This is a genomic window from uncultured Winogradskyella sp. (assembly GCF_947498345.1).
GTDB lineage: Bacteria > Bacteroidota > Bacteroidia > Flavobacteriales > Flavobacteriaceae > Winogradskyella.
On sequence record NZ_CANMJY010000006.1, the window covers coordinates 230687 to 288357 of the forward strand.

Below are 57671 nucleotides of genomic sequence, written 5' to 3' on the forward strand. Positions count from 1 at the left end.
TTTAATTTTAAAAGTCCAGCTTCAAAAACAGTAAAAAGCCCTGTTGGACCAGCACCTATAATGAGTATATCTGTTGTAATCATGAATTAAGAATTGGAAACAAAATTACTAATGGATTTTTGAGTAGAGTGTGATAAAAGTCACATTAACTATTCTACATTAATAACACTTTCAATTTGTGGAGCATACTTTTTAATTGTCATCTCTACACCAGATTTTAAGGTCATCTGATTTACACTACAAGATGTACATGCACCAACGAGTTGTACTTTAACAAATTTACCATCATCAATGGATAACAGGTTAATATCTCCTCCATCACTCTGCAAAAACGGACGAATTTCGTCTAATGCTTTTTCTACTTTTGTTTTAAGTTCTTCTGAGCTCATTTACTTTTTGTTTACTGCAGAGCAACCTGCCATTGTTGTAATTTTTATTGCTTCTGTAGGCGGTAAGTTTTCATTTCTATCCACCACTTGCTGAACAACATTTCTTGTTAGTTCTTCAAAAGCATTTTCAATAGGTGTAGCCGTTTGTAAGGCTGCTGGTCGACCAATATCCCCTGCTTCCCTTATGCTTTGTACTATAGGAATTTCCCCTAAAAATGGAACTTCTAAATCTTCAGCCAAATGCTTAGCACCTTCTTTTCCAAAGATATAATATTTATTTTCTGGTAATTCTGCTGGTGTAAAATAGGCCATATTCTCAATAATCCCTAGCACTGGTACATTAATGCTATCTTGCTGAAACATCGCCACACCTTTTTTAGCATCAGCTAATGCTACATTTTGAGGTGTGCTAACCACAACAGAACCCGTTATAGGTAAAGCTTGCATAATACTTAAATGAATATCACCTGTTCCAGGAGGTAGATCAAGCAATAAAAAATCTAGTTCTCCCCATGCGGCATCGAAAATCATTTGGTTTAAAGCTTTAGACGCCATTGGCCCTCTCCAAATCACCGCTTGGTCTGATTTTGTAAAAAACCCTATGGATAAGACTTTTACCCCATAATTTTCAATAGGTTTCATTTTTGATTTGCCATCAACATTAACAGATAATGGCCTTTCATTAGCGACATCGAACATTATAGGAATTGATGGTCCATAAATATCTGCATCTAAAACACCTACTTTAAAGCCCATCTTGGCTAATGTAACCGCCATATTAGCTGTAACGGTAGATTTACCAACTCCTCCTTTACCAGAGGCAACAGCGATGATATTCTGAATACCAGGAATTGGTTTTCCTTTAATTTCATTTTTAGGTTTTGTAGCTGGTGCATCAACTTTTACATTGATTTTTATCTTAGCCTTTTCATAAACCTTTCTATGAATAGTTTGCAATATTTCTACCTCTGTTTTTTTCTTTGCCTGAAGACTTGGGTTTTTAATGGTTATATCTACGATGACTTCGTCTGCAAATGTTACAACATTAGTTACAGCACCACTATCTATCATATTCTCTCCTTCGCCAGGAGCTGTAATGGTTTTAAGGGCGTTTAATATATCTTGTTTATTGAGTTTCAATTTTTATTTGGATTTATTCTAAATGCAAAGATACTGCTAAAAGTTTAGATTTTGAAGTCTTAAAATTGAATTGAGAAATAGGTGGATTTAGTTTATATATGAAGATTCTATTTGTGGTTGTTTGCGAGTATTAAATATTAAGACGTATTATTATTTTTGAAGGCTAATTGTAAACTTGATTTTGAGATAACCCTAATCAAAAAAAGAAATTTAGAATTAAAAATTCTCTTATTCAAAGCTCCTTCGCAGGATCCCAAAATACAGATTCCAAATTCTGAATTTGATTATCGATAACTTCTATACCTTCATTTTCCAGCAGCTGTTGCATTAGGTTAGTACCTTCAAAATGATGCTTACCTGTTAATAAACCTTTTCTATTGACGACACGATGTGCAGGCACGTCTTTTCCGCCTGAGCCATTCATAGCATAACCAACAATACGTGCACTCTTTGCAGCTCCCAGATATTTTGCAATGGCTCCATAGCTTGTTACTCTACCATGAGGCACAAGTCGGGCAACTTCATATACTTTTTCAAAAAATCCTAGCGTTTCTGGTTTCATTAAAGTTCTCTAAGAATATTTATTAGTGTAATTAATGCGACTATACCTGTGATAATTCCTATACTGTAATTCATACTCTTTTGGGAAGTGAATTTTTTATCTTTTATTTTTTCGAAAAAGAAAATATAGAAATATAACATTACAAAAGTTCCCATTGCAGCACCTGTAACGTAGGTTATTATACTTGTACGCTCTAAATTCATCCATCCAAATGATGTGAGTGTGATGGTCATATAGGCTTGATAAGGAATCGGGAACACATTTAGTGATGATAAAAACATACCATGAAAAAAACGACTTTTTTTGCTCCTAACATCAGCCTCAACTTTAGTTTCTTTTTGATTTCTAGCAATAACCAAGAAGTAAATGGTGATTAAAACAAAAATGACAAAAGCCACTCGCTGAAGAATTTCAACAATATCTGGACGGTTTGATAAGTATCTTGCAAAAATTGCTGCTACATAGGTTTGAATAAAAACAACCAAACATACGCCTGATGAAAATGTGATACCCCTTCCTGGTCCTTCTTTTAAGCTTATCTTAGCAGCTGTCATATTAAGTAAGCCTGGTGGAATTACACCTATGAGTGCAACAAAAAGTCCTAGGAAGAAGACGACAGTAATGCTCAAATTTTAGTTGATTTTGAATCTAATATACGTAATTGCTTTGTCTTTCTCTAAATACTGGTTCTCATAAAAGGTTTGTATTTCTGTTACTTCTTCTGGACTACCTTCTAATTTGTATACATTATGATTGGCATATAATACCTCATAACCTAAACCATGAAGCAAGCCTAGAGTATAACCATGCATAAATTCGCTGTCCGTTTTTAAATGCATTAACCCATTGGGCTTTAGTACTTTTCTGTAACGCTCTAAAAACTGAAGATTAGTTAAACGGTGTTTAGTTCGTTTGTATTTTATTTGTGGGTCTGGAAAGGTTATCCAGATTTCGTCTACTTCATTTTCTGCAAATACACAATCTATCAGTTCAATTTGTGTTCTTATAAATGCTGCATTGGGAATATTGTTTTCTAATGCTGTTTTTGCTCCTCTCCAAAACCGTGCTCCTTTAATATCTATACCTACGAAATTTTTATTTAGATAACGTTTTGCCAAACCTACAGTATACTCACCTTTTCCACAACCTAGCTCTAAAACCAAAGGGTTATTGTTTTTAAAAAAATCTTTTCTCCAATTACCTTTAAGTGAATAGTTTTCATCAGTCAATTCTTCACGTGTAGGCTGAAATACATTAGCGAATGTCTCGTTTTCTTTAAATCGTTTGAGTTTATTTTTACTTCCCACGTTTTTGCTACTTATTAATAATTCTGTAAAATTAAGGAAACATTTTAGGTTTATCTTTGTTTAATCAATTGATATGTAAAATAAAAAGGCACTGAAGCAAATTCAACATAATAAGCAAATTTTAGTTGCTCCACTTAATTGGGGTTTAGGTCATGCCACACGATGTATTCCTATTATAAACGCTTTAAAGGAACAACATTTTAAACCTGTAATTGCAAGCGATGGTATTGCTTTAGATTTGTTAAAAAAAGAGTTTCCAGATCTAAAAGCTATAGAACTACCGTCTTATGACATTAGATATTCTAAAAAAGCGAATAGCTTTAAATTAAAACTTCTTAAAGATTCTCCTCATCTTTTAAAAACCATAAGGCGAGAGAAAAAAGTCATTGAAAGCTTAATTGATGACGAACATATATCAGGAATTATTTCTGACAACCGTTTTGGGGTGAGACACAACAGTATTCCTTCGGTTTTCATAACCCATCAATTACGCGTTTTAAGTGGTGGTACTACATGGTTGAGCAGTAAATTACACCAGAGTATTATTTCGAAATTTGAAGAATGTTGGGTTCCTGATCATAGAGATCTCAATAATTTAAGTGGAGATTTAGGGCATACAGAGAAGTACCAATCGTCAGTAAAATATATTGGTCCTTTAAGCCGATTTAAAAAACTAAACCTCCCAAAAAAATACAAGCTCCTTGTTATACTCTCTGGACCAGAACCTCAGCGCACCTATTTACAAGAAAAGTTACTCAATGAACTACAGTCTTATAAGGCAAATGTTTGCTTTGTAAAAGGAATTATTGAGGCTGAACAACTTAAGCGTGTAAAACGAAATATTACGATCTATAATTTTATGACCAGTCAAGAACTCGAAATTGCTTTAAATGAGAGTGAAGTGGTTTTAAGTAGATCTGGCTATACGTCTATTATGGATTATGCTAGGCTTGAAAAAAAAGCTTTCTTAATACCAACACCAGGACAATTTGAACAAGAGTACCTATCTAAAAAATTTAGTGTAGAAGGTGTTGCCCCAAGTTGTACACAAAAAGCTTTTGAGATTGAGATGTTAAATGACATTAAGAACTACTCAGGCTTTAAGAATGTGCAGTATAATGTTAACTATAAAAAATTATTCAGCCTTTTCTAAAGTAAAAGAAAATTCGCTTCCCACACCAAGCTCACTTTCTACATACATTTTTTCTTCATGAGCTTCTATAATGTGCTTAACAATTGACAACCCTAAACCCGAACCTCCTTCTTTTCGAGAACCACTTTTATCTACTCTATAAAAGCGCTCAAACAATCGCGGTAAGTTTGCTTTGTTTATGCCTTCACCATTATCTGTAATTCTTATAATGACTTTGCTTTTTATTAGGTTTTCTATGCTGATTTCTGTTGTTCCATTTTCTCTCCCGTATTTAATAGAATTAACAATTAAATTAGTTAATACTTGCTGTATTCGCTCTTTATCCGCATATACCATTATTGGCCTAGGGTAGTCCATATCAAAAGTTAGTGTTATTCTTTTCTTTGCTGCTTTCATTTCAAAGAGCTCAAACACATTTCTCACTAGCTCAACAATATCAAAACGTTCTTTATTTAAACTTAGATCACCTACCTCAAGCTTAGTGATCATGTCTAAATCCTTAATAATATATGTGAGACGCTCTACACCTTTACTAGCTCTGTTTAAATACTTTTTTTTAAGTTTTTCATCATCAATTCCACCATCTAATAACGTATCAATATAGCCTTGCACAGTAAACAGAGGTGTCTTTAACTCATGAGATACATTACCTATAAATTCTTTTCGGTATTCTTCTCTGACTTTTAGAGTTTCGATTTCAATCTTTTTATCTCTAGCATATTTATCAATCTCCTTGGTTAGTGTTCCCATATCTGTTGTTATAGGTTGCTGTCTCAAACTTGTGGATTCTAAAAGTGTTAAATCATCATAGATATTTTTAACACGCCTGTAAATGAAACGTTCTACTCTATATTGTACAATAGCAAAACATAACGGAAAACAAATTATAGGAAAGAAAACCACTTGCCAATTGAACGTATGGTAATAATATAAAAAAACACTCACTAAGAGTGTTACAAATAAAGTGACATACAACGAAGTTCTAATAGCAAACTTGTATGTTTTTTTAAAATTTTTTTTCTGCATTAGTCTACAAACTTGTATCCAACACCTTTAACCGTTTTAAAAGATTTGTCACCTATTTTTTCGCGAAGCTTTCTAATGTGCACATCAATGGTTCTTCCTCCTACAACCACTTCATTACCCCAAACTTTATCTAAAATCTCTTCGCGCTTAAAAACTTTACCAGGCTTGGTTGCTAACAAAGATAACAATTCAAACTCTTTTCTGGGTAATATCAATTCTTCACCTTTCTTAGTTATTTTATATTCTTCTCTGTTAATGACTAAATCACCTATTTTAATAGCTTCATTTGTGTTTTCAGTTTCTTTAAGTCTTCTCAATAACGCTTTAACCTTACTAACAAGTACTTTGGGTTTAATAGGTTTTGTAATATAATCGTCAGCGCCAGCATCAAATCCAGCCATCTGAGAGTAGTCTTCACCTCTTGCAGTTAAAAATGTAATGATAGTATTGTTGAGTTTAGAATCTTGTCGTATACGTTCACAGGCTTCAATACCGTCCATATCTGGCATCATTACATCTAATATAATTAAATGAGGTTTATGTTTTTTGGCTTTTTCAATAGCCTCAATACCATTTTCTCCAGTGATGACTTGATAGCCTTCTGATGATAAGTTATAACCAACTATCTCTAGAATATCTGGCTCATCGTCCACTAATAAAATTTTAATATCCTTTTTTTTCACAATAAAGGTAATTTTAACGTTGTGTAAAGATAAAATATATCTGTATTATGTAACTACTCTTATTTAAATGATAACAATTCTCTAACATTAAAATTCTAAACCGTTGAAAATTAAAATGCTCTAACACTTAACATGTTATCTTATTGTAAAAAAGCCAATTGTTAATAAAAACCTCAGATAAAACTCGTTAATAGTTAGTATATTTACAGACTAATTTTTTAATAATCAATTATGAAAAAACTTTACTTTTTACTTTTTAGTTTAATAGGATGTGTTGCTTTTGGGCAAGACCTCGTTATCACGGGTGCATATGATGGTCCTTTATCTGGGGGAACACCAAAAGGTGTAGAACTGTATGTAATAAATAATATAGCAGATTTAAGCACATATGGAATAGGTAGTGCAAATAATGGTGGTGGTACCGATGGCGTAGAATTTACTTTCCCAGCCGATGCTGCTACAGCTGGGTCTTTTATTTATGTAGCCACTGAAGCTGTTGAGTTTGCAAACTTTTTTGGCTTTGCACCTGACTACACTTCTGGCGCAATGGGTATAAATGGTGATGACGCTGTAGAATTATTTTCTGATGTTGACACTACACCTGTAGTAATTGACGTATTTGGAACTATAGATTGTGATCCTAATTCTGGAGGTTCACCATGTCCTGAATGGGAACATACTGATGGTTGGGCTTACAGAGTTAATGGAACAGGCCCTGAAGGTTCTACTTTTACATCTACAAACTGGACCTATAGTGGCACTAACCAATTAGAGGGAGGAGCAACAAACGCTGCTTGTACAGTACCGTTCCCTATTGGTACATATACAACAGCAGGAAGCAGTTGTGGTGTGACATTAGGAGCTGCAAGTATTGTGTGTTCTACTAATACTATTGGTGACAATAATGATGATGTAGTAATTCTTATATCTTATACAGGAGTTGATGCAGGAATCACTTCTGTTTCTACAAGTAGTACAGGTGTTATTGGTGGTGATGATCCTTCTACAACCTCTGATGGTACAATTACTATTACGGGTTTATCTGAAGGTGATGCATGGGATATTGTATTAAATGGTGGTGACTGCGACGGAAGAACAGTTTCAGGAACAGTAGGTGCTGCAGAATGTGACCCAACACCAAATACTTGTTTTGATCTTAGTGGTGGTACAGAATTATTTGAATCTGTATCTGTTACTACTAATTCTGACACAGACGAATGGACGGAGTCTTCTGGCACATACACAATGAACGGTTTCTGTGGTGGAGGTTGTATGGAAGAATCTAATACATGGTTAATCTTCGGCCCATTAAATATGGCTGGAGTAAGTGATCTATCATTAATTTTTGATGCTGCTGAAGGTTTTGATGGTTCGACTTTAGATATTCAATATACTTCAGACTATAGTAGCCTGTGTCCTGATGGAGCTACCTGGACATCTGCTCAAACAATTTCTGATGCTGGCTCTTACAGTGTTGATATTTCTGGTGCTTCCGGGACAGATGTTTTTATTGGTATACAGTATTTAGATTCTGACGGAAGTTTCTCTTCCTGGAGTTTATCTAATGTTAGTATAGGTGCCTTTGGTGTGTGCCCAACATTAGGATCTAGGCCTACTTCAGATTGTGCCACATGTGATGTTTCACTACAAACAGAAACTTACACTTGTATTACAAATACTGCTGGCGACAATAATGATGATGTAACTATTAATATTGCTTATACTGGATCTGAAAGTACAATTACATCTTTAACAACTACTTCTAGTGGCGTAATTGGTGGAGATGACCCAGCTACTGTAGCTGATGGTACAATAACAATTACAGGTTTATCTGAAGGAGATGCCTGGGACATAACCATTAATGGTGGCGATTGTGATGCAACTACAATGTCTGGCACTGTACCATCAGCAGTGTGTGATCCTGTTTTCTTAGTTATTAACGAAATAAATGCTGATCCAGATGCAACTAATGGTGATGCTAATGGAGATGGTACTGTTGATACTAGCCAAGATGAGTTTATTGAGCTATATAATACTGGTTCTACTAGTATCGATTTAACAGATTACACAATTTCTGATGGTGCATCTTTAAGACATACGTTTCCAGCCGGAAGTATTCTTCCTGCTAATTCTTTTATAACTGTTTTTGGTGGAGGTACTCCAACAGGTATTAACGGTATTGTACAAACTGCATCTACAGGAAGTGTTGGATTAAACAATGGTGGAGATACAATTACCATAACAGACAATAATGCTATAGACATAATTGTAGAAGTTTATACAAATGCAGGTAATAACCAATCTATTGGTCGTAGTCCAGATTTTACTGGAGCTTTTGTAGACCATACTTCAATAGCAGGAAATGGAGGTGCTTTATTTTCTCCTGGTTTAGAAAATGATGACGTCACACTTTCTGATAATGAATTTACAGCGACTTCTTTTTCTATTTATCCTAACCCTTCAAATGGTAGAGAAATAACTATTTCATCTCCACAAAGTGAAGCTATTTCTGTTATAGGATACGATATCTTAGGAAAACAAGTACTTAGTGCTACAATTTCTAATAATACTTTAGATGTATCTCAACTAAAATCTGGTATTTACATCTTAAAGATTACACAAAACAATGCGTCTACAACTAAGAAGTTAGTCATTAGATAATATTTGTTTTACCATATCATAAAAGCGCAGTTATTAAATAACTGCGCTTTTTTATTTTATATCCTTTTGTCGAATTTATTTGAATTTATCCGAATATATTCTACGTAAGAAAAATTACATATTATTTTCGTTAAAAATTCAACCCAAATCTTTTATGAAAAAACTTTACCTATTATTTATAGTATCTTCACTTATTGGTTTTTCTCAAAATCCAGGTGATATAGTTATTACAGAAATTATGAAGGATCCTTCAGTAGCAGTTGATACGGCTGGCGAATGGTTCGAGGTTTACAACACAACCAGTGCTGATATAGATATCAACGGATGGACACTGAAGGACGATGGCAATAACAATTATATCATTGATTCCACATTTAACCCGACTACAGGGACTGGAGGCGTAACTATAGTACCAGCTGGTGGTTATTTAGTTCTTGGAAAAACACTTGACATGACAATCAATGGTGGAACACCCATCGATTTTGCTTACCAAACCAACTTCAATATGGGTAATGGTTCTGATGAAATAGTACTCCTTGCTCCAGGAAATATTGAAATATCTCGGGTTAACTACGACGGTGGTCCAGATTTCCCAGATCTAAATGGTATAAGTATGCAATTAAATACAGCCTTTTTAAATGAAACTGATAATGATGATGGTGATAATTGGTGCGCATCTATTTCATCATATGGAGATGGAGATATCGGTACACCAGGAATTACTAATGAAGCATGTGCGCCTGAATGCACTATTGTTTTTGGGACATTTGATGCCACTTGTAATTCTATAAACTCAGGATCAACTGATGATACATATACCATCAGCCTACCATACTCTGGCGGCAATGTAGGAACAACATTTATAGTATCTTCTACCGCTGGGATGGTTACTGGCGATAACCCTTCTACTGCTGAATCTGGCACTATTACTGTCACTAATATTCCTGAGAATACAGATATTACAATAACTCTAGATGATACTGCAGATGGAGGTCTTTGCTCAACTACTTTTAATATTACAAGTCCTATTTGTATTCCAGTGGGTAGTATTGATCTAGAACTTATAGGTGTCTTAGATCTTACTGTTCCATCTGGAGGTAATGATGGAAAAGCAATACATTTAGTTGCAACCGCTGATATTGCAGATTTAAGTGTGTATGGTATAGGTGTAGCAGCTAATGGTGATGGTACAGATGGACAAGAATATACTTTTGATGCGATTAGCGTAAGTAATGGTAGTCATATTTTATTGGCAAGAACACCAAGTTCTATGGAACAATATTTAACTACTGATGGCTATAATCTATTCGATGTTGTTCTTACAGCCACTCAGAGTATCAATATGAATGGTGACGATGCTGTAGAGTTATTTAAAAACGGAACTCTTATAGAAACCTTTGGCGATGCTGATGTTGATGGTACTGGTGAAAATTGGGAATACGAAGATTCTTGGGCGTATAAAAATTCTATAGGCTCGTCTTGGCCTTCTGGCTGGTCATACGGAACAGTCAACTGTACCAATGGTAGCCAAACAACATATAGTAGCACCTGTGTTTATCCATTTGTAGAATCATTGTCTACTATTCTGTTTACTGAAAGGGAACTTTCTATATACCCTAATCCAACTAACGCAGATTTTGTTACCATAATCTCGCCGAGCAGTGATGTTATAAATGTAAATATCTTTGATATTCTAGGTAAACAAATAAAGAGCGAAATCATAACTGATTCCACGCTAAATGTTTCTCATTTAAATACTGGTGTATACATATTAAAGATTACACAAAATAATACTTATACCACTAAGAGATTAGTTATTAAATAATTCTTTTTATGCATAATCAAAGCGCAACCTATTTGGTTGCGCTTTTTTATTTTCCATACTTTTACAACATGATTTCTAAGGATGCCATTTTTAATATAAAATCTGAAGCTGAATTTACAGCTATGGCATTAGATATTTTTAGATTTCAGTTTAAAAATAATATCATATATCGCTCCTTTTGCGATTTGCTTTATAAACATCCCTCAGAAGTAAAACAGATTAAGGACATTCCCTTTTTACCCATTCAGTTTTTTAAAACGCATCATGTATTAAGTACTTCCAAAACTATTGAAAAAACCTTTACAAGTTCTGGTACAATAGGAAGTAAAATCAGTAAACATCTTATAACCGATCTTAAGCTTTATGAAAGTAGTTACTTGCAAGGTTTTGAATATTTTTATGGCAATATTGAAGACTATGTGGTTTTAGCCTTATTACCTTCTTACTTAGAGCGTGATGGTTCTTCCCTAATCTATATGGTAAATGATTTAATCACTAAATCTAAGCACCCTGAAAGTGGTTTTTATTTGAATAACCTTGAAGATTTAGCGCAAACTATAAATCAACTCGAAGCTAAAGGTCAAAAAACCTTACTCATAGGTGTATCTTTTGCTTTATTAGATATGGTTGAACAATTTCAATTTAATCTTAATCATACCCTCATTATGGAAACTGGAGGTATGAAAGGTCGAAGAAAAGAAATCGTACGGCAAGAACTACACAACCTTCTTAAATCTGGTTTTGGTGTTAACAAAATTCATAGCGAATATGGTATGACAGAACTCCTAAGCCAAGCCTATTCTATAGGAAATGGTATTTTTGAATCCCCTCCCTGGATGAAAATTTTAACGCGAGATACTGAAGATGCGCTCACACTTCAACAAATTAATAAAACTGGAGGTGTTAATGTAATAGATTTAGCTAATCTCAATTCGTGTACTTTTATAGCAACGCAAGACCTGGGAAAAGTATATAATGACGGAAAATTTGAAATTATCGGTAGATTTGATAATTCAGATATTAGAGGCTGTAATTTAATGGCTTTGTAAGTTGAGTGTAGCTTTTCGACATATTTGATATAATAACTTATATATGAAATATTTTATCTTATTCTACTTTACTACATTAACAAGTGTTTTTTCTCAAGAAATAGACTACAATACCAAAAAAGGTTATATAGCCAAAGGGTATGACGTGGTTGCATATTTTAACAACAAAGCTATCGAAGGATCAAAATCTTATTCTACAACTTTGGATGGAGTGAAGTACAAATTTAGTTCACAAAAAAATTTAGACTCCTTTCTCAAGAATCCTGAAGCCTTTATTCCGCAATACGGTGGTTACTGTGCCTATGCCATTGCAACTAACTCCAAGAAGGTAGACATTGACCCTAAAACTTTTGAAATCAGAGACGGAAAACTGTATTTATTCTACAACTCATGGGGAAATAATACATTAAAAAAATGGATACAAAAAGACGTGAAAGGTTTACAAAAAAAAGCCGACTTAAACTGGGAGGCGATAAAGTTTGATTAATTCTATGAGAAAGAAGAATTAATTTTAGCCTCATGATTGATTGGTTAGATGTGCCCAGAAGAAATTTTGGGCACTTTTCTTATTAAATCACTTTAATAATATAAGTATTTCGCTTTCCTTTATTTAAAATAATATACTTATCGTTTATCAAATCCTCTGAAGACAACTTATAATCCTCTTTTACCTTTTCTTTATTTACAGAAACCGAATTTTCTTTTAAGGCTCTGCGTGCTTCACCATTAGAGTTAAGGAAATTAGTCTTTGCTGCTAAAGCACCAATCATATCTATTCCTTCATTAAATTCTGCTATAGTCATTTCAACCTGTGGCACGCCTTCAAATACATCTAAAAACGTTTCCTCATTTAAAGTCTCAATATCTTCTTTAAAGGACTTACTAAATAAGATGTTTGAGGCCTTTTCTGCATTTTCAAAATCGTCTTTGGAATGTACCATTTTAGTTATTTCTTCAGCCAATCGTTTTTGCAGCACTCTTAAATGTGGTGCTTGTTTATGCTCTTCAATAAGCGTTTCAATAGTTATTTTATCTAAAAACGTAAAAATCTTAATGTACTTCTCAGCATCTTCATCACTAGAGTTTAACCAATATTGGTAAAACTTATATGGTGATGTTCTTTTGGCATCTAACCAAATGTTTCCGCCTTCAGACTTACCAAATTTAGAACCATCGCTTTTTGTTATTAAAGGACAAGTAATAGCAAATCCTTTTCCGTTACCTATTCGTCTTATGAGTTCAGTTCCTGTAGTGATGTTTCCCCATTGGTCACTTCCACCCATTTGTATAGTACAATTATTGGTCTTATACAAATGTAAAAAATCATAACCTTGTACCAATTGGTATGTAAACTCCGTAAAACTCATGCCGTCGTTAGACGATTCGCCAGAAATTCGGTTCTTTACTGAGTCCTTGGCCATCATATAATTTACCGTAATATGCTTGCCAACATCTCTAATAAATTCTAAAAACGAGAATTCTTTCATCCAATCATAGTTATTCACTAAAACTGCAGCATTGGCTTCATCATTTTCAAAATCCAAAAAATGAGATAATTGATTTTTAATAGCTTCTTGATTATAGCGTAAGGTCTTTTCATCTAAAAGATTACGCTCACTAGACTTACCCGAAGGATCACCAATCATACCTGTAGCACCACCTACCAAAGCTACTGGCTTGTGTCCGCAACGCTGATAATGTGCCAGTAACATAATTGGTACCAAGTTACCAATATGCAAAGAATCTGCAGTTGGATCAAAACCAACGTAAGCACTTCGCATAGCTTCAGCCAAATGCTCTTCTACTCCTGGCATACTATCATGTAGCATACCTCTCCATTTTAATTCTTCAACAAAATTCTTTTCCATTTTGGTTGTCTTGTAATTAGATTTCAGCAAAGATATGTTTCCGTATTAAAAGACAAAAGACAATTTTAAAAAAGCGTAAATTTGGCTCATGGTATTAGTTACAGGCGGAACAGGTTTAGTTGGCTCCCATTTACTATATAAACTGGTAAATAATGGTGAGGCTGTCCGTGCTATATACAGAAGAGAAAAAACCTTAAAACGTGTAAAACATGTCTTTTCCTATTTTTCTGATAATGCAGAACGTCTATTTAACCGTATAGAATGGGTTGAAGGAGACATTAATAATATTCCGAAACTCGAAAAAGCGTTTATAGGTATTACTCATGTATATCACTGTGCAGCATTTGTTTCTTTTGAGCCTGATAAGTATCATCAATTACGTAAAATAAATATTGAAGGCACTTCTAATATTGTTAATCTCTGTATTAGAAATACTATTAAAAAGTTATGTTATGTAAGTTCTATTGCTGCTATTGGCCATAGTGCAAATCCTGAAAAACTAATTACTGAAACCACTGAATGGAATCCTGAAGCAGATAATAGTGTATATGCCATAACAAAATATGGTGCCGAACTCGAAGTGTGGCGAGGTACACAAGAAGGTGTAGATGCAGTAATTGTAAATCCGGGAGTTATATTAGGTGCTGGCTATTGGAAAGGAGGTAGTAGTGGCAGTCTCTTTAGACAAATATATCATGGTATGCGCTATTATGTAAATGGTGTTGTAGGTTATATTGATGTTTTTGATGTTGTCAATGCTATGACCCAATTGATGAAAAGCGATTTAAAAAGTGAAAGATTCATCTTAATATCAGAGAATTTAAGTTTCAAAGCTTTTCAATATAAAGTGTCTAACGCTTTAAATGTAAAACCACCAAAAAGAGAAGCAAAATCTTGGTTATTAGGTTTGGTATGGCGACTAGATTGGCTTAAACATAATCTTTTTGGCTCCAGACGTAGTTTTTCTAAACAAATGGCAAAATCCGCATTAAGTATTACTAAATATGATAATTCTAAGCTTAGGAATGCTCTAGGTTTTGAGTTTAAACCTATTGACGAATCTGTAAACGACGTTAGTGAATTGTATTTAAAGGATATTAGAAAGACGTCTTATCAAACATAGGACCTTTCTCCAACTTCTGATTAGTAGTATCTTTTTGCTTTAGGGTCTTTTTAATAGAGTCTTTAGCCTTTTGTTTAATTTTATTTAATGAATCTCTTTTGCGCTTGGCTGCTTTACCTTCTACTTTTTCTAACTCAGCAAGCACTTCCTTTTCTTTCTCTAGTCTGGTTTTTACATTTTCAACAATACGCCTGTAAGAATTGGTATCATAAGCATAAAAAGTATTGCTATTTGCAAATTGTAAACTGTCTATGTTATATTTTTTTAGCACGTATGACTCTGGTTCAAAACCATTAGTTTCTAATAGCCTTTTATTAACTCCTTTTGCAGCATTGATAATGTATAAATCATATAAAATCTTTTCCATTTTATCTTTAGGAATAAGATTATCTGGCTTTTTGGGTTTTTCAGTTGTATTACAAGCAATCACCAAAAGTGCTAATAAAAATATAATGCCTAGATTTCTCATCTATTGAAAGTTAATCGTTGTCCTGCTTTAACGTCTAAGACTTTAAAATTGTTATACACCAATTGTCCATTAACAAAAGTATGGGTTATTCTACTCTTAAAGGTGTTGCCTTCAAAAGGTGACCAACCACATTTATAAAGAATATTATCTTTATTTACTGTCCAAGGGCTATTTAAATCTGTAATAACCAAATCTGCATAATAACCTTCTCTAATATAACCTCGTTTTTCTATATCAAATAATATAGCGGGATTGTGGCATGCTTTTTCAACAATTTTCTCAATTGTAATTTTCCCTTGATGATACTTTTCTAATAGTGCTACCAAAGCATGTTGCACCAAAGGTCCACCAGATGGAGCGCTCGTATATGGATTACTTTTTTCCTCAAGTGTATGTGGCGCATGATCTGTAGCAATAACGTCTATTCTGTCATCTAATAAAGCGTCCCAAAGTTGATCCCTGTCTTTAGATGTTTTAACTGCAGGATTCCATTTAATATGACTTCCTTTTTGAGCATAATCTTGGTCTGAAAACCACAAATGGTGAATACAAACCTCAGCAGTGATCTTTTTATCTTTTAATGGTTTTTTGTTTGAAAATAAATTCGTTTCCTTTCCTGTAGATAAATGAAATACATGTAATCTTGCCCCAGTTTTTTTAGCAAGCTCTATAGCTTTTGATGAGGATAAGTAACAAGCCTCCTCACTTCTTATGATTGGGTGATTTTCCATAGGAATATCATCACCATATTCTGCTTTATACTTTGCTAAGTTTTCTCTAATTGTAGCTTCATCTTCGCAATGTACAGAAATTACCATATCTGTACTTGAGAATATTTTTTCTAACACATTAGGATCATCGACTAACATATTTCCTGTTGAGGATCCTAAGAACAACTTTAAACCTGCTACAGTTTTTGGATTTACTTTTAATATCTCATCTAAATTGTCATTAGTACCTCCAAACATAAAAGAATAATTGGCATGAGATGACTTTGCTGCTATGTTAAATTTATCTTCTAATTTTTCGACTGTTGTTGTTTGTGGGTTAGTATTAGGCATCTCAATAAATGATGTAATACCACCAGCTAATGCTGCTTTAGATTCAGTTTCAATATTTGCTTTGTGGGTTAAACCTGGTTCTCTAAAATGGACTTGATCATCAATCATACCAGGTAATACGTAATTACCTTCGGCATCAATAACGGTTATATCTGCAGATTTCACACTAATGGATGTATCAATCTCTTTAATAATAGCATTCTCAATAAGAATATCTCCTTCGACAATTTTGCCTTCATTGACAATCTTTGCGTTTTTAATTATAGTCTGTCCTTTCATGTTTACTATTTAGTAAATAAGCTTTTTAATTTTAAACTAATAACACCAAAAATAGCTTCAGAAATAATACTTCCACTCATTTTTGATTTTCCTCTAATTCTATCCTTAAAAATAACAGGAATTTCCACAATTTTAAATCCTTTTTTATAGGCTTTAAACTTCATTTCTATCTGAAAGGCATAACCCACAAATTTTATTTTCGACAAATTTATAGTTTCTAAGACCAATCTTTTATAACATACAAAGCCAGCTGTAGAATCCTTTACTTTCATCCGAGTTATTAATCTTACATAACGTGATGCTCCATACGATAAAATAATACGTGCCATTGGCCAGTTAACAACTGTTATACCTTTTACATACCTTGAGCCCACAGAGACATCTGCACCACCCTTAGCACAAGCATCATAAAGCTTTATAAGGTCATTTGGATTATGTGAAAAATCAGCATCCATCTCAAAAATATAGTTATAATGTTTCTCTAAGGCCCATTTAAAACCAGCTATGTAAGCCATTCCTAAACCATTTTTTTTATTGCGCTCTAACAAAAAAAGTCGATTCGAAAACTCGTGTTGTAATTCCTTAACTTTCTCTGCTGTTTGGTCTGGTGAATTGTCATCAACTACTAAAATATGGAACGTCTTCTCCTGAGAAAACACAGCTCTTATTATAAGCTCAATGTTTTCTATTTCGTTATAGGTAGGAATTATGACAAGTGCGTCAGACATTCATATACTTTTAATACACGCTATAGCGATACTTTTAGAAATTTCAACAAAAGTAAAGTTTTTAACGGATTATAGACTGTTATTTGTTTCTTAAGATTTTTATTATGTTAAGCTTACATTTCTTTATAATTTAGCAGTATGCGAAATTTCATTACAAATGAGTGGTTTACCGTTTTCACTATCTTAGCATTAATAGCTGTGGTTGGTGCAAAACATGTAAACACATTACGTTTTAATGATTTTTTGTCGGTTATAGGCAATTCTAAATACCTGAAAATCTATACAAAAGATCAAAAATTTGTTGATGTATTTGATGGGTTTCTTTTTATTAATCTAGTCATTTCTGGAAGCATATTTTTATTTCTAAGCTATTCTGTTTTAATTTCTCCTTTAGACTTTGAGTTGACACCATTCTTAAAATTGCTTCTTGCGTTTTCTACTATTATAATAATCAAAACCCTATTTGAACGTCTTATTGGTAGCCTTTTTGAAATAGATACTATTATTGATAATTATCTGTTTCAAAAAACTACTTTCAAAAATTATTCTGGTTTAGTTTTTTTAGTGGCTAACTTGTTTTTATTATATACCAAAAGCTTTGCTGAAATTATCATAATTGCAATATTTTCAGTGATTTGTTTAATTAATGGCATTGGCTTTATTACTTCATTCAAAAACCATCAAAAAACACTGAAACCCAATTTTTTTTATTTTTTATTGTATCTTTGCGCTCTCGAAATCGCACCTTATGTGCTTTTATATAAGGTCATTAGTGAGTATAACGCTTAAAACAAAGGGGTTTACATATGAAAGTGAAAACGATTTTAGTATCGCAACCAGAGCCTAAAATAGAGAACTCTCCGTATTTTGACTTGCAAGAAAAGCAAAAAGTTAAAGTTGACTTTAGACCTTTTATTCATGTAGAAGGTGTCTCTGCTAAAGATATTAGACAACAAAAAATAGATCTTAGTAAATTTACAGCTATTATATTAACCAGTAGAAACTCTGTAGATCACTTTTTTAGAGTAGCAGATGAAATGCGCTTTAAAGTACCGGATTCTATGAAATACTTCTGTCAATCTGAAGCTGTAGCTTATTACCTGCAGAAATATGTGGTTTATAGAAAGCGTAAAATCTATGTTGGTAAGCGTACTTTTGCAGATTTAATTCCTTTAATTAAAAAATATAAGGACGAAACGCTTTTATTACCAACTACAGATAAAGTGAAACCTATAATTCCAGAAACCTTAGATAATCTAAATGTTAACTGGACACAAGCTACATTTTACAAAACGGTAATTAGTGATTTATCGGATTTAGCAAATGTCTATTACGATATTTTAGTGTTCTTTAGCCCTTCTGGAATAGAATCACTTTTCCATAATTTTCCAGATTTTGAACAAAAGGATACTCGTATTGCTGTGTTTGGAAATACAACGGTTAAGGCAGTTAAAGAAAAGGGGCTACGTGTAGACATAGCAGCGCCTACACCTGAGACTCCATCCATGACAATGGCATTACAGAAGTATATTGACGCAGTTAACAAAGGTAAATAACCACACATAAAGATTATTAACTTATAAAAAAAGCGATTCTAAAATTTAGAATCGCTTTTTTATTTCTCTTTGTTGTTTAAAACTTAAAATGCATAACGCTGTGGTCCACCTCGTCTAATCTCTTCAGAAGCGTAAGACTCAAACTGCTTAAAGTTTTCTCTAAACGAATTTGACAATTTAAAGGCCATTTTGTAGTAAGCATCATCATCGTTCCAAGTCGTTCTTGGACTCAATACTTCTGTAGGTACACCAGGACATGATCTTGGTTGCGCCACACCAAATACAGAGTGTATATGATAATCTTCGTAAGTGTAATTACCTAAATCACCATTTAGTGCAGCATTAATCATTGCGCGTGTATATTTTAGTTTCATACGTGTTCCTACTCCATAAGGACCACCCGTCCATCCTGTATTAACCAACCATACATTGACGCCAGCCTCTTTCATCTTTTTACTTAACATATCCGCATATTCTGCAGGGTGTAATGGCATAAATGGTGCTCCAAAACACGCCGAAAATGATGGCTGCGGTTCAACCACACCTGCTTCAGTACCTGCAACCTTTGCTGTATATCCTGATATAAAGTGATAAGCTGCTTGCGCAGGAGTTAGTTTTGAAATCGGAGGCAAAACACCAAATGCATCTGCAGTTAAGAAAAATATGTTCTTTGGATTATTACCAATAGACGGTGTTTTAATATTTTCAATATGGTAAATAGGATAACTTACTCTTGTATTCTGTGTTATAGATGTATCGGCATAATCAACATTACCATTATCATCCATAATTATATTTTCGAGTATAGCACCTGGCTTAATAGCTCCATAAATTTCGGGCTCTTGCTCTTGAGATAAATTGATGGCTTTAGCATAACATCCTCCTTCAAAATTAAAAACTGTGTTTTCTGCTGTCCAACCATGTTCATCATCACCTATTAATTTACGATTTTGGTCAGTTGATAATGTGGTTTTTCCTGTACCTGATAAACCAAAGAAAATAGCAGTTTCACCATTTTCTCCAACATTAGCCGAGCAGTGCATTGGAAGTACATTTTTCTCCACTGGTAAAATGAAATTTAAAGCTGTAAAGATACCTTTCTTCATTTCACCTGTGTAAGCAGAACCTCCTACAAGTGCTATTTTCTTAGTAAAGTTGAGAATTGAAAAATTGCCTTGTCTTAATCCATGATTTTCTGGATCTGGACATTCATAACCTGGAGCACAAAGTACTAACCATTCTTCTTCAAAATCCTCTAACTCTTCATCAGAAGGTCTTAAAAACATGTTATATACAAACATGTTAGACCATGGATATTCAGTTACAGTTCTAACATTCATTTTATAGTTAGGATCTGCACACACATAGCCATCTCTAACAAAAAGTTCTTTCTCACTAAGGTATTTTTCAACTTCACCTTGTAAGTAATCAAAATTCTCTGATGAAATTGGCTTGTTTGATGCTCCCCACCAAATAGGGTCTTTAGTATAATCATCTTTAACTAAAAAGCGATCTTCTGGAGAACGTCCTGTAAATCTACCTGTATTGATAGCCAAGGTTCCATTAGAAGTTTCCTTACCCATTCCTTTTTCTAAGGTAATGGCCTGAAGTTTTGTAGGTGCTAACTGATAATGAACCCGAGCATTTTTAATGCCATAATTGTCTAACGAAATCGTTTTCGTTGATTGTGTATGGTTTACCATAATTTTTGTGTTGTTTAAGAAGCAAAATTAAAACTTTATTTTAAAACAACAGTACGTAAATGCATTAATCGACCTTTGCCTTTAATATATCGATTAATAGGACTACCCATGCCATAATTAACGATAAACCACCTATTGGAGTTATGAGCGCAATGGACGTAAAATCGAAGCTTGAGAGTTCATTTGTAGCCAATCCGTAGATTGAACCCGAAAAGAAAATCAGTCCAATTAATACTAAATAAAAAATCACCCTTTTACTTTTTAAACTTATAAATGAAGTTCCTCCAAGAATTAAAAACAAAAAAGCATGATACATTTGGTAGCGCACTCCAGTTTCAAAAGATTTTATAGAAGCAGTACCTACCAATTTCTCTAAGCCATGTGCAGCAAATGCTCCTAAAATAATACCTAATATTCCTAAAACAGAGCCTGCAATTAATATCTTTTTGTTCATAAGTAAAGTAGCATTTTGGTTTCTTTTGCTTTTTGTATTTATTACATTCGTGCTTTACAAAATTACTTATAATGCGAAAGATTTTAATCATTGGTGCAGGAAAATCGTCATCATACCTCATAAAATATTTAATAGATAAATCTCAATCTGAAAATTTAGAAATTACCATTGGTGATCTTAATGTAGACAATGCTAAAAAATTAGTTGGTAGCGATTCAAAAATCAATATTATTCACCTGGATGTTTTTGATGCAAATTCCAGAAGCGCTGCTATAAAAAATGCTGATATCGTTGTATCTATGCTACCTGCTCGTTTTCATATCGAAGTTGCTAAAGATTGTATTACATACAAAAAACATATGGTAACGGCTTCTTACGTAAGTAAAGAAATGCAAGACTTAGATGAGGATGCAAAGGCTAATGATCTTGTTTTTATGAATGAAATTGGTGTTGACCCTGGTATAGATCACATGAGTGCTATGCAAGTGATTGACCAAATAAGAGATAGAGGTGGAAAAATGATTTTGTTTGAATCATTTACTGGTGGACTAGTCGCACCAGAAAGTGATAATAACCTCTGGAATTATAAGTTTACCTGGAACCCAAGAAATGTTGTGATTGCAGGGCAAGGAGGAGCTGCCAAATTTTTACAGGAAAATCAGTTTAAATATATTCCTTATGATCGTTTGTTTAGACGTACAGAATTTTTAGATATTGATGGTTACGGACGTTTTGAAGCTTATGCAAACCGAGATTCGCTTAAGTACCAACATGTGTATGGATTAGACCATGCCAGCACCTTATATAGAGGCACCATGAGACGTGTGGGCTTTAGTAGAGCATGGCATGTTTTTGTACAGTTAGGTATGACCGATGATAGCTATACTATAGATGATAGTGCTAACATGAGCTATCGCGATTTTGTTAATGCTTTTTTACCGTACAGCCCAACTGATTCTGTAGAACTAAAGTTTAGACATGCCCTTAAAATTGATCAGGATGATATTGTTTGGGATAAATTTTTAGAATTAGACATTTTTAATGGTGAAAAAATGGTAGAACTCGACAAAGCAACTCCAGCTCAAATTCTACAGAAAATTTTAATGGATAGCTGGACCTTAAATGAAGATGACAAAGATATGATTGTAATGTATCATAAGTTTGGTTATGAACTTAATGGTGAAAAACATCAAATAGATGCCACAATGGTTGTTGTAGGAGAAGATCAAACATATACAGCGATGGCAAAAACTGTGGGATTACCAGTTGCTATGGCTACTTTGGCAATTTTAAATGGTACGATAACAACACCAGGTGTACAAATTCCTATTACAAAAGAAGTGTATGCGCCTATCTTAGAAGAGTTAGAAACCTATGGAGTAATTTTTAATGAAAAAGAAGTTCCTTATCTGGGTTATAACCCTTTAAATGCATAAAAGGGTTTTAATTTGAAATCTATTTACTACTTTTAACTTATAAGTTATAATAATGAGGTTTCCTGTTTGTGGGAAGTGAAAAAGAACTCTATATGAAAATCAACGATAAAGGAATTTACATTGATGGTATTGACAAAAAGATACTTAGAGCTTTAATGGAAGATGCCAGAACTCCCATTCTCGAAATAGCCCGTAATGTTGGTATATCTGGAGCAGCTATTCACCAACGTCTTAAAAAGCTTGAAAAATCTGGACTTTTGGCAGGCTCAAAATTTGTTATAAATCCAAAAGTTCTGGGTTACACCACTATGGCTTTTGTAGGAGTTTATTTAGACAAAGCCGTTAGTAATCCCGAAGCTGTAAAACAATTAAAAAAAATCCCTGAAGTTATAGAATGTCATTACACAACTGGGCATTGGAGTATCTTTATTAAAATCTTATCTAAAGATAATGAGCACTTAATGCATGTTCTTAATTCTGAGATACAATCTATAAAAGGGGTTTCACGTACAGAAACTTTTATTTCGTTACAAGAGCAAATTAATAGGCAGATAAAGATATAATATCTCTGCTCGTATTAATCCTCAATCATAGCTTTAAATATACCATCTGTAATATTTACAGAAACATCATTATCATAATCATGGGCTACAAAAGAAAAAACACCTTTAACATAAATTGCTGTTCTTTCCGTTATTTCAAATTGTCCTACAGGAATGTCTGCTATATTTGAAACAGGACCTGTTAGATTGTAGTTATAATTATAATAGTGCTTATTAGCATTACTATATAAAAATTCAAAATTTACAATTTCACCCACTTGAAGACCATTAGGATCATATGTATGATCTAATGTAGAAAGATAGATACATTCACTTGTTCCAGATATACATCCTCCTACTGTCCAACCTCCCCCTCCATTTCCTGCGTTCTGATAATTATGCATTGTTAGTTGATTAATCTCAATCTCAAAAAGTTCTCCATCAATTTTAGCTCTTAAAGCCGCATCCCCAAGTTCTAGTTCTTTAGCTTCAGTATTATCGTCTTTTGAGCATCCGATACAAATCAATGTTATAAAAATTAAAATAATACGTTTCATAATTACAAGTGTTTTGTATAGTATCGGATAAGATTTAAAATATCATCAAAACAAAAAAAGCTCTGATTTCTCAGAGCTTTTAAATAATATTTTCAATAATTAATCACCACCACCAAGGACTTGTAGTCCCCAATACAGTAATGTAGCTAGTGAGCCAATTGCAGCAACTAAATAAGTTCTTGCAGCCCATTTAAGCGCGTCTTCAGAACCTTTATACTCTTCTTGAGATACCATATTTTTATTCTTTAACCAAGCTAAAGCTCTATTACTGGCATCGTACTCTACCGGTAAGGTTACAAAGCTAAATAAGGTAGCAAAACCCATCATCACTAAACCAGCTACAGCAACCCAATAACCAAATCCTACTCCAGCTGCTGCTCCTAAAATTAATCCTCCAAAGACAACCCAGGTTGACATACCAGAAGTAACGCTAACAATAGGTACTAAAGCTGAGCGCATTCCTAAAGCACTATAAGCTTGCGCATGTTGTACGGCATGCCCTACTTCGTGAGCAGCAACAGCTGCAGCTGCAGCATTTCGCTGATTGTAAACGGCCTCACTAAGATTAACTGTTTTATTTTTTGGATTGTAATGATCTGTTAACTGACCAGGTGTTGAAATTACCTCAACATCATAAATGCCATTATCTGCCAACATTTTTTCCGCAATCTCACGACCACTTAAACCATTACGCAATTGTATTTTAGAGTATTTAGCAAACTTTCGTTTAAGCGTACTACTTACCAACCAACTCACTAATGCAATCCCACCAATTAATATATAATATCCTAACATAATTTTTTAAATTTTAATACTGTAAATGTACTAAATGAATAGCAAATAGTGCGCCAAAATAAAGTTAAGAAATTTTGTCAGTAAAATACGATTTACATAGCATCTACAGACCAGTTAAAGGCTTCTGCGATTTCTTCGTATACAATCTTACCTTTTACAATATTAAGTCCTTTTCTGAGGGATTTATCTTTAGCACAAGCTACTTCCCAACCTTGATTGGCTAATCGCAACACATATGGTAAAGTAACATTAGTTAAAGCTAGGGTCGATGTATAAGGCACCGCACCTGGCATGTTGGCTACACAATAGTGTACTACATCATCTATAATATACGTCGGATCTTCATGTGTCGTAGCTTTGGTTGTTTCGATACAACCTCCCTGATCTACGGCAACATCAACTACAACAGTTCCTGGCCGCATGTCTTTTAGCATATCTCGAGTGATTAATTTTGGCGCTTTTGCTCCTTTAATCAACACACCACCAATAATTAGATCATGATCTTTGATACGATTTCTAATATTAAATTCACTAGAAAATTCAGTAACAACATGGTTTGGCATTACGTCATTGACATAACGTAATTGCTTCATATTAATATCCATAATTGTCACATGTGCTCCTAAACCAGCTGCCATTTTAGCCGCTTGTATACCTACTGTTCCTGCACCTAGTACTAATACTTTTCCTGGTGGTACTCCCGGAACTCCTCCTAACAATACACCTCTTCCTTTAATGGGTTTTTCTAAATATTTTGCCCCTTGTTGAATTGCCATACGACCAGCCACTTCAGACATTGGCGTTAATAATGGTAGTGAGCCGTCTTGATCTTCAACTGTTTCATAAGCAATACAAACTGCTTCACTATTTAACATGGCTCTCGTTAAAGGCTCGCTCGATGCAAAATGAAAATAGGTAAAAACCACATGATGCGATTTAATCAATGGGTATTCTTCAGTAATAGGCTCTTTTACTTTTACGATCATCTCTGCAGAGGTATATACCTCTTCAATAGTGTCTAAAATAGTAGCTCCTACATCTTTATAGTCTTCATCAAAAAAACCGCTTCCAAAACCTGCGTCTTTTTGTACAAATACTGTATGATTATTTTTAATGAGTTCGTAAACTCCTGCTGGTGTCATACCAACTCGGTTTTCGTTGTTCTTGATTTCTTTTGGGACTCCTATTTTCATTTGATAGTTTTTTGTGGTTAATAGCTCTATGAAATACTATTAAAATATTTATCTATCCAAATTTGGAGTATCATTTGGATGCATTTTTATGGAATTATTATTTTGAAGCCCTTATTTTAAAAAGTCCACAATAAACATCTTGTTTTCAAATAAATACAGCAATAGACGAATGTAACAAAGTTTCGATAAAGTGAAAAAGGTGTCTTCAATGAATAGTTTTATTGACTTTGACTTCGCTCTGTCTGACGAAACTAAAATGCATCATTTACTCGAGCGCTAAAGTCGCCTCATCTACCTTTTGATTGATAAAAAGGATAAGTAAATGTTCTTTTCTTGAGTTAAAAAAACTTGGTTGATCTCCAAGTCTGTAAATGAAGATATCTTTTTCAACATTAGAACTTGAATAAGGTTGCCCTAACAACACAATGACTTCATCTTTAGTTTTACCAAGGAGAATTTGAGACTCAATAAGATCGTCTACCATTTGATAGCGTTGCGTAGAGTTGTTTTCCCATAACACTTTATCAAAACGTTTTTCGAATAACCATAAGAGTAAAGCACTAAGACTAAACACAGCTAAAAAGAATAACCCAATTTTATATATTCTTTTTGGCGTTAAAACCATGATTTACAATTGCTTGTTTTACCTGTTGTTATATTTGATCTTAAATATAAACAAAAGCATTAAAGAAATTGTAGTAATTCCATTTGCCATAATTAGAGATGGACTATTTAATAATAGACCATAAATTAACCAAAGCACAACACCCGTAAAAAACATTACTAACATTGGTAAAGATAACCCAGATACATCTTTAGTTTTCCAGGTTTTATATACTTGAGGAAGGAATGACGCTGTAGTTAAAAACGCAGCACACAACCCAATGATTTCAATATAATCTATGTTTTCCAATAGTCTTAACCTACAATATTTACAATCTTACCTGGTACTACAATGACCTTTTTAGGTGTACGCCCTTGTAATTGTTCTTGTGTTTTTTCATTTGCCATTACAGCAGCTTCAATGTCATCCTTACTTAAATCTAACGGTAATTCCATGGTGAAACGCATTTTACCATTAAATGAGATTGGATAATTTTTAGAACTCTCCACCAAATACTTTTCTTCAAATTTCGGGAATGGTGCCGTAGAAATTGATTCTGAATTCCCTAGCCTTTCCCATAACTCTTCAGCAATATGTGGCGCATATGGTGAAATTAAAACCAATAAAGGTTCTAAGATATCTTTACTTGTGCATTTCTGAGCGGTTAACTCATTTACAGCAATCATAAAGGTAGACACCGACGTATTAAATGAGAAGTTTTCAATATCCTCTTCTACTTTCTTTATGGTTTTATGTAATGTCTTTAAGTTATCCTTTGTTGGTTCTGCATCATTGATATTTAAACCATCTTGACCTACATACAATTTCCAGAGTTTTTTAAGGAAGCCATGCACACCTGTTATACCAGCTGTATTCCAAGGCTTGTATTGTTCTAAAGGCCCAAGAAACATTTCGTAAAGCCTTAAACTGTCTGCCCCGTATTGTTCTACAATATCATCTGGGTTGACCACATTGAACCAACGTTTAGACATTTTTTCTACTTCTCTCCCTACAGTATAATTACCATTTTCAAGTATAAATTCAGCATCTTTAAATTGAGGCTGCCAATGTTTTAACTTTTCAATATCAATCTCGTCTGATGCATTAACCAAATTAACATCAACTCGTATTTCTTCAACATCATAATTATGCTTTTGTTCTCTAGATACGTATTGATTAGTGCCTGAAACTCTGTAGAGAATAGCACTAGTTCCCAATATCATCCCTTGATTAATCAACTTTTTAGCAAATTCATCTACAGGCACTAAGCCTTTATCGAACATAAATTTTTGCCAAAATCTTGAGTATAATAAATGCCCTGTGGCATGTTCGCTTCCGCCAATGTATAAATCTACTTGTTGCCAATAGTCAATAGCTTCCTGAGAAAAAATTTCATTATCATTACGAGGATCCATGTATCTGTTAAAATACTGCGAACTTCCTGCCCAACCTGGCATGGTGTTTAGCTCTAATGGAAAAATGGTTGTATTGTCAATCTTCTCGTTTTCAACAACAGCATTGGTTGCAGTATTCCATGCCCAAACCCTGGCATTGCCCAAAGGCGGTTCTCCGGTTTCTGTTGGTAAATATTTTTCAACTTCTGGTAAGGTTAATGGTAAATGCTCAACATCTATCATTTGAGGTAGACCATTTTTGTAATATACAGGAAATGGTTCTCCCCAATAACGTTGACGAGAAAAGACAGCATCACGTAAACGGTAATTGGTTTTACCTTCACCTTGTCCTATTTGCTCCAATTCATAGATAACACGTTTGGTCGCTTTTTTGTAATTCATTCCGTTAAGAAAATCACTATTGGCGATTATCGTTTTATCTTTATCTGCAAAGGCTTCTTCAGAAATATCAATTCCTTCAAAAATATTAGGAATAGGAATATTAAAGTGCTTAGCGAAATCATAATCACGCTGGTCACCACATGGAACTGCCATAACCGCTCCTGTTCCATAACTTGCTAATACATAATCACCAATCCAGATAGGAATCGGTGTTTTAGAAAACGGATGTTCTGCATACGCTCCTGTAAACACGCCTGAAATGGTTTTCACGTCTGCCATACGGTCGCGTTCGCTACGTTTAGCGGTTGCTTCAATGTATGCATCAACCTCAACTTTTTGCTCTGGTGTGGTAATTTTAGCCACGAGCTCATGCTCTGGTGCTAAGGTCATAAATGAGGCGCCAAAAATAGTATCTGGTCGTGTGGTGAAGACTTCTATTTCCCATCCTAAATCCTTCCCTGAAGGAAGGACTTGCTCACTCTTGATTGATTCTCTTTGTGTTAGCTCTCCCTCTATTTTGTTTAATACAACATCTATGTTTCCTAATACTTCTTCATTTTTAAACCTAATGACTTTATAGCCATCGTTCTCTAAACGCTCTGTTCTTGCTTTATCTTCTTCAATTTTGAAATCGTGTATCTTCCCATCAACTTCGATAATTAATTTTTTATCTAAACATACAAAGTCAACTATAAAATCATTTATTAAGTGTTGCTGTCTGAATTTAGCGCCTAGCTTTTTCCCACGCAATGATCCCCAAAGTGCAGCTTCTGCTTCAGTAGGATTTGTTCGCATTTCCTTAGCTCGCTCAATAAGTAAATGAGAATTATTACCACCAGTCATATAACCAGGCATTTTAGAGTCTAATTTCTTTTCCCTTTTGGGGAAAGATAGAATGGGGAACCTTACCGAAGCACCAACCGATTTACCAATCCAATTCTTTTGAATATCTTTAAGGGCATCTGTCCAATCTATAGTATCTAATCCTTGAAGCAAACGTTCTGCATAAGCCGAAATACGCATACTCCATTGGGTCATCTTTTTACGAATTACAGGATGGCCACCACGCTCCGAAACACCATTAACAATTTCATCATTGGCTAAAACTGTACCTAATGCTGGACACCAGTTGACTTCAGTTTCGGCCAAATAGGTTAATCTGTATTTTAATAGAATTTCCTGTTGTTGTTCAGAAGAATATGAATTCCATTCTTCAGCAGTAAATATTTCAGTATTATCATCGCAAGCTGCATTGACATTGCTATTACCTTCAGAATTAAAGACTTCAACTAAAGTCTCAATAGATTCTGCTTTGTTAGAATCGTTATTATACCAGGACTCAAACAACTGAATGAAAATCCATTGCGTCCATTTATAATACTCAGGATTAGAGGTACGCACTTCTCTACTCCAATCGAAAGAAAACCCGATTTGATCTAACTGACGACGATAGGTTTTAATATTGGTTTCAGTCGTTACTGCAGGATGCTGACCTGTTTGTATGGCATACTGTTCAGCAGGTAAGCCAAAACTATCATAACCTTGAGGATGTAATACATTAAAACCTTTATGACGTTTATAACGCGCATAAATATCACTTGCAATATAACCTAAGGGATGACCTACATGCAGACCTGCTCCACTTGGGTAAGGGAACATGTCTAAAACATAATACTTTGGTTTGTCCGAATTATTTTCTGCCTTAAAAGTTTCACGCTCAGCCCAAATCTTTTGCCACTTTTTTTCTATGTCGTTGAAGTTATATCTCATCTTCGAATTTTCCTTGAAATAAGGTGCAAATTTAGTGGTATTACAACACAATAAAAAACTAAACGTTGTATTGTTCTAGTTAAGGAATTTCTTTTTTATTTTTACAGCATCAATCTGTTACATATGGCATCATCCTTTGACAAATACCAAAAGCGTAAATTAATATCTTCTTACATCTCAGTAGTAATTAGTATTGCTTTAGTATTATTCCTATTAGGTTGTCTTGGTTTATTGGTTATAAACTCTAAAAAAGTAGCAGACCATTTTAAAGAACAAGTGGTGATGACGATTTACTTAAACGATACTGCTAAGGACGTTGAAGTCAATCAGCTTAAAAAGAGTTTGGCTATGGCAGATTATACAAAAGAAGCCCAATATGTGTCTAAAGAGGAAGCTGCTGAACTTATGAAAGCTGAAACTGGCGAGGATTTTATGGATTTTGTAGGTTACAACCCTTTAAAAAATTCTATAGACGTCTACCTAAAAGCTGATTATGTCACTACAGAACAACTTACTGAAATTACAGATAGTCTTTCTAACAAGGCATTTATTGAAGAAATACGTTACGACAATGACCTGGTAGAATTAATGAATGATAATGTAAAAAAGATTACGTTTTGGGTGTTGATTATCAGTGGGCTATTTACATTAATTGCGGTACTATTAATCAATAGTTCCATAAGATTAGCTGTATATTCTAAACGATTTATTATAAAAACTATGCAAATGGTTGGAGCTACTAAAAGCTTTATTCGTAAACCATTTGTTTGGAAAAGTGTTCAACTTGGTATTATTGGTGCAATTGTAGCTTTAATAGGTATGGCAATCGTTTTATATTATTTAGATTTATCCTTCCCTGAGTTAGAATTACTCAGAAACACAGTAATGATCATTGCACTGTTTGTGGGCATCTTTGTTTTAGGTATTGTTATTACCTGGATCAGTACGTTTATTGCCACACAACGCTTCTTGAATTTAAAGACGGATCAGTTGTATTACTGATATTAAACTAATTTAATATGTCTCTGAACTTGTTTTAGGGTCTCTTATTATTTCTTAGGAGTTGAATCAAGTTCAGCATAACAAATATGGGAGAAAAAATAATTACAGATTTATTTCGTTTTTATTTCAAAACCACCAATCATGAAAAAATCAGCTTTCTATATACTCATAGGTCTTTCGTTAATTATAGGTTGTGTTTTAATGCTAAAATCTTGTATTATTCAAAACCCTAAACCTGAAGAATGTATTGTAGTAAAGGTAAAAGTTACGAGAATTACTGAAGGTGGTGTAAAGGATATCGTGTTTTATGATGATGGCACGGAATTCTATTATATCAATAGAGGATTAGAACAAGGCTTAAATTTAGATTCTCTTAAGACAAAAGTTTTAAATAAAACCGTTACTTTGCATTTAGCTAAGGTTTTGGGAGGTATAACATCAGAACATATCTCGCAAATGACTTTAGGTGATGAAATTATTTATACTGAATTTTCTGAATAATGGGAGAAAAGAAACGAAAAGAGCAATCGAAATCTGAGTTTATTTTCGGAAAGAAAAACTACAAATGGTTGTTTATAGGCTTAGGGTTTATTGTCATAGGGTTTATATTAATGGCAGGTGGAGGCAGTGAAGATCCTAATGTATTTGATCCTTCAATATTTAGTTGGAGACGTATTAGACTAGCACCAACATTAGTGTTAATTGGTTTTGGAATACAGGTTTATGCCATTCTTTTAAATCCGAAAAAAGGTTCAAAAAAATAACATTCTTTTTACTTACATTTGCCGCATCTCACTACACGAAGTGATATTTTTGCCTCATGGAAATTTTAGACGCGGTTATTTTAGGAATCATTCAAGGACTTACAGAGTTTTTACCTGTTTCCTCTAGTGGTCATTTAGAACTTGGCAAAGCCATTTTAGGAAGTAATGCCATGCCAAAAGAAAGTCTACTCTTTACAGTGGTTCTACATTTTGCAACCGCACTAAGTACCATTGTTATTTTTAGAAAGGATATTATAGAAATTTTCAGTGGATTATTTAAAGCTATGTCTAACAAAATCTGGACCGAAGAAGCTAAGTTTTCTGCTAAAATTATTGTTTCCATGATTCCGGCTGTAATTATAGGTTACAAATACGAACGCGTTTTTGAAGAACTTTTTGGAAATAATATTTTATTAGTTGGTAGTATGCTTATTGTTACAGCAGTTCTATTATTCTTAGCCGACAGAGCTAAACGAACGCACAAAAAAGTAGGCTTAAAAGATGCTTTAATCATAGGTGTAGCTCAAGGTATTGCCATGTTACCAGGTATCTCAAGATCTGGAGCCACAATATCAACCTCAGTACTTTTGGGTATTGACAAAACTAAAGCCGCACGGTTTTCGTTTTTAATGGTTATACCTCTAATTTTTGGCAAAATTGCTAAAGACATCTTAGCTGGTGAAATAGATTATACAAGTACTAACTTTACCTATTTAAGTGTTGGCTTTTTAGCAGCTTTTGTTTCAGGTTTGTTTGCTTGCACATGGATGATTAAACTTGTTAAACAAAGTAAGCTTACTTACTTTGCCATCTATTGTATTATTGTAGGTGTTATCGCTATAATCTGGTCACTTTTATAATGAAAACTGGAGACGATTTTAAAAATGGGCAAGTTCTGCTTATAGACAAACCCTTAACATGGACATCTTTTCAGGTCGTAAATAAACTACGTTGGGCTATAAGACAAGCCTTTTCAATAAAAAAGATCAAGGTGGGTCATGCTGGGACATTAGACCCTTTAGCCATAGGATTATTAGTGATTTGCACTGGTAAAATGACCAAACAAATTAACACCTTTCAAGGTCAGGAAAAAGAATATACAGGTACTTTTACTTTGGGCAGTACAACCCCTTCTTATGATTTAGAAACTGAGGTCGATGCTACATTCCCAACAACCCATATTACAGAAGACCTAATCTATAAAACTACTAATCAGTTTATTGGTAAGATTGAACAGTTTCCACCTGTGTTTTCAGCAATTAAAAAGGACGGCAAGCGTCTCTATGAATTTGCACGTGCAGGTGAAAAGGTAGAGATAAAGTCACGCCAGATTGAGATTACTGCGTTTGAAATTACCGAAATCAATAATCTCGAGTTAAAATTCAGAGTGGTTTGCAGTAAAGGTACCTACATTCGGTCTTTAGCTCACGACTTTGGAAAAGCTCTAAATTCTGGTGCGCATTTATCAGAATTACGTCGTACACGAATAGGGAATTTTAAGATTGAAGACGCCATGTCACCTGAAGATTTTATAGCTTCACTTCCTATAAAATAAGGCTTTAACCAGGCTTTATAGATACGATTTAAACTTTTTCAGTGTTATATTCGTATATCCATATGTTATAAACAATTATGAAAAACACATTTCTAGCTTTAATAATAATAATAATAATATCTGGGATTTTGAGTTGCAATGCTCAAAATCAAAGTAGTAAAGAAGAAAAAATACGCAAGGAAGTAAATAATGAGTTTGACAAAAATCTGTCGAAGTGTAGTATGGAGGTTGATGTTGTAACAGATTTTAATGGAAAGAGGGAGTTTTGGAGGGTTTGTAACCTAAAAGACAACTATCGAATTATAAAAATTGAATCTCATATTAAGGATACTTATTATCAAGAAATATATTTCGAGAAAAAGAGAGATTTAATTTATGCAAAAGAGACAGAAAACTATATGCCAAAAAATCAATTCACTCAAATGGCTTGGAATTGTGAATTCTACACAAAGAAGGGAGAATTGATTACCTTAATATCTCTTGGGCATGGGAAAACAGAAGATGATGAATGGAATCCGGAAATAATTTTTGAGATGTATAAAAGTCGACTCGAAGAGTTAGAAAAAATTAAAAAGTAACTGTTTGAAACTAATTGAAAAACATAAAGCAGCTATCATCACATTTCTTCTTACAGGAACTGTGGTTCTCGCTATGTTTAGTATTCAACTCAAACAACAAGGAGACCTCATCACCGAAAGTTATTACGAGATTGAACCAGAACCTGAAGTCTCTGAAGAAGAACTTGAAAAACCTGAAGATCTAAAAGGAGCTTCAACTAATAAAGCTTATAACGAAGACCAGGAATACAAAGACATGATGCGCAATTTTAAAACGGTAAGCGCCAATGATTTTGAGAAAACTACAAAAGCTTTAGAAGAAGCTAAAGCTAATGCAATACAAGAAGAAACCAGCTTAAATAAATCTTATGCCAATGGTAATGCATATGCCTTAAATTCTGACGAAACACAATCTTATAAAAACCTACAGGAAAAACTCAAAAAGCGTAAAGACAATCAGAAAATTGCCGATGAACATGCTAAAACCAAAAGTACGCTTACGTATTCCCTTAAAGGAAGAATCATGGAAAATTATGATATTCCAAGATATCTTTGTGAAAGTGGAGGGAAAATTGTCGTCAATATTAGAGTAAACAACACTGGAAAAGTAACCGAAGCTTCTGTAAATGGTTCTTCTAATTCTAATGACCAGTGTTTAATCGATCATGCGATAGCGTATGCAAAAGATGTACAGTTTGATAGTTCAATTAAAAAAGAACAAATAGGCACCATTACCTTTTTGTTTAAAGGAAAGCACTAATTTCGACTTCAAATGTTAATCTAACAAACTCAACAAATTATCTAAGGTAGATTGCCCTTTATCTTTATTATACCAACGTTGTAAATCTTCTTTAAACTCTGGTGTTAATTGCCCATGTTCAGCTTTATAAGTATTTACCATAGCAGTAGCTACAGTTGGTCTTGGCCCAAAAGTATTAACAACCTCATTTGTATTATTGTCTATCATTACTAGTTTAGGAATCGCACGTCCTCCATTGGTTAAAAACTGATCCATAAGAGCATCATTATCATCCCTTAGCACAATTTTATAGTCAATATTATCATTAAGTTCTGCCACTTTATTAATTACAGGCATTACATGTGCTGCATCACCACACCAGCTTTCGGTAATAACCAGCCAGGTTATATTATTGCTGAAATTTTGAATCTTAGTCTTAGCCTCCTCAGAAAGCTTCACTGTTTTGTCCCAGCGTTTCATACGTCTATCATTAAGCATCGTATAGTTAGCTAAAGCCTCTGTTTTCTCATTTCCAGTTGTTGAATTTTCCTCAACTAACTTAGTTACCAAATCGCGATAGTTCTGATAACTAGTTGACTTTTCCAGGCTTTCTGAAATTATTTTATCTACCATAGGTTGTTTTACTGTTTCCATAATACAAACTTAATACTGAACGGTCATAAATAATGTGACAATTGTTACCTTAGTAGCATAAAATTTAAAAACTTACAAGATGACAAAACATAGATGTGGATGGTGCGTTGGAGACCCACTTTACGAGGCTTATCATGATGAAGAATGGGGAGTACCTGTATATGATGATGCTACCTTGTTTGAATTTTTAACTCTTGAAACATTTCAGGCTGGCTTAAGTTGGATTACTGTCTTGAGAAAACGTGAAAATTTTAGAAAAGCGTTTGATAGTTTTGATTATAAAAAGATTGCAAATTATAAGCAAAATAAGATTGATCAATTGCTTCAAGATGAGGGTATCATCAGAAATAAATTAAAAGTTAACGCAACAGTAACAAATGCTCAGGCTTTTATAAAAATTCAAGATGAATTTGGATCGTTTTCAAAATATATATGGGCTTTTGTAGATGGTAAGCCTATTAAAAATAATTTTGAAGACTACAAAAAAGCACCTGCAAATACTCCGCTTAGCGATAAAATAAGCAAAGACCTTAAAAAGCGAGGGTTTAAATTTGTAGGTACTACTGTAGTTTACGCTCATATGCAAGCCACAGGAATGGTAAATGATCATGAGGTATCTTGCTTTAGGTATGATGAAGTTTAAAGGTATTTTATAAAATCTTGTCTGGGTATATGCTTTCCGCCAAGGCTTTCCAGATGTTTAGTATGTAACTGGCAATCAATAAGTTTATAATCAGAATTCTGCACAAAAGTGATAAAACCTACTTTACTTGCATTACTTTCCTTAGCAAACATACTTTCTCCACAGAATACTTTATTACCTAAGTCTACCCCATACAAACCACCAACCAATTCATTATTCTTCCATACCTCAACGGATTTTGCATAACCCAGTTTATAAAGCAATACATAAGCATTAACCATATCGTCAGTAATCCATGTACCCATTTGACCTTCTCTCTTTGCGGTAGCGCAATTTTCTATAACAGCTTCAAAATTTTTATTCACTGTAATTTTAAATTTATTTCCTTTTAAAATCTGTTTCATACTTTTTGAAACCTTTAATTCTTCAGGAAATATTACAAAACGAGGGTCTGGCGACCACCAAAGTATAGGTTCATCTGTATCGAACCATGGGAAAATCCCATTTTTATAAGCATGGAGCAAGCGTTCTGAAGATAAATCTCCACCAACAGCCAACAAACCTTCGCTTGTAGCTTCAGATAAGTCTGGAAATTCTATTTTTTGAGTTAAAAAATGCATTAATTAAGCATTTAAGCGATTTTTACTGTTAAATATAGTACTGTACTTTGATAGCCTAAGTTTTTTTTTGATATTTGTTTTGACCTTTATTTTATAAATTTTGTTCATCATTGCTTTTTTAAGTTTGTTTGTAAAGGTCAAAACCTAAAACCAAAATACTAAGTCCCAACTAACCATTGGGACTTTTTCATTAAAAAAAGACTTGCTTTCTATAAAAAAACAAGTCTTTAAATTTCGTCATTTTATTTAAACCTTAAAACGGTAAATCGTCGTGATCGTCTTCATTTAAATCACTTACAGGTTCAAATGCTTCAGTAGGTGGTACTGGTGGCATATCACCACTTGGTGCTTCAGCTTGTAAAGCTTCAATCCTCCAACCTTGTATAGAATTAAAATATTTTGTCTCTCCTTGTGGATTTACCCACTCGCGTCCCCTAAGATTGATATTGATTTTAACTTGCTGACCCACTTGGTAATTATTCAACAAATCTGTTTTATCTTGAACAAATTCTACCATTATATGTTGTGGATATTGCTCTTCTGTTGTCACCACAACTTCTCTTTTTCTAAATCCATTACTACCAAAGGTTTGCGTCTCACCAATCAGCTTAATTCGTCCTTGTACTTCCATTTTTTGCTTAATCTATATTTATTTAAATTTATGTTATTTTTTAAGTTACGAAAGTAATAACTTCCAGGCACTTTCTACATCTCCATAGCTCAAATAATTTTGAGCTATTTTATGTTTTTTTCTATGTGATGCTGTTTTTATATTTGGGTAGCGTTCACTAACATCTTTTATAAACTGATTAACTTCCTCTTTACTTGGTAATGCTTCAACATTAGCTAACATTCCGAGGTTGTTTCCTGTTAAAATCATACTATTTCTAACATGTTCTGGCAAACTATCAACACCTATTCCCAAGGTTCGTATGGGTTTAGGTATTTCAAAAAAGCCTTTTTTTGCTCTACTGTAGTAACTACCACCTGCTCTTGCCACTAAATCTAATGCGTCTTGGTTTATAGTATTATCTGCATTCATTACTTCGTCTGCAATATGAAGTTTTACCACCTCACATATCACCAAATTTCCTGCGCCACCTTCAGTACCTAAATGTACAATATCATTAACTTTGCATTCAAATTGCACTGGTGATTCTGCTACTCTAAAGGGTTTTACCTCATCTGAAGGTAACATGGTTAACCCTGTTTTTTCAAATTCATTAACTCCTTCAGGATATTCAGTACTACTCAAAGACATTTGGTGTACAATATCATAATTAACGACATTAATAACCACTTCTTTTATAGCTTCTACGTTCTGTAGGGTATGTTTAATTGTATTATCTCTAACACGTCTGGCAGGAGAAAATATCATTATGGGTGGGTTGGCACTAAATACATTAAAAAAACTAAATGGTGATAAATTAGGGTTACCATTAGCATCAATTGTACTTGCAAACGCAATTGGTCTTGGAGCCACAGCGCTGAGCAAATAGCCATGTAATCTACCCGTAGAAAGCGCTTTTGGATTGAAAGAAATCATGTAGTTCTTTGGTTTTCAACAAATATAATTATATTGATTTGCTAATGAAAGTAATTTGTACATACTGCTATACAATATTATTAACAGATTTCGATTATATTTAAAAAGAAATAGCACTAACTAATGACCTTTAGCTCAAACCGAAATGTAATCCGTTGGATTATTATATTATCTTCATTTATTATTGTCTCTTCAATACTTTGGAACACGTATTCTTTTTTTCAAAAATTCAAAGCTGAAGAACGCCAAAAAATGAAAACCTGGACATTTGCATATCCTGAATACACAAAATATTTTTATCAGGATAATGTTGAATTGAATGCTATTGCCGAGAAGATCGTTATTGATTCTACAGTTACCATTCCTATGGTTTTACTAGATAAAAACAATAAAGTACTAAATGAAAGAAATATAGATTCTTCAATTCTTAAAAATCCTGCGGAAATGGTTCGCTTTCTTAACAAACTCATTTCTCAAAATGAACCTATTGAAGTTGACTTACCCAATAACGAAAAAGGAAAATTATATTATGGCAATTCCCCTTTACTCAATAAATTAAAATATTATCCTCTTGCTTTATTACTCATAATAATTCTTTTTGCTGGTGTGGTCTATTTCTTTTACAGAAGTACTAAAAACGCTGAGCAAAATAAACTATGGACAGGTATGGCAAAAGAAACTGCACATCAAATTGGCACTCCCTTATCGTCATTAGTAGGTTGGACAGAAATATTAAAAACCGAAAACATCAATCCGGATTATGTCGTTGAGATTGAAAAAGACATAGACCGCTTACAAACCATTACCGAGCGTTTTAGTAAGATTGGTTCTGCCCCTACGTTAGAACATCAGGATGTTGTCGAAGCAACCAAATCGTCGTACGAATACCTAAAATCGCGTTCTTCTAAACTTATAAATTTTGAAATCGAAAGTCCAGATAAGGAAATTCCTGTGAACCTCAACGCTCAACTTTATAGTTGGACGATTGAAAATTTGGTTAAAAATGCTATTGATGCCATGAAAGGGAAAGGAGATTTAAAACTTACTATTTCTTCTGATGAAAAGCTCGTTTACATTAATATTTCTGACACAGGTAAAGGCATTTCTAAAAATCAATTCAATAAAATTTTTGAACCTGGTTACACTACAAAAAAGCGTGGTTGGGGATTAGGATTATCATTGGCTAAACGTATTATTGAAGATTACCATAACGGAAAGATAAAAGTGCTTAGCTCTGAAATTGGTAAGGGTACTACTATTCAAATAAGTTTAAAATTATTGTCTTAACTTTAGGTATGGCTATTACCAAATTTTTTACATTAAAAGAAGCTAGACTTAATAACAATTGCCCTGAGTGTTATTCTACAGATGGGCTACAAATTACGTTTAAACAAAAATTTACTGAAAACGCTTTCTATAAAGCCATTACCAATGATACGGTTTACGATATTCATTGCTATAATTGTGATACTTCTATTTTTCCAATACAATGGACAGAAGACATTGAGCGTGTTGTTGATTATCAAAAACGTGCTATAAAACCAAAATCTAAATCTATAAAACTGAAGCCTTTGGCTTGGTTAGTTATCTTATTAGATGTAATTATTGTAGTTCTTATTATATTAGTAGCAACAGGTGTTATCGCTTTATAATTACAAAAATGAAGCTATTTTTTTGGCTATAGTTTCAAACTCATCAGGATTTAATTTTTCTTTATGCGTAAAACGTGCATTTTCCATAGTATGTAACGGAATTAAATGCACATGTACGTGAGGTACTTCTAAGCCAATAACGGACATGCCAACCCGCTCGCAAGGTACAGCCTTCTCAATAGCAATGGCAACACGTCTTGAAAATTGCATTAAGCCTAAGTAAGTGGCTTCATCTAAATCAAAAATTTTATCAACCTCTTTTTTTGGTATACAAAGCGTATGACCTTTAGAATTTGGATTGATATCTAAAAATGCATAAAAATCTTCTGACTCGGCTACTTTGTACGATGGGATTTCGCCATTAATTATTTTGGTAAAAAGTGTGGCCATAGATTTAAGATTATCCTATAAAGATAAAAAGATTCCTTAACAAAGGAATCTTTTTTATGTGCAATCATATTAAAAATGTACTAACTTAATTTGTGAGCAACTTTCAATTAAAATGCATTTTTAATCTTAGTAATGCTTATTGTAAAAAGTCTGTTTCTTTATCTAGAAATTTCTAATATATCAAACTTCATTATGCCATTAGGCACTTGTATCTCTGCTATATCACCAACAGATTTCCCTAGCAGACCCTTACCTATAGGCGAGTTCACTGAAATTTTGCCTGTAGCAAGATCAGCTTCACTTTCTGCCACCAAGGTATATGTCATTTCCATGCCGTTGCTTTGATTTTTAATCTTAACAATAGATAGTGCTAATACCTTTGAAGTGTCTAATTGTGACTCGTCAATAACTCTTGCATTTGCTAAAGTTTCCTCCATTTTAGAAATCCTCATTTCTAGCATGCCCTGAGCTTCTTTAGCCGCATCGTACTCGGCATTTTCACTCAAATCGCCTTTATCTCTAGCTTCGGCTATTGCTTGTGATGCTTTGGGACGTTCAACATCTTTTAATTGATTTAATTCTTCTCTTAATTTTTTTAATCCTTCTGCGGTGTAGTAAGATACTTTACTCATAATTCATTCGTTTCTCTATATACAAAAAGACGCTGAAACGAGTTCAGCGTAAATGAAAAATCTCGCGTCAACGAGATTACTATGCAAATATATAAAATATTTACGTTATAGTTTAAATAATTGTAAATTGAACCTCAAAATTTAATAATGAAAAAGCTATCTATAATCCTATTTTTACTACTGTTTACATGTAGCGGAGATGATAACAGCAGCAGCAATTGTAATTTTCTTTTTGATGCAGGTGTTAACTTAGTCGTTAATACTAATTTACCACAGTTTAACCAATTGCAGAACAATATTAATAGTGTTTATGTATCTGGCCAGGGCAATAATGGTGTTTGGCTATTTAGACTCAATTCCTCTACGCTTCTTGCATGGGATGCCGCAGATCCTAGTCATGCACCTGAAGCATGCTCAACACTTACTGACTCTGGCACTGGAGATATTGTAGTATGTGGTTGTGATGATGCTAACCAATATAGTTTAGCTACTGGTGCTGGTCTAGAAGGTAACACACAACCTTGTACTTTACAACCATACAGAGTTGATGATTTAGGAAATAATATGTTCTTGGTTAGTAATTAAAAAATTAAAGTTACTCCTGCTAAGAAATTTGTCGTCGCTTGTGGGTAAAATCCAGAGAAAAAGCCTGTTGAAATTCCTGTAGGACTATCTGTATCTTCAAAATCAAATGACCCAAAATAACCGTTAGACACATATTTTTCGTTGAAAATATTGTTTACCAAACCTGTAAATACAATAGATTTAAAAAATGGTTTTTTCTGAGATTCCTCATTTCCTCGGAATGACATTGTATATGTAATATTTAAGTCATTTACAAAGAAACTATCTAGCTTAGATTCTGGATTCTCAGTATTACCCATAAATTGCTCACCTACATATTTACTCAATAAAGATATTTGAAGATCTTCTAAAGGCTGAAACACAATGGCATTAGCAGCAATAATCTCAGGGGAGAAAGAGATATCTGTATTAGTTAAAGTGGTATCCTCACCGTTAATAGGAACACTAATCTCACCTATTTTATTAGAGCTAATCGTCATATTGGGTTGTAGGGTTAGTTTTGATGTTACTGGTATGATTGCTTCTAATTCTATACCTAAGCGATAGCTCTCATCTGCATTTATTCTTATGGAATTGCCAACATCATCTAAAGCCCCATTTAGTACGAGCTGGTCTTCGTATAACATGTAATAAGCGTTAACATTAAAAACAAAGTTTCCTTTTTTGTGTCTCCATCCTAATTCAAAATCATTCAATTGCTCAGGCTTTATATCATTATCGCTTTCAAAATCAGTTCTGTTTGGTTCCCTGTTAGCTCTGGCATAGGAAAAGTAAAAACTGTTAGAATTGTTCAATTCATATGTAACACCAGCCTTTGGGTTAAAAAACGTAAAATCTTTATCTATTTCAAAATCTACCAGATCCGAAGTATTTCCATAGGTTTTATAAGTTACATTACGCACCTGTATATCTCCATATAAACTTAACTTCTCATTGAGTTTATAGTTAGTTTTTGCAAAAACAGATAAATCGTTTTTTAGACTATTACCATCATAATAGCGATCTCTAATATCGCTCTGGCTCGCAAATTCTGCCCAAATTACTTCACCAAAATGATCTCCATTGTAATGACTAAAGGAGCCACCAAAAATCATATCGAGTTGATCATTTTTATAGTTAGCAGTAGCATTGACGACATAAAAATCATTATCTAACCAGCGACGACGAATTAAGTCTGTTGTATTAACCGTTTCACCATTTACTGTGAGCTCCTCAAAACCATAGGTTGAAAACTCATCATCTTCTCTGAATTGTTCAAAATAACCACGACCATAAGTGTAATTTAAACCCAAGGTTGTTGACCAATTGTTATTGTACTTCTGATTCCAATGTAACTGATAATGATCTTGGCTGTAATTGTCCACTTCATTATCGTAAAATTGAGTATTCCCATCATCGTCAGTGTACTGACCTGATGGATTAAACGTACGATCTTCTCTCAGTTGTTCTGCTGTAATACCATTCCAAGCCTGGTATGTAACTTCGTTGCCACCAAAAACTATGGCTTTTACTAAGGTATTTCCATCTACATATGCACCTTGAAGAAAATACGATTTTAAATCTGCAGAAGCTCTATCTATATATCCGTCTGATGAAATATTAGATAAACGGCCTGCAATCTCAAAGTGGTCATTTAGCAAACCTGTACTAAACTTAACTGTATGCTTTCTGGTATTAAAACTCCCAAAGGAATTAGAAATCTCACCTGAAGCTTCTTTTGAAACGGCATCTGTTAATACATTAATACTAGCACCAAATGCACCAGATCCATTGGTGGATGTGCCTACACCACGCTGTAACTGTAAACTCTCAACCGATGATGCAAAATCCCCTAGGTTAACCCAAAAAGTCCCCAAAGACTCTGCGTCATTATAAGGAATTCCGTTGATGGTGATATTGGTAGACAGTGGACTAACACCTCGCACTCTAATACCTGTATAGCCTATACCTGCTCCTGCATCTGATGTGGTAACTACAGAAGGCAAAAAGTTAAGTAAAACTGGGATGTCTTGTCCCAAATTACGTTTTGCAATTTCTTTCTTGGTAACATTTGAGTGTGTAATTGGTGCTTTCTCTTTTACACGAACAGCCTTTACCAGGACTTCGTCTAGTTTTTCAACTTTAGTAGAATCTTGTTGTTTTTCTTGTCCGAATGAAGAACAAAAGGATAGCAAAAAGATGAATGTTGTTAATCCCTGCCAATTATTTTTTGAGAGATTACTGAATAAATTTTTCATTACGATTAAATAAAATAATCGAATAAAAAGAGGTCATTATTCTTGGTTAATAATTATGTTTTGATGAATGAGACACGGAAACAAGTTCAGTATAACACGTCATCTGTAATTTCCTAAACAGCATTACCTGTTCTAGGTTCAATGGGTATGATCTCAGCCACTTATTGGCACCCCTTTTTTGAGAACAGTGCAAAGATAATTCACAAATAAATAACAGCAAATGAATATGGACGAATTATTTTAATCAATGTTTGGCTTTTTACGACTTGTTTTCTTTTCAGAGTGTTTACGTTTATTATCTAATCGTTTTCGCTTTTCAGCTTTTGAAATTTTAGTTGGTTTTCGTTCTTTTTCTGGCTTTAAACTTTCTTCAACTAGCTCTAAAAAGCGTTGCGTTACTATAGTCTTATTTCTAAATTGGCTTCTACTTTCATCAGCATATAATATCAAAACTCCTTGTTTGTTTAATCTATTTTTCAAAAATGCTCTTAACCGGTTTTTTTCTTCTTCACTAAAAACGGTTGATTTTTCCAGATTAAAATACAAAACAACCTTTGATGCGACTTTGTTAACGTGCTGCCCACCACTCCCAGAGCTTCTAACTGCTTTGAATGTTAGTTCGGATTTAAGTAAGTCAACGTCCACGATTAATTAATTTGATGGGGTGCTTTTAGTAAGTCATTAACGGTTTTGACAGGATTGAAAGTAATGATTGGGACTTCTACAAAAATGGTGTTCCAATTTGCCATACTACCATTCCAAAGCCCAGGTAACTCCAAAGCTTTAAGAGCTTTACCTGCTTTAGTTTTTTTGGTAATAAAAGCAGCGTCGGCATCTACAAAGTCTTCAAGTTCAAATTTTTCGCCTTTATAATTTTTAACACCACAGACCAAATCTACTGGATTAAAATGTGTGGCATTAGTTAATATCTCTTTTTGCCACTTATTTTTAAGGTTAATTTGTGCCGATTCTACAATCTGTAGGGATAGGTTACCAAATTGATCTCTTACCCAAAATGGACCACCTCCAGGTTCACCTTCGTTTTTTACCATTCCACAGATACGAATTGGTCTATCTAATTTTTCACGTAAGTATTCTATCTTATATTTATCTAAGTATTTATGATATTCACCAGAAATTTTAATACACATTTCCTCAGACAGAAATGTTTCCATTTTATTAAACTCTTCTTCAGATATATTTGTTTTATCTAAGACATTCATATATTCAAAAGTCTTATTCTGAAGCTTTAATAAAATACCCGCTAATACCTTTTTGTACTTAGCCATTTCTTCCTTGTATTGTTTTACAACTACATTATCAATATTTTTTACAAAAATGATATCAGCGTCAAGTGCATTTAGATTTTTCAACAAAGCTCCATGGCCAGAAGGTCTAAACACAAGTCTTCCATTATCCTCCCTAAATGGTTCATCATTTAAGTTTACTGCTATGGTGTCTGTAGATTCGTGCTGATATGAAAATGAAATATCAAAACTCACTCCTGTATTATCTTCAACATATTCCTCAATGCGCTTAAATTCCTGACTAAACTTATCTTTATGGCGTTCGGATATGGTAAAATGAAGCTTTGCTTTGTTGTCATCAGAAGCGTAGATTGCAGCTTCATATAGATGCTCTTCAAACGCTGTAGAAATATGGCTGCTCTTATACTTATGAAACGGCAGAAGTCCTTTTGGTGAATTCCCGAAATTGAGTTGACTTTCATCTAACATCGCATTCACAAAATGAAGCGCCTGATCACTGGTCGATAAACTATTAAAATCAATAGATTTGGTTTTTAGGTGTTCTACCACTTGATTATAAAAAGGGAATTTTTCTATACCAACTAAAAAGAGCGCTAAATCCCTAAGGTTCTTTTTATTTATATAAGCATTTAAAGATTCTTTATTAGGATTATACTCTTTTATGAATTGAAATAAAAACTTAAACATTCTAGTAGCAGCACCAGATGCTGGTACAAACTTTAAAAGTGAAGCATTGCTTTTCTTAGTTTCAAAATGGATAATAGCTTCATCTATTTGTTTCGTATCTAAGCCTATAATACCATTACCAATAGTGGCTGCTTCGGCAATATTTGTAAAGGGTATGCCAGTTTTAAAAAGTTCTATTTGAGATTCAACTTGTTCTAAAGTTAAACCTTTGGCTTCAATTTGTTTTATGTCTTTGTCTGTAAAACTCATTTCTTTTTTGTAGTAAGTTATCAATATGCTCAATAGCTAATTTAAGTCGCTCTTGTCTATCACCTTTTAATAAAACGTAAGGTTTATTGTAGGTTTTTAGAGCAGTTTCAAAAGCTTTGAACATACGTTCTCTTTCATTGGGTTTATCTCTTAGGTCATCTGCTTCCCAGGGCGTGTCAATATAAGTTAAAAAATAAAGGTCATAAGAATTTTCTAGAGCATATGTCTCTAAAATCGGGTCACATGTCCCTGAGTAATATGCTTCACTATAAACTTTGGTTTCTAGTAAATCTGTATCACAAATTAGAACGGAATCTGTTTTTTGTGCCAATTTATTTTCAAGCGTTATTTGTCCTATGGCAATTGGCAATAAATCTTTGGGTTCACATGTTTTACGTTCGTTATTCCATTTATTCTGAAGATACTCACGTGCATACTCAGGCACCCATACCGAATTATAATGCCTTGCTAACTGACGAGACAACGTTGTTTTTCCTGTCGATTCTGGACCAAACAAAACGACTTTTATACAGTTTGCAGGTTGTTGTTTAAGTACTTTTTCCATGCTAAATATCCATAAATGGCAATAATAGTGAATCCTAAATATTGAAAACTCGTAAAAGTAAACCCTTTGTACATATACAAAGGTACAGATATGATATCACCTATAATCCAGAAAATCCAATTTTCAATCTTACGTTTTGCCATGAGCCACATTCCGACAAAAAAGATAGCAGTCGTGAGCGTATCTACATAGGCGACCCAACCATCCCATTTATCAAAAGTTTTATAAACAACATACACAAAAAAAAGTGTAGCTATAAAAATTAAAACACTAATTCTTTTCTCTTTAATTGTAGTAGTAGATATTGGTGTTACATGAATATCATCTACTTTACGTGTCCATATATACCATCCATAAACACTCATTATAAAATAATACCCATTAATCATCATGTCACCAAGCAGTTGCCATTTTAATAATAAATACACAAAAATTGACGTACTTATCATTCCTGTAGGAAATACTAAAACTTTGTTCTGTTTAGAAAACCAGACAGACAAGAATCCAAAAATCACTGCAATAATTTCTAATACAATATCTATGGTTTCAGATGCTGCATATTGACCAAAGAGAAAATCAAAAATCTGGTTCATAATCGCTTCGATCTGTTTTTACAATTTTCATTTGTAATACCGAAATAGCAACCTCTTTAAACGAACGCTTTATTTCTTGAGTTAAGAATGGCATTAATTTGTCTATGTCTCCATAAATTTGAGTACTCAAGGGGTTTTCTAATACAGTAAACTCTGAATTTCTTAACCTTTTAATAAAGTTGATAACGTGCATTTCATAATCGTCTTGCAAAGGTGATAATGTTAAATCTATAGATATATTCATTCTTACTTTTTTATCTCATTTAAAAATGTTTCATCGTCTTCAAAAGCAGTGCCTATGACAACTAAATCAGCTCCAGCTTTGTAGGCTGATGTTAACTCAGATAATGACCTGATTCCGCCTCCAACAATTAAAGGAATATTTAGCTGTTGTTTTACATTTGAAATTATTTTTGGTTCAATAGGATGAGTGGCACCGCTTCCGGCTTCAAGATAAATCAATTGCATGCCTAACAACTCTCCTGCTTTAGCTGTATCAATTATGGTTTGCAAAGCTTGTCGTTTAATAGGTTTTGTTTGACTCACACGCTCTACAGAAGTTTGTTTTCCGTTTTCAATAAGCATATAACCTGTTGGTAAAACCTCTAGAGTAGTTTCATTTATTTTAGAAACAGCTTCAACATGCTTACCTATTAAATACTCTGGGTTCCTCCCAGAAATTAAAGATAAAAACAAAATACCGTCAGCTTTATCCGTTATCTGAATGATATCTCCAGGAAATAACACTATGGGTAGATTAGAATACTTTTTTATTTCGACAACCAGAGTTTCCGTAACCCCTTTGTCTACCTCACTTCCGCCAACAAAAATATGTGTTGCAATCGATGCGTTTACTTTATCTAAGAAACCTGAAACATTTTCAACGTTCATTTTATCAGGGTCTATTAAAACGGCTAAAAGTTTTTTAGGTCTTGAAATTGATGTGATTATATTTTGATAGATACTATTCATTATGGAATTACATAAGCACAGGTAAATCCTTCAAACTCTATAAAGGCTGTATTGTATCTATACTTTTTATCTCTATAATCAATCCACGCTACGGTTTCACCATCATCTAACATAAACGGAATCACCAAAAAATGTTCTCTAAAAAGCATTCCAGGTGTTGCAAATAGTTTGTATAAAGACTCTTTAACACCCCAGATTACAGTTAATTTTCTTATATAATCTTCTGCATTTATAGTTAAATAATTAAACTCGTAATCCACAAATTTCTTAGCTATGATGCTTATTTTATGGCGTTGCATTTCAATATCAATACCCACTTCCTTATCACTAACAATAACTCCAGAAAACGTAAAGGAATGCGTTATAGAAATATGCTTACCATCCCTAAGATGAGGTTTACCATTATCATCATAAAACAAATCTTGATCTGTATAACCAAATCTTCTCAGCAAATGTCTTACGCTTAAAAAACCTCGTTGGTGGAGCTCGCTTTTCATGCCTAAAACACGTTCTAAACTATTCGGTTTTAAATCTAACGGCCTCAGTAAGTCGTCATAAGATTCTTCAATCTTCCAGATTTTAACAGTAGTTTGTGAGTTTACACTAATGGATTTGTACAGTGGCATTTAATATTCTAAATCCTATTGATTATCTTTGCATCGCCTAAGGCGAAGTTGGTTTTTTTTGATTTAGCGAATTTAGTTATTTAAGCCCTAAACCCAAAGGCAAGAACAATTTTATAAAAGATAAAAAAGAATATGAGTACTAAAACAATTGCTTACGTACCAAACAAGGTAAAAGATATGTCGCTTGCGGCTTGGGGAAGAAAAGAGATTGAATTAGCCGAAGCAGAAATGCCAGGCTTAATGAGCCTTCGAGAAGAATACAAAAACGAGCAACCGTTAAAGGGCGCGCGTATTGCTGGTTGTTTGCATATGACCATCCAAACTGCTGTATTAATTGAAACATTGCAAGCCTTAGGTGCTGAAGTTACCTGGAGTTCATGTAATATTTTCTCTACTCAAGATCAGGCGGCGGCGGCCATTGCTGCTACAGGAACAGCTGTATATGCGTGGAAGGATATGACAGAAGAAGAGTTTGATTGGTGTATAGAACAAACGCTTTTCTTTGGAGAAGATCGTCAACCCTTAAATATGATTTTAGATGATGGTGGAGATTTAACCAATATGGTTTTAGATAAATACCCAGAATTAGCTGCTGGTATTAATGGTCTTTCTGAAGAAACTACAACTGGTGTTCATAGATTATACGAGCGTGTAAAAAATGGAACTTTACCAATGCCAGCAATCAATGTTAATGATTCGGTAACAAAATCTAAGTTTGATAACAAGTATGGTTGTAAGGAATCTGCCGTTGACGCAATCCGTAGAGCAACAGATATTATGCTTGCTGGAAAACGTGTAACTGTTTGTGGTTATGGTGATGTTGGTAAAGGAACGGCTGCATCTTTTAAAGGTGCTGGTAGTATTGTTACTGTAACTGAAATAGATCCTATTTGCGCATTACAAGCCGCAATGGATGGTTTTGAAGTAAAGAAATTAGAAACTGTTATCGGTAATACGGACATTGTTATTACTACTACAGGTAATAAAGATATTGTACAAGGACATCATTTTGAAGCTTTAAAAGACAAGGCTATTGTTTGTAATATTGGGCATTTTGATAACGAAATTGATATGGCTTGGTTAAATAAAAATCATGGTCATACCAAAGACACCATTAAGCCTCAGGTAGATAAATATACTATCAATGGAAAAGATATTATCATTTTGGCTGAAGGTCGTTTAGTGAACTTAGGTTGTGCAACAGGTCATCCAAGTTTTGTGATGAGCAACTCGTTTACCAATCAAACTTTAGCTCAGATTGAATTATGGAATAATATAGAAGCTTATGAAAACAAAGTATATATGTTACCAAAGCATTTAGATGAAAAAGTTGCAAAACTACATTTAGAAAAAATAGGTGTTGAGCTTACCGAATTACGTGAAGAGCAGGCAGAATACATTGGTGTTACTGTTGAAGGGCCTTTTAAGCCCGAGCATTATAGATATTAAGATTATTCCTGCGAAAGCAGGAATCTCTCATTATAAATCAAAGAAACCCTTGCAAAGATGTGAGGGTTTTTTAATATCCTGTAACTAATAATCTCCTAGCGCCTTTAATGCCACACTTTTGGTATTTATGATAAGCTTGTGCTGCTCTTTCTCTAATTTGCAAATCCGTTTCATCTAAAATCCAGCCATCAATAGCTGATTTTAACGTATAGGCCTCGGGCGCCATTAAACCAGTAGTCCAAACTAACGGATTAACTTTAGTTTGTTCGAAATAAGGTTTAAAATAATCTTTACTAATACACGCTAAAACAATAGCATCGCGTTTGTTAGTATTAAACGGAGTAAAATTACCCTCTACATTAAATTCCATTAATCCATCATGACCTATATAAGACAGTAAACCAGATGCACCACCAAAATTCAATGTTTTTGAATTGTGTAAAATCGAAACCTCACTCCTTCCTGCTGTGGCTTGTAGAAAATCTATTGTGGTTTGCTTTATATATTTACCATCGTAAGCATCAGCAAGTAAATAAGTGTTTGAAGTTTTATGTTTAAATAATAAACGTTCTAAAACTTTAGGGTTATTAGATTTTATGTTTTTTATAAAGGTCCAATCTTTAGAATTTTTGAAATAGGTTTTCATTCCATATAAAGCTCCCCAATAGAGATTGTTTTTTGGATTTTGACCATTTCCAAATTTATCAGGTACAGGAACTATGCCTTGATTTTCATTATCACAAAGTGCTACAAAAACATGAATAGTTTTTATAGGCTTTTGGTATTTAGAAAACGTAAGACTTAATATAAAAAATAAAGAAAGTATTATTCTTACCATATTATTAAATAACGACAATTCAGTATTTTAAGTATTAAAAAACCTTTCTTCTTCAAGAAAGGCTTAAACCATTAATTTTTTTTACAGCTATTTTTTGGGATGCACCAATTGCATTTCATCGATTAGGTGTTTGGCACCTGCATACTTATCAATGATAAACAATACATAGCGTAAATCGACCATAATATTTCTACAAATCTCAGGGTCATAATTCATATCACTCATAGTACCTTCCCACACACGGTCAAAATTTAGACCGACCAAATTACCCTCGGCATCTATTGCCGGACTACCTGAATTTCCTCCCGTAGTATGATTAGTTCCTAAAAAACAAACTGGTACTTTCCCATTACTATCCGCATATGGCCCGTAATCTTTTGTTTTGTATAAATCACGTAATTTTTGCGGCACATCAAACTCATAATCCCCTGGTACGTATTTTTCAATGACTCCATCTAAATAACTCACAGGATTATAATATACTGCATCTCTTGGAGAATAGCCTCTCACCTGACCATAAGTAACACGTAGCGTACTATTAGCATCAGGAAAGTAACGCTCATTTGGTAAGGCTTCCATAAGTGCCGTCATATATTGTGTTTGCAATGCTGTTATTGGAGTATTTTTTTGTTGAAATTCACTATCAATTGTATTAAAAAATTCAGCAATAATAGGCTTAGCGTATGTATATGCAGCATCTGCATTTAGGTTTTTAATAATATCATCTGCACTTCCTTCTAACAATTTTAAAGCTGACTCTAAATTGGTAAAAGCTGTTTTGTTATAAATAGATGCATCGACTTTCTTTCCATAAAGTGGCATTACATTTAAGTAAACACCTTTATCGACATCAACATCATAATTTTTATGAATCCCTTTTAATCGGCTAATTAAACTAGCCTTTGCTCTTTCGAAACTTTTAGGGTTTGCAATTAAGGCTTGTTCAACCTGGTAAGCTCTAAAAGTCATTTGCATTAACTCATTTGTTACCAAAAAGACTTCAATAAAGTTTCTTCGCTTAATATTTACAGGCGCAAAATCTTTGTATAACTTATCAAATTTTGGCAGAATGTTTCCGTATTTATTCTCTAATCCTTTTTCTTTTAAAGCCTTTGTAAATGTAGCTTCAAACGCTCTACGTTTTTCAACGGCTTTACTTTTATTAATTCCCAGATTTTCACCAATCCATTTTTTCCAGGCATTGGCAATACGTGCTTGTTTTGAGGCATACTTAATTCTTACAGCATCACTTGCCTTCATTTTTTGATCAATGACTTTTAAAGCGGCTTCTCTAATAGCAATATTAGTTGGGTTATATTCCTTTGTAATATGCTCAATAGCTACTGCTGGTAGATATTCGTTGGTACGGCCAGGAAAACCAAAAACCATTGTGAAATCGCCTTCTTCAACTCCATCTAATGAGATAGGTAAAAAATGTTTTGGCTTATAAGGTTTGTTTTCTTTACTATATTTTGCAGGTCTGTTGTTAGCGTCTGCATAAATACGAAACATAGAAAAATCACCAGTGTGTCTGGGAAAAACCCAGTTGTCTGTATCACTACCAAACTTACCAATACTGCTTGGTGGTGCACCAACCAAACGAATATCTTCAAAACGTTCTGTAACAAAAAGAAAGTACTGATTGCCTTTATAAAATGATTTTACTTTAACTTCTTGCCAGATCGCTTTTGACCAATTCTTCATGGCCTCATTACTATTTTTTGTGATTTGAGATTGCTTTTCTTTTTCAGTCATAGTATCCATTACACCTTGTAAAACTTTATCCGTTACATCATGAATACTAACTATAAACTCAATAAATAAGCCTTCATTTGGCAATTCATCTTCTAAAGACATTGCCCAAAAACCATCCTTTAAATAATCGTTTTCTAAAGACGAATGCGATTGAATCTGTCCAAAACCACAATGATGATTTGTTAAAACTAAACCTTTATCTGAAATTACTTCGCTAGTACAACCACCATTAAAATGACCAATGGCATCTTTAAGACTAGAATTGTTAACATCGTAAATATCTTTAGCAGTTAACTTGCTTCCAAGGTTTTGCATTTCGTCTTCATTCATTCCTTCTAAGAGTGAAGGAATCCACATGCCTCCTTGCTGGGCAGAAACTTGAAAAACAATGAAAAAGATGATAAATTTTAAGACTTTCATAATATCTGATTTTGTAAATATGTAAAGATAAAAAAGAAACCTAAAGTATTACTGTTTTACATATCTAACCATTTCTTAAAATTGGTAGTACGTTCTCTAGAAACAATTATCTGTTCCTCTTGTTTTGGATTTAGTTTTAACAATAGTCTTGAATTGAAATACGTGTGAATTTCCTCCACAGCATTGACCGAAACCATATATTTTCTATTAATTCTAAAAAACTGAATAGGATCTAAAATGTCTTCTAACTGATCAATAGTATATTCAATCGGGCATTTATGTCCACTTTGCGTATTCAAAAATATAACACCTTCATCTGCCATAAAATATGCAATGTCTTCGACCTTATAAGTACTAAATTGATTCCCGATTTTCACCATAAAACGTTTTTTGTATTCTTTGGTAAACAGTTGTCTTATGGAATTGATGTCTGTAGTGTTATTTTGTCTACTGTCAATAATATTAGTATACTTTTCTAAAGCTTTTTTAAGTTCATTTTTATCAATAGGCTTCAATAAGTAGTCCAATCCATTATACTTAAACCCTCGTATTGCATATTCATTATACGCAGTAGTAAATATAATTGGAGGATGCTTAGACAACTGATCAATAATATCAAAACCGTAGCCATCATTTAACTGAATATCTAAAAAGATTAAGTCAGGCGAGTCATTTTCTGCAAACCATTTTAAACCACTTTCAACAGATGAAATTTGCGTCAAAATCTCACATTCTGGCGCAAGTTCTTCAATTAAATGGCGCAGTCTTCTTGATGCAATATCCTCGTCTTCAATAATTACAGCTTTCATATCTATATTGGTATTGATAACGTTTCTTTTCTAATTAAATGACTTGGCAATAATGGCATAACGACAACAAAATTCTTACTGTCGTCTTTAACTGTCACGCCTTCATTTGTATAAAAAGCATAACGTTTTTTAATGTTTGCTAGTCCTAATTGTAATGAGGAGTTAGAATCATTACGCTTTCTAATATTATTCTTTATCACCAAAACATCATTTTTGGTAAATATTTCAATACGAATTGGTTGCTCTTTTGAATAATAATTATGCTTTAATGCATTCTCAACTAGCATTTGAATAGATAATGTTGGTATGAGTAACATTTTGTGTTGTGCATCTATGTCTGTACTTATAGATATTGAACCATCATGTCTAACCTTCATCATAAAGATAAACGAATCTAAAAATTGCAACTCTTTATCTAGACTTACTAAATCTTCTTCTCTATTATCTAAAATATAGCGATAGCATGAAGCAAGCCTAGTTACAAAATCCGAAGCCAAATCTCTATCTTCATACATAAGTGAGGTTAATGTATTTAAGCTATTAAACAAAAAATGCGGACTTATTTGGCTTTTGAGAGAATTGTATTTTGAAGTCATCATTTCTTTTTTCAGCTCATGCACTTTAGCTTCTACTTCTTTTTTCTCTTCTATGATTCTATAAAATTGATTAAAAATAGATAAGGAAGCTCCTAATAATGTAGCTCTAAGAAAGTCTATTCTAAAACGTAACCATGGATTTTCTGCTTGAATTTGGCAAAAATCTAATTGAAAAATACCTAAATAATAAATTACCGCGGCTGTAGGGCAAACAATCAATAAGGTCTTTAAAAGAATGGCTATGCTACTTTTTACACTTAAATCTTTTGATGATAAAGATTTTCTATCTTTCTTAATTAACCAATCATTGACTTCCCATGTCAACATAAATAAGATAAAAGCAGTGAAATAATAAAAAATAGCAGCTCTATCTATCATTTCTGGTTTATCATCATGTGCTATAGTTAACTTTATTAAAAAATAAATTACGTTTATGATTAGAAATCGTATTGCAATCTTTTTTATGTAAGCTTTTTTAATCATGTTTTGTTTAGACTAATCTCAAATATACACAGACATTAACATAAAGATAAATGCTACAGGTTGAATTGTTAAAATACGTATTGAATTGTTAGATTTTAATTTAAATGGTAACTAAAAATACTCACTAATAAAACGCTACTTAATATGGCTAAAATATCAACTCAGCACTAAATTTCACAGTTCAAAATTATTGCCTTTTAACCTTCTAGAGACTTTTTCAACTTTGGTAAAAACAAACCAAAAACCATGAAAAAAGTATTTCTCCTCTTTGTTTTATGTAGCACTTTTAGCTTTGCACAAACAGGAATAATTAAAGGTAGAGTTATAGACAAACAATCAGAAACTCCTCTCCCAGGTGCCACTGTAGAATTATTAAATGCTGAAAAAGCTACAGGCGCATTTACTGATGAAAATGGATATTATATATTAGAAAACGTACCTATTGGGAGGCAATCCATTAGGATAAGCTATGTAGGATTTGAAACTATTACAATACCTAATATTGTCGTTACCACTGGTAAAGAAGCTATTGTAAATATTAATCTTATCGAATCTTTTGATCAGTTAGATGCTGTAGTACTCACACCAGAAACCAATAAAGACAGATCTATAAATAAACTTGCTACGGTTTCGGCGCGCCAATTTAGTTTAGAAGAAGTCAATCGATTCTCAGGAGGTCGAAGTGATGTAGGTCGGTTGGCAGCTAATTTTGCAGGAGTATCTGCACCTGATGACAGTAGAAATGATATCGTAGTTAGAGGGAATTCGCCAACAGGTCTACTATGGAGGTTAGAGGGTATTCCTATTCCAAGTCCAAATCACTATTCTACATTAGGCACCACTGGTGGGCCAGTATCTGCATTAAATACTAATATGCTTAAAAACTCAGATTTTTTAACCTCAGCTTTTCCGGCAGAATATGGAAATGCCCTAGGTGGAGTTTTTGATTTAGGTTTTAGAAAAGGAAATAAAGACACTTACGAATATACAGCTCAAGTGGGAGCATTCACTGGTGTTGAAGCTATGGCAGAAGGCCCTTTAGGCAAAAAGGACGGATCATTTTTAATCGCAGCCAGATATTCCTTAGTTGGTTTGCTCGGTGTTGGAGCTGGTGGTACTGCAGCCACACCAAATTATAGCGACATCTCTTTTAATATTGATTTCGGTACTGGAAAACTCGGAAGCTTAAGTTTATTTGGAATCCTTGGAGATTCGGACATTGAGTTTTTGGGAGATGATATTGATGAAGATGATTTATTTTCTGCTGAAGACGAAAATGCCTTTGTAAATTCTAGTTTTGGTGTGATAGGGTTAAAACATAGGCTTAATGTAGGTTCTAAAAGTTACTTAAAATCTATTATATCTGTATCTAATTCTACCAGCACTTTCGAGGCAGATCGATTTATAGACAAGGACACGCCGCAAGAAAGAGTTATTAGATACACCGAAGTTGATGACACACAAAGCAGGTTCACTTTATCTACTCTTTTTAACACCAAGCTTAACCGTAAAGTAACCTTAAGAACTGGTATTCTTTATGAAAACTTTGGCATAGAATCTTTATTAAGAGACAGAGAAGAACAACCAGACAATAATAATGATGGTGATCCCGATCTATTCACTTTCAGAGATACTGATGAAACTTTTGATCTTATCCAACCTTATATCCAGGGGCAATTTAGGTTAACTGAAAAACTCACATTAAATGCAGGTTTACATTCGCAATACAGTAATCTAAATGAACAATTCGCTATAGGACCCAGAGCTGCTCTTAATTATAAAGTTACACCTAAGCATAACTTAAGTCTTGGCTATGGTATACACTATCAAAATGCACCACTGCCTTTACTTTTTTTAAATGAAAATGTTAATGGGCAATTAGTACAAACAAATAAAAACTTAGACTTTACAAAAAGTGCTCATTACGTTTTAGGCTATGATGTAAAAATCGCTAAAGGTTGGAGAGGTAAAATAGAAGTGTATTACCAAGATATTAGTAAGGCTGCGGTTGAGGCATTTCCATCTAGTTACTCGTCTTTAACAGAAGGTACGGATTTCGATTTTGATAATGATAGAGTATCTCTGGTTAACGAAGGTGTTGGTTATAATCAAGGCATAGAATTAACGATAGAAAAATTCTTTAGTGATGGGTATTACGGCCTGCTCACAACTTCAATTTTTGAAAGTAAATACGAAGGCAGTGATGGTATTGAACGTAATACTCCTTTTAACAATGGTTATGTTTTTAATTTATTAGCAGGACGAGAATTTAACATCGGAAAAGCAAAGCGCAACCAGTTATTTTTTGATACCAGAGTGTCTTTGGCTGGCGGACGTTATTTTACCCCTATAGATTTAGAAGCTTCTCAACAAGCAGGTTTTGAAATCTTGCAAGAGGACATTGCTTTTAGTGAACAATATGACGACTACTTTAGATGGGACTTTAAGTTTGGATTAAAAATTAACAGCAAATCGAAAAAAATATCTCATCAATTTTATATAGACATTCAAAATGTCACAAATAATGAAAATGTTTTTGTGAGACGTTATAATAGATTAACAAACAATGTAGATCAGGTAGATCAGATTGGTTTTTTCCCTGATGTTGGTTACAGGTTTCAGTTCTAAGTTGTAAAATTGATTAATAGTAAAACACCAATTAATGACTGAAGCAACAAGCCTCACAACTTGTGAGGCTTTAAAAACATAATTTATGAAAAAGAGAATCCTCATAATTGTATTACTTTTTATAGCACTCTTCTTTTATTCAAAACTAAAAATGAATCAAAATAATCCAGAGGTTTTAAGCCCTTTACTTATTGAAATTGAAAATTCGATTCAGTATAGAGATCGAAAAAATCTTGAAATTTCAAAAGTGGATATTGCATGGCAATTAGACCATATACTAAAAACCATTAATAGAATAACCGAAGTTTTAGAATCTTCTAATCCTAAAGATTATACTAGCTCTACAAATGCTATGCGAATTATGTCTTTAACAACTGGTTATATTCCTAGAGGAAGAGCTCAATCACCAGATGTAGTTAGGCCACCAG

General features: G+C 33.6%; 62 protein-coding genes and 1 riboswitch (2 of these 63 running past the window's edge). Of the genes, 24 read left to right on the forward strand and 38 right to left on the reverse strand.

Translation table 11 applies throughout. The annotated features are described in order from the left end of the window. The 6 genes from Q0912_RS09965 to trmB all read right to left on the reverse strand — a co-directional run. Positions 1 to 83, reverse strand: partial view of an NAD(P)/FAD-dependent oxidoreductase gene (locus tag Q0912_RS09965; RefSeq protein ID WP_299114588.1) — the beginning only. It extends 979 nt beyond the left edge of the window; the window shows 83 of its 1062 coding nt (coding positions 1-83); the start codon lies at positions 81 to 83; its stop codon lies off the left edge, out of view. A gap of 66 nt (positions 84 to 149) precedes the next feature. Then, positions 150 to 389 (reverse strand): NifU family protein, encoded by a 240-nt coding sequence (locus Q0912_RS09970; RefSeq protein ID WP_299114590.1) that lies wholly within the window; start codon positions 387 to 389, stop codon positions 150 to 152. Then, complete coding sequence (locus Q0912_RS09975) at positions 390 to 1529, reverse strand: Mrp/NBP35 family ATP-binding protein (RefSeq protein ID WP_299114592.1); 1140 nt, start codon at positions 1527 to 1529, stop codon at positions 390 to 392. A 232-nt stretch (positions 1530 to 1761) separates the two neighbouring features. Continuing rightward, entirely contained in the window at positions 1762 to 2091 is a 330-nt protein-coding gene (locus Q0912_RS09980) for an MGMT family protein (protein ID WP_299114594.1), read from the reverse strand. Next, the gene (locus tag Q0912_RS09985) at positions 2091 to 2720 is read right to left on the reverse strand and encodes a LysE family transporter (protein ID WP_299114596.1); all 630 of its coding nucleotides are present in this window, start codon (positions 2718 to 2720) and stop codon (positions 2091 to 2093) included. The genes Q0912_RS09980 and Q0912_RS09985 overlap by 1 nt, the downstream gene beginning before the upstream one ends. 3 nt (positions 2721 to 2723) lie before the next feature. After that, complete coding sequence (gene trmB, locus Q0912_RS09990; protein ID WP_299114598.1) at positions 2724 to 3398, reverse strand: tRNA (guanosine(46)-N7)-methyltransferase TrmB; 675 nt, start codon at positions 3396 to 3398, stop codon at positions 2724 to 2726. A 238-nt stretch (positions 3399 to 3636) separates the two neighbouring features. Between trmB and Q0912_RS09995 the strand changes: the two genes are divergently transcribed. Next, a complete protein-coding gene (locus tag Q0912_RS09995; RefSeq protein WP_366125129.1) occupies positions 3637 to 4551 on the forward strand; it encodes a glycosyltransferase in 915 nt (304 codons plus the stop codon). Here the strand turns inward: Q0912_RS09995 and Q0912_RS10000 are convergent. Both Q0912_RS10000 and Q0912_RS10005 read right to left on the reverse strand, forming a co-directional pair. Next, a complete protein-coding gene (locus tag Q0912_RS10000) occupies positions 4534 to 5577 on the reverse strand; it encodes an ATP-binding protein (protein ID WP_299114600.1) in 1044 nt (347 codons plus the stop codon). The two genes, Q0912_RS09995 and Q0912_RS10000, sit on opposite strands and share 18 nt — an antisense overlap. Continuing rightward, on the reverse strand, positions 5577 to 6260 hold the full coding sequence (locus Q0912_RS10005) for a response regulator transcription factor (RefSeq protein ID WP_299114602.1): 684 nt from the start codon (positions 6258 to 6260) through the stop codon (positions 5577 to 5579). The genes Q0912_RS10000 and Q0912_RS10005 overlap by 1 nt, the downstream gene beginning before the upstream one ends. A 231-nt stretch (positions 6261 to 6491) precedes the next feature. Between Q0912_RS10005 and Q0912_RS10010 the strand changes: the two genes are divergently transcribed. The 4 genes from Q0912_RS10010 to Q0912_RS10025 all read left to right on the forward strand — a co-directional run bounded on the left by Q0912_RS10010 (position 6492) and on the right by Q0912_RS10025 (position 12282). Further along, positions 6492 to 8921, forward strand: a complete 2430-nt coding sequence (locus Q0912_RS10010) for a lamin tail domain-containing protein (RefSeq protein WP_299114604.1) — start codon at positions 6492 to 6494, stop codon at positions 8919 to 8921. Positions 8922 to 9075: 154 nt separating this feature from the next. Next, positions 9076 to 10746: a lamin tail domain-containing protein gene (locus tag Q0912_RS10015; protein ID WP_299114606.1), complete on the forward strand. Its 1671-nt coding sequence runs from the start codon at positions 9076 to 9078 to the stop codon at positions 10744 to 10746. A gap of 68 nt (positions 10747 to 10814) precedes the next feature. After that, positions 10815 to 11795, forward strand: coding sequence for an acyl transferase (locus Q0912_RS10020; RefSeq protein WP_299114747.1), 981 nt, complete (start codon positions 10815 to 10817; stop codon positions 11793 to 11795). Between the two features lie 43 nt (positions 11796 to 11838). Next, entirely contained in the window at positions 11839 to 12282 is a 444-nt protein-coding gene (locus Q0912_RS10025; protein ID WP_299114608.1) for a YHS domain-containing (seleno)protein, read from the forward strand. Between the two features lie 82 nt (positions 12283 to 12364). Here the strand turns inward: Q0912_RS10025 and tyrS are convergent, their stop codons facing one another. Beyond that, a complete protein-coding gene (tyrS, locus tag Q0912_RS10030; protein ID WP_299114610.1) occupies positions 12365 to 13663 on the reverse strand; it encodes a tyrosine--tRNA ligase in 1299 nt (432 codons plus the stop codon). A gap of 88 nt (positions 13664 to 13751) precedes the next feature. On the opposite strand from tyrS, the gene Q0912_RS10035 reads away from it, so the two are divergent. Next, on the forward strand, positions 13752 to 14786 hold the full coding sequence (locus tag Q0912_RS10035) for an NAD-dependent epimerase/dehydratase family protein (RefSeq protein WP_299114612.1): 1035 nt from the start codon (positions 13752 to 13754) through the stop codon (positions 14784 to 14786). Here the strand turns inward: Q0912_RS10035 and Q0912_RS10040 are convergent. Genes Q0912_RS10040 through Q0912_RS10050 form a run of 3 tightly spaced genes read right to left on the reverse strand, consistent with a single transcriptional unit; the run spans position 14761 to position 17323 of the window. Then, entirely contained in the window at positions 14761 to 15255 is a 495-nt protein-coding gene (locus Q0912_RS10040; RefSeq protein WP_299114614.1) for a DUF4296 domain-containing protein, read from the reverse strand. The genes Q0912_RS10035 and Q0912_RS10040 overlap by 26 nt on opposite strands. After that, the gene (locus Q0912_RS10045; protein WP_299114616.1) at positions 15252 to 16595 is read right to left on the reverse strand and encodes a dihydroorotase; all 1344 of its coding nucleotides are present in this window, start codon (positions 16593 to 16595) and stop codon (positions 15252 to 15254) included. The genes Q0912_RS10040 and Q0912_RS10045 overlap by 4 nt, the downstream gene beginning before the upstream one ends. A gap of 5 nt (positions 16596 to 16600) precedes the next feature. Next, the gene (locus Q0912_RS10050) at positions 16601 to 17323 is read right to left on the reverse strand and encodes a polyprenol monophosphomannose synthase (RefSeq protein ID WP_299114618.1); all 723 of its coding nucleotides are present in this window, start codon (positions 17321 to 17323) and stop codon (positions 16601 to 16603) included. Between the two features lie 138 nt (positions 17324 to 17461). Here Q0912_RS10050 and Q0912_RS10055 point away from each other — a divergent pair, with 138 nt between their 5' ends. Beyond that, positions 17462 to 18112, forward strand: a complete 651-nt coding sequence (locus tag Q0912_RS10055) for a DUF4271 domain-containing protein (RefSeq protein ID WP_299114620.1) — start codon at positions 17462 to 17464, stop codon at positions 18110 to 18112. Between the two features lie 17 nt (positions 18113 to 18129). Beyond that, on the forward strand, positions 18130 to 18879 hold the full coding sequence (locus tag Q0912_RS10060; RefSeq protein WP_299114622.1) for a uroporphyrinogen-III synthase: 750 nt from the start codon (positions 18130 to 18132) through the stop codon (positions 18877 to 18879). An 83-nt stretch (positions 18880 to 18962) separates the two neighbouring features. Here Q0912_RS10060 and pckA read toward each other — a convergent pair whose 3' ends face one another. Together pckA and Q0912_RS10070 are read right to left on the reverse strand one after the other, a co-directional pair. Continuing rightward, a complete protein-coding gene (pckA, locus tag Q0912_RS10065) occupies positions 18963 to 20582 on the reverse strand; it encodes a phosphoenolpyruvate carboxykinase (ATP) (RefSeq protein ID WP_299114624.1) in 1620 nt (539 codons plus the stop codon). Positions 20583 to 20646: 64 nt separating this feature from the next. After that, positions 20647 to 21036 (reverse strand): DUF423 domain-containing protein, encoded by a 390-nt coding sequence (locus tag Q0912_RS10070; RefSeq protein ID WP_299114626.1) that lies wholly within the window; start codon positions 21034 to 21036, stop codon positions 20647 to 20649. Between the two features lie 71 nt (positions 21037 to 21107). Between Q0912_RS10070 and Q0912_RS10075 the strand changes: the two genes are divergently transcribed. Further along, positions 21108 to 22472, forward strand: a complete 1365-nt coding sequence (locus Q0912_RS10075) for a saccharopine dehydrogenase C-terminal domain-containing protein (protein WP_299114628.1) — start codon at positions 21108 to 21110, stop codon at positions 22470 to 22472. A 92-nt stretch (positions 22473 to 22564) separates the two neighbouring features. Then, positions 22565 to 23035 (forward strand): Lrp/AsnC ligand binding domain-containing protein, encoded by a 471-nt coding sequence (locus tag Q0912_RS10080; RefSeq protein ID WP_299114630.1) that lies wholly within the window; start codon positions 22565 to 22567, stop codon positions 23033 to 23035. Positions 23036 to 23049: 14 nt separating this feature from the next. Here the strand turns inward: Q0912_RS10080 and Q0912_RS10085 are convergent, their stop codons facing one another. The 6 genes from Q0912_RS10085 to Q0912_RS10110 form a co-directional block, all read right to left on the reverse strand. Beyond that, positions 23050 to 23571 carry a hypothetical protein gene (locus Q0912_RS10085; protein WP_299114632.1) on the reverse strand — a complete coding sequence of 174 codons (522 nt, stop codon included), beginning with the start codon at positions 23569 to 23571 and terminating at the stop codon, positions 23050 to 23052. A 99-nt stretch (positions 23572 to 23670) separates the two neighbouring features. Next, positions 23671 to 24366 (reverse strand): zinc metallopeptidase, encoded by a 696-nt coding sequence (locus Q0912_RS10090; RefSeq protein WP_299114634.1) that lies wholly within the window; start codon positions 24364 to 24366, stop codon positions 23671 to 23673. A 92-nt stretch (positions 24367 to 24458) separates the two neighbouring features. Beyond that, complete coding sequence (gene ald / locus Q0912_RS10095; protein WP_299114637.1) at positions 24459 to 25559, reverse strand: alanine dehydrogenase; 1101 nt, start codon at positions 25557 to 25559, stop codon at positions 24459 to 24461. Positions 25560 to 25824: 265 nt separating this feature from the next. Then, positions 25825 to 26184 (reverse strand): hypothetical protein, encoded by a 360-nt coding sequence (locus Q0912_RS10100; RefSeq protein ID WP_299114640.1) that lies wholly within the window; start codon positions 26182 to 26184, stop codon positions 25825 to 25827. 18 nt (positions 26185 to 26202) lie between these two features. After that, positions 26203 to 26472, reverse strand: a complete 270-nt coding sequence (locus Q0912_RS10105; protein ID WP_299114642.1) for a SemiSWEET transporter — start codon at positions 26470 to 26472, stop codon at positions 26203 to 26205. A 5-nt stretch (positions 26473 to 26477) separates the two neighbouring features. Beyond that, on the reverse strand, positions 26478 to 29729 hold the full coding sequence (locus tag Q0912_RS10110; RefSeq protein ID WP_299114644.1) for a DUF559 domain-containing protein: 3252 nt from the start codon (positions 29727 to 29729) through the stop codon (positions 26478 to 26480). Positions 29730 to 29852: 123 nt separating this feature from the next. Here Q0912_RS10110 and Q0912_RS10115 point away from each other — a divergent pair, with 123 nt between their 5' ends. From Q0912_RS10115 to Q0912_RS10145, 7 genes are all read left to right on the forward strand, one after another. Beyond that, positions 29853 to 30731: a permease-like cell division protein FtsX gene (locus tag Q0912_RS10115; RefSeq protein ID WP_299114646.1), complete on the forward strand. Its 879-nt coding sequence runs from the start codon at positions 29853 to 29855 to the stop codon at positions 30729 to 30731. A gap of 141 nt (positions 30732 to 30872) precedes the next feature. Then, positions 30873 to 31232, forward strand: a complete 360-nt coding sequence (locus Q0912_RS10120; RefSeq protein ID WP_299114648.1) for a hypothetical protein — start codon at positions 30873 to 30875, stop codon at positions 31230 to 31232. Beyond that, complete coding sequence (locus tag Q0912_RS10125; protein WP_299114650.1) at positions 31232 to 31495, forward strand: DUF3098 domain-containing protein; 264 nt, start codon at positions 31232 to 31234, stop codon at positions 31493 to 31495. The genes Q0912_RS10120 and Q0912_RS10125 overlap by 1 nt, the downstream gene beginning before the upstream one ends. Before the next feature lie 56 nt (positions 31496 to 31551). Further along, complete coding sequence (uppP, locus tag Q0912_RS10130) at positions 31552 to 32355, forward strand: undecaprenyl-diphosphatase UppP (RefSeq protein ID WP_299114652.1); 804 nt, start codon at positions 31552 to 31554, stop codon at positions 32353 to 32355. Next, a complete protein-coding gene (gene truB, locus Q0912_RS10135) occupies positions 32355 to 33050 on the forward strand; it encodes a tRNA pseudouridine(55) synthase TruB (protein WP_299114654.1) in 696 nt (231 codons plus the stop codon). Before uppP ends, truB begins: the two co-directional genes overlap by 1 nt. Before the next feature lie 128 nt (positions 33051 to 33178). Continuing rightward, positions 33179 to 33628, forward strand: coding sequence for a hypothetical protein (locus Q0912_RS10140; RefSeq protein WP_299114656.1), 450 nt, complete (start codon positions 33179 to 33181; stop codon positions 33626 to 33628). A gap of 4 nt (positions 33629 to 33632) precedes the next feature. Next, positions 33633 to 34367: an energy transducer TonB gene (locus tag Q0912_RS10145; protein WP_299114658.1), complete on the forward strand. Its 735-nt coding sequence runs from the start codon at positions 33633 to 33635 to the stop codon at positions 34365 to 34367. Positions 34368 to 34382: 15 nt separating this feature from the next. On the opposite strand, the gene Q0912_RS10150 is transcribed toward Q0912_RS10145, so the two are convergent. Continuing rightward, complete coding sequence (locus Q0912_RS10150; RefSeq protein WP_299114660.1) at positions 34383 to 35000, reverse strand: thioredoxin family protein; 618 nt, start codon at positions 34998 to 35000, stop codon at positions 34383 to 34385. A 79-nt stretch (positions 35001 to 35079) separates the two neighbouring features. Here Q0912_RS10150 and Q0912_RS10155 point away from each other — a divergent pair, with 79 nt between their 5' ends. Further along, positions 35080 to 35643 (forward strand): DNA-3-methyladenine glycosylase I, encoded by a 564-nt coding sequence (locus Q0912_RS10155; protein WP_299114662.1) that lies wholly within the window; start codon positions 35080 to 35082, stop codon positions 35641 to 35643. Here the strand turns inward: Q0912_RS10155 and aat are convergent. The 3 genes from aat to Q0912_RS10170 form a co-directional block, all read right to left on the reverse strand. Continuing rightward, the gene (aat, locus tag Q0912_RS10160; RefSeq protein WP_299114664.1) at positions 35640 to 36263 is read right to left on the reverse strand and encodes a leucyl/phenylalanyl-tRNA--protein transferase; all 624 of its coding nucleotides are present in this window, start codon (positions 36261 to 36263) and stop codon (positions 35640 to 35642) included. The two genes, Q0912_RS10155 and aat, sit on opposite strands and share 4 nt — an antisense overlap. A gap of 253 nt (positions 36264 to 36516) precedes the next feature. Further along, positions 36517 to 36894, reverse strand: a complete 378-nt coding sequence (locus Q0912_RS10165; protein WP_299114666.1) for a DUF3127 domain-containing protein — start codon at positions 36892 to 36894, stop codon at positions 36517 to 36519. Positions 36895 to 36939: 45 nt separating this feature from the next. After that, the gene (locus tag Q0912_RS10170) at positions 36940 to 37809 is read right to left on the reverse strand and encodes a flavin reductase family protein (RefSeq protein WP_299114668.1); all 870 of its coding nucleotides are present in this window, start codon (positions 37807 to 37809) and stop codon (positions 36940 to 36942) included. 123 nt (positions 37810 to 37932) lie between these two features. Here Q0912_RS10170 and Q0912_RS10175 point away from each other — a divergent pair, with 123 nt between their 5' ends. Beyond that, the gene (locus Q0912_RS10175; protein ID WP_299114670.1) at positions 37933 to 39096 is read left to right on the forward strand and encodes a HAMP domain-containing sensor histidine kinase; all 1164 of its coding nucleotides are present in this window, start codon (positions 37933 to 37935) and stop codon (positions 39094 to 39096) included. An 8-nt stretch (positions 39097 to 39104) separates the two neighbouring features. Next, positions 39105 to 39461 (forward strand): hypothetical protein, encoded by a 357-nt coding sequence (locus tag Q0912_RS10180; RefSeq protein WP_299114672.1) that lies wholly within the window; start codon positions 39105 to 39107, stop codon positions 39459 to 39461. Here the strand turns inward: Q0912_RS10180 and Q0912_RS10185 are convergent, their stop codons facing one another. Both Q0912_RS10185 and greA read right to left on the reverse strand, forming a co-directional pair. Beyond that, positions 39462 to 39851 (reverse strand): HIT family protein, encoded by a 390-nt coding sequence (locus Q0912_RS10185; protein WP_299114674.1) that lies wholly within the window; start codon positions 39849 to 39851, stop codon positions 39462 to 39464. Between the two features lie 158 nt (positions 39852 to 40009). Then, positions 40010 to 40483 carry a transcription elongation factor GreA gene (gene greA / locus Q0912_RS10190; RefSeq protein ID WP_299114676.1) on the reverse strand — a complete coding sequence of 158 codons (474 nt, stop codon included), beginning with the start codon at positions 40481 to 40483 and terminating at the stop codon, positions 40010 to 40012. Between the two features lie 147 nt (positions 40484 to 40630). Here greA and Q0912_RS10195 point away from each other — a divergent pair, with 147 nt between their 5' ends. After that, positions 40631 to 41068, forward strand: coding sequence for a hypothetical protein (locus tag Q0912_RS10195; protein WP_299114678.1), 438 nt, complete (start codon positions 40631 to 40633; stop codon positions 41066 to 41068). Here the strand turns inward: Q0912_RS10195 and Q0912_RS10200 are convergent. The 8 genes from Q0912_RS10200 to Q0912_RS10235 form a co-directional block, all read right to left on the reverse strand. Further along, positions 41065 to 43305 (reverse strand): TonB-dependent receptor, encoded by a 2241-nt coding sequence (locus Q0912_RS10200; RefSeq protein ID WP_299114682.1) that lies wholly within the window; start codon positions 43303 to 43305, stop codon positions 41065 to 41067. The genes Q0912_RS10195 and Q0912_RS10200 overlap by 4 nt on opposite strands. 93 nt (positions 43306 to 43398) lie before the next feature. Continuing rightward, a riboswitch (TPP riboswitch) is annotated at positions 43399 to 43490 on the reverse strand. Positions 43491 to 43545: 55 nt separating this feature from the next. Continuing rightward, the gene (arfB, locus tag Q0912_RS10205; protein WP_299114684.1) at positions 43546 to 43950 is read right to left on the reverse strand and encodes an alternative ribosome rescue aminoacyl-tRNA hydrolase ArfB; all 405 of its coding nucleotides are present in this window, start codon (positions 43948 to 43950) and stop codon (positions 43546 to 43548) included. Positions 43951 to 43952: 2 nt separating this feature from the next. Next, complete coding sequence (locus Q0912_RS10210) at positions 43953 to 45509, reverse strand: DUF4301 family protein (protein ID WP_299114686.1); 1557 nt, start codon at positions 45507 to 45509, stop codon at positions 43953 to 43955. Next, on the reverse strand, positions 45475 to 46074 hold the full coding sequence (locus Q0912_RS10215; protein ID WP_299114688.1) for an ATP-binding protein: 600 nt from the start codon (positions 46072 to 46074) through the stop codon (positions 45475 to 45477). The genes Q0912_RS10210 and Q0912_RS10215 overlap by 35 nt, the downstream gene beginning before the upstream one ends. Continuing rightward, positions 46035 to 46667 carry a nicotinamide riboside transporter PnuC gene (pnuC, locus tag Q0912_RS10220; RefSeq protein ID WP_299114690.1) on the reverse strand — a complete coding sequence of 211 codons (633 nt, stop codon included), beginning with the start codon at positions 46665 to 46667 and terminating at the stop codon, positions 46035 to 46037. The genes Q0912_RS10215 and pnuC overlap by 40 nt, the downstream gene beginning before the upstream one ends. Continuing rightward, positions 46651 to 46911: a hypothetical protein gene (locus Q0912_RS10225; protein WP_299114692.1), complete on the reverse strand. Its 261-nt coding sequence runs from the start codon at positions 46909 to 46911 to the stop codon at positions 46651 to 46653. The genes pnuC and Q0912_RS10225 overlap by 17 nt, the downstream gene beginning before the upstream one ends. 2 nt (positions 46912 to 46913) lie before the next feature. Beyond that, a complete protein-coding gene (locus Q0912_RS10230) occupies positions 46914 to 47639 on the reverse strand; it encodes a geranylgeranylglyceryl/heptaprenylglyceryl phosphate synthase (protein WP_299114694.1) in 726 nt (241 codons plus the stop codon). Beyond that, positions 47639 to 48265: a 4'-phosphopantetheinyl transferase family protein gene (locus tag Q0912_RS10235; RefSeq protein ID WP_299114696.1), complete on the reverse strand. Its 627-nt coding sequence runs from the start codon at positions 48263 to 48265 to the stop codon at positions 47639 to 47641. Before Q0912_RS10235 ends, Q0912_RS10230 begins: the two co-directional genes overlap by 1 nt. Before the next feature lie 132 nt (positions 48266 to 48397). Here Q0912_RS10235 and ahcY point away from each other — a divergent pair, with 132 nt between their 5' ends. Continuing rightward, on the forward strand, positions 48398 to 49714 hold the full coding sequence (gene ahcY, locus Q0912_RS10240; RefSeq protein WP_299114698.1) for an adenosylhomocysteinase: 1317 nt from the start codon (positions 48398 to 48400) through the stop codon (positions 49712 to 49714). Between the two features lie 70 nt (positions 49715 to 49784). Here the strand turns inward: ahcY and Q0912_RS10245 are convergent, their stop codons facing one another. From Q0912_RS10245 to Q0912_RS10260, 4 genes are all read right to left on the reverse strand, one after another. Beyond that, positions 49785 to 50552, reverse strand: a complete 768-nt coding sequence (locus Q0912_RS10245) for a hypothetical protein (RefSeq protein ID WP_299114700.1) — start codon at positions 50550 to 50552, stop codon at positions 49785 to 49787. An 87-nt stretch (positions 50553 to 50639) separates the two neighbouring features. Next, on the reverse strand, positions 50640 to 52727 hold the full coding sequence (locus Q0912_RS10250) for a S46 family peptidase (protein WP_299114702.1): 2088 nt from the start codon (positions 52725 to 52727) through the stop codon (positions 50640 to 50642). Between the two features lie 56 nt (positions 52728 to 52783). Beyond that, positions 52784 to 53536 carry a LytTR family DNA-binding domain-containing protein gene (locus tag Q0912_RS10255; protein ID WP_299114704.1) on the reverse strand — a complete coding sequence of 251 codons (753 nt, stop codon included), beginning with the start codon at positions 53534 to 53536 and terminating at the stop codon, positions 52784 to 52786. 2 nt (positions 53537 to 53538) lie between these two features. Further along, the gene (locus Q0912_RS10260) at positions 53539 to 54615 is read right to left on the reverse strand and encodes a histidine kinase (protein ID WP_299114706.1); all 1077 of its coding nucleotides are present in this window, start codon (positions 54613 to 54615) and stop codon (positions 53539 to 53541) included. Positions 54616 to 54861: 246 nt separating this feature from the next. On the opposite strand from Q0912_RS10260, the gene Q0912_RS10265 reads away from it, so the two are divergent. Together Q0912_RS10265 and Q0912_RS10270 are read left to right on the forward strand one after the other, a co-directional pair. Beyond that, complete coding sequence (locus Q0912_RS10265; RefSeq protein WP_299114708.1) at positions 54862 to 57243, forward strand: TonB-dependent receptor; 2382 nt, start codon at positions 54862 to 54864, stop codon at positions 57241 to 57243. Between the two features lie 85 nt (positions 57244 to 57328). Beyond that, positions 57329 to 57671, forward strand: the 5' portion of a protein-coding gene (locus Q0912_RS10270) for a DUF1569 domain-containing protein (protein WP_299114710.1). The gene runs 197 nt beyond the window's last position; 343 of the gene's 540 nt are visible here — the first part of the coding sequence; its start codon is at positions 57329 to 57331; its stop codon lies beyond the right edge, outside the window.

Coding starts and splice junctions, on each gene's coding strand:
- Q0912_RS09970 (WP_299114590.1), bottom strand. CDS start 389: ATGAGCTCAGAAGAACTTAAAACAAAAGTAGAAAAAGCATTAGACGAA.
- Q0912_RS09980 (WP_299114594.1), bottom strand. CDS start 2,091: ATGAAACCAGAAACGCTAGGATTTTTTGAAAAAGTATATGAAGTTGCC.
- Q0912_RS10000 (WP_299114600.1), bottom strand. CDS start 5,577: ATGCAGAAAAAAAATTTTAAAAAAACATACAAGTTTGCTATTAGAACT.
- Q0912_RS10010 (WP_299114604.1), top strand. CDS start 6,492: ATGAAAAAACTTTACTTTTTACTTTTTAGTTTAATAGGATGTGTTGCT.
- Q0912_RS10015 (WP_299114606.1), top strand. CDS start 9,076: ATGAAAAAACTTTACCTATTATTTATAGTATCTTCACTTATTGGTTTT.
- Q0912_RS10020 (WP_299114747.1), top strand. CDS start 10,815: ATGATTTCTAAGGATGCCATTTTTAATATAAAATCTGAAGCTGAATTT.
- Q0912_RS10025 (WP_299114608.1), top strand. CDS start 11,839: ATGAAATATTTTATCTTATTCTACTTTACTACATTAACAAGTGTTTTT.
- tyrS (WP_299114610.1), bottom strand. CDS start 13,663: ATGGAAAAGAATTTTGTTGAAGAATTAAAATGGAGAGGTATGCTACAT.
- Q0912_RS10035 (WP_299114612.1), top strand. CDS start 13,752: ATGGTATTAGTTACAGGCGGAACAGGTTTAGTTGGCTCCCATTTACTA.
- Q0912_RS10040 (WP_299114614.1), bottom strand. CDS start 15,255: ATGAGAAATCTAGGCATTATATTTTTATTAGCACTTTTGGTGATTGCT.
- Q0912_RS10045 (WP_299114616.1), bottom strand. CDS start 16,595: ATGAAAGGACAGACTATAATTAAAAACGCAAAGATTGTCAATGAAGGC.
- Q0912_RS10050 (WP_299114618.1), bottom strand. CDS start 17,323: ATGTCTGACGCACTTGTCATAATTCCTACCTATAACGAAATAGAAAAC.
- Q0912_RS10055 (WP_299114620.1), top strand. CDS start 17,462: ATGCGAAATTTCATTACAAATGAGTGGTTTACCGTTTTCACTATCTTA.
- Q0912_RS10060 (WP_299114622.1), top strand. CDS start 18,130: ATGAAAGTGAAAACGATTTTAGTATCGCAACCAGAGCCTAAAATAGAG.
- pckA (WP_299114624.1), bottom strand. CDS start 20,582: ATGGTAAACCATACACAATCAACGAAAACGATTTCGTTAGACAATTAT.
- Q0912_RS10070 (WP_299114626.1), bottom strand. CDS start 21,036: ATGAACAAAAAGATATTAATTGCAGGCTCTGTTTTAGGAATATTAGGT.
- Q0912_RS10075 (WP_299114628.1), top strand. CDS start 21,108: ATGCGAAAGATTTTAATCATTGGTGCAGGAAAATCGTCATCATACCTC.
- Q0912_RS10080 (WP_299114630.1), top strand. CDS start 22,565: ATGAAAATCAACGATAAAGGAATTTACATTGATGGTATTGACAAAAAG.
- Q0912_RS10085 (WP_299114632.1), bottom strand. CDS start 23,571: ATGAAACGTATTATTTTAATTTTTATAACATTGATTTGTATCGGATGC.
- Q0912_RS10090 (WP_299114634.1), bottom strand. CDS start 24,366: ATGTTAGGATATTATATATTAATTGGTGGGATTGCATTAGTGAGTTGG.
- ald (WP_299114637.1), bottom strand. CDS start 25,559: ATGAAAATAGGAGTCCCAAAAGAAATCAAGAACAACGAAAACCGAGTT.
- Q0912_RS10100 (WP_299114640.1), bottom strand. CDS start 26,184: ATGGTTTTAACGCCAAAAAGAATATATAAAATTGGGTTATTCTTTTTA.
- Q0912_RS10110 (WP_299114644.1), bottom strand. CDS start 29,729: ATGAGATATAACTTCAACGACATAGAAAAAAAGTGGCAAAAGATTTGG.
- Q0912_RS10115 (WP_299114646.1), top strand. CDS start 29,853: ATGGCATCATCCTTTGACAAATACCAAAAGCGTAAATTAATATCTTCT.
- Q0912_RS10120 (WP_299114648.1), top strand. CDS start 30,873: ATGAAAAAATCAGCTTTCTATATACTCATAGGTCTTTCGTTAATTATA.
- Q0912_RS10125 (WP_299114650.1), top strand. CDS start 31,232: ATGGGAGAAAAGAAACGAAAAGAGCAATCGAAATCTGAGTTTATTTTC.
- uppP (WP_299114652.1), top strand. CDS start 31,552: ATGGAAATTTTAGACGCGGTTATTTTAGGAATCATTCAAGGACTTACA.
- truB (WP_299114654.1), top strand. CDS start 32,355: ATGAAAACTGGAGACGATTTTAAAAATGGGCAAGTTCTGCTTATAGAC.
- Q0912_RS10150 (WP_299114660.1), bottom strand. CDS start 35,000: ATGGAAACAGTAAAACAACCTATGGTAGATAAAATAATTTCAGAAAGC.
- Q0912_RS10155 (WP_299114662.1), top strand. CDS start 35,080: ATGACAAAACATAGATGTGGATGGTGCGTTGGAGACCCACTTTACGAG.
- aat (WP_299114664.1), bottom strand. CDS start 36,263: ATGCATTTTTTAACTCAAAAAATAGAATTTCCAGACTTATCTGAAGCT.
- Q0912_RS10165 (WP_299114666.1), bottom strand. CDS start 36,894: ATGGAAGTACAAGGACGAATTAAGCTGATTGGTGAGACGCAAACCTTT.
- Q0912_RS10170 (WP_299114668.1), bottom strand. CDS start 37,809: ATGATTTCTTTCAATCCAAAAGCGCTTTCTACGGGTAGATTACATGGC.
- Q0912_RS10175 (WP_299114670.1), top strand. CDS start 37,933: ATGACCTTTAGCTCAAACCGAAATGTAATCCGTTGGATTATTATATTA.
- Q0912_RS10180 (WP_299114672.1), top strand. CDS start 39,105: ATGGCTATTACCAAATTTTTTACATTAAAAGAAGCTAGACTTAATAAC.
- Q0912_RS10185 (WP_299114674.1), bottom strand. CDS start 39,851: ATGGCCACACTTTTTACCAAAATAATTAATGGCGAAATCCCATCGTAC.
- greA (WP_299114676.1), bottom strand. CDS start 40,483: ATGAGTAAAGTATCTTACTACACCGCAGAAGGATTAAAAAAATTAAGA.
- Q0912_RS10195 (WP_299114678.1), top strand. CDS start 40,631: ATGAAAAAGCTATCTATAATCCTATTTTTACTACTGTTTACATGTAGC.
- Q0912_RS10200 (WP_299114682.1), bottom strand. CDS start 43,305: ATGAAAAATTTATTCAGTAATCTCTCAAAAAATAATTGGCAGGGATTA.
- Q0912_RS10210 (WP_299114686.1), bottom strand. CDS start 45,509: ATGAGTTTTACAGACAAAGACATAAAACAAATTGAAGCCAAAGGTTTA.
- Q0912_RS10215 (WP_299114688.1), bottom strand. CDS start 46,074: ATGGAAAAAGTACTTAAACAACAACCTGCAAACTGTATAAAAGTCGTT.
- pnuC (WP_299114690.1), bottom strand. CDS start 46,667: ATGAACCAGATTTTTGATTTTCTCTTTGGTCAATATGCAGCATCTGAA.
- Q0912_RS10225 (WP_299114692.1), bottom strand. CDS start 46,911: ATGAATATATCTATAGATTTAACATTATCACCTTTGCAAGACGATTAT.
- Q0912_RS10230 (WP_299114694.1), bottom strand. CDS start 47,639: ATGAATAGTATCTATCAAAATATAATCACATCAATTTCAAGACCTAAA.
- Q0912_RS10235 (WP_299114696.1), bottom strand. CDS start 48,265: ATGCCACTGTACAAATCCATTAGTGTAAACTCACAAACTACTGTTAAA.
- ahcY (WP_299114698.1), top strand. CDS start 48,398: ATGAGTACTAAAACAATTGCTTACGTACCAAACAAGGTAAAAGATATG.
- Q0912_RS10245 (WP_299114700.1), bottom strand. CDS start 50,552: ATGGTAAGAATAATACTTTCTTTATTTTTTATATTAAGTCTTACGTTT.
- Q0912_RS10250 (WP_299114702.1), bottom strand. CDS start 52,727: ATGAAAGTCTTAAAATTTATCATCTTTTTCATTGTTTTTCAAGTTTCT.
- Q0912_RS10255 (WP_299114704.1), bottom strand. CDS start 53,536: ATGAAAGCTGTAATTATTGAAGACGAGGATATTGCATCAAGAAGACTG.
- Q0912_RS10260 (WP_299114706.1), bottom strand. CDS start 54,615: ATGATTAAAAAAGCTTACATAAAAAAGATTGCAATACGATTTCTAATC.
- Q0912_RS10265 (WP_299114708.1), top strand. CDS start 54,862: ATGAAAAAAGTATTTCTCCTCTTTGTTTTATGTAGCACTTTTAGCTTT.